At 68.8% G+C, this 57051-nt stretch carries 50 protein-coding genes, 1 tRNA gene and 7 pseudogenes (1 of these 58 only partly in view); 34 read left to right on the top strand and 24 right to left on the bottom strand.

Annotation, left to right across the window (positions count from 1 at the left end; translation table 11 throughout):
- From x551_RS01165 to x551_RS01050, 24 genes and pseudogenes are all read left to right on the top strand, one after another.
- Positions 1-19, top strand: the 3' end of a protein-coding gene (locus x551_RS01165; RefSeq protein WP_197028751.1) for a hypothetical protein. It extends 947 nt beyond the left edge of the window; 19 of the gene's 966 nt are visible here — the last part of the coding sequence; the start codon falls outside the window, past its left edge; it ends in the stop codon at positions 17-19.
- Positions 12-355, top strand: a pseudogene (locus x551_RS01160) (hydrogenase maturation nickel metallochaperone HypA). The gene x551_RS01165 and the pseudogene x551_RS01160 overlap by 8 nt, the downstream one beginning before the upstream one ends.
- 15 nt (positions 356-370) lie before the next feature.
- Positions 371-1408 (top strand): hydrogenase nickel incorporation protein HypB, encoded by a 1038-nt coding sequence (hypB, locus tag x551_RS01155; protein WP_036230915.1) that lies wholly within the window; start codon positions 371-373, stop codon positions 1406-1408.
- 11 nt (positions 1409-1419) lie between these two features.
- Positions 1420-2577, top strand: a complete 1158-nt coding sequence (locus x551_RS01150) for a hypothetical protein (RefSeq protein WP_036230950.1) — start codon at positions 1420-1422, stop codon at positions 2575-2577.
- The gene (locus x551_RS01145; RefSeq protein WP_036230917.1) at positions 2568-2813 is read left to right on the top strand and encodes a HypC/HybG/HupF family hydrogenase formation chaperone; all 246 of its coding nucleotides are present in this window, start codon (positions 2568-2570) and stop codon (positions 2811-2813) included. Before x551_RS01150 ends, x551_RS01145 begins: the two co-directional genes overlap by 10 nt.
- Positions 2810-3951, top strand: a pseudogene (gene hypD, locus x551_RS01140) (hydrogenase formation protein HypD). The gene x551_RS01145 and the pseudogene hypD overlap by 4 nt, the downstream one beginning before the upstream one ends.
- Entirely contained in the window at positions 3948-5003 is a 1056-nt protein-coding gene (gene hypE, locus x551_RS01135) for a hydrogenase expression/formation protein HypE (RefSeq protein WP_011830394.1), read from the top strand. The pseudogene hypD and the gene hypE overlap by 4 nt, the downstream one beginning before the upstream one ends.
- A 282-nt stretch (positions 5004-5285) precedes the next feature.
- Positions 5286-5555 carry a hypothetical protein gene (locus tag x551_RS01130; RefSeq protein WP_051511770.1) on the top strand — a complete coding sequence of 90 codons (270 nt, stop codon included), beginning with the start codon at positions 5286-5288 and terminating at the stop codon, positions 5553-5555.
- 22 nt (positions 5556-5577) lie between these two features.
- Complete coding sequence (locus x551_RS01125; protein ID WP_036230921.1) at positions 5578-7353, top strand: enoyl-CoA hydratase-related protein; 1776 nt, start codon at positions 5578-5580, stop codon at positions 7351-7353.
- Positions 7350-8798, top strand: a complete 1449-nt coding sequence (locus tag x551_RS01120) for a sigma-54 dependent transcriptional regulator (protein ID WP_011830391.1) — start codon at positions 7350-7352, stop codon at positions 8796-8798. Before x551_RS01125 ends, x551_RS01120 begins: the two co-directional genes overlap by 4 nt.
- Positions 8795-9814: a HupU protein gene (locus x551_RS01115; protein ID WP_036230924.1), complete on the top strand. Its 1020-nt coding sequence runs from the start codon at positions 8795-8797 to the stop codon at positions 9812-9814. Before x551_RS01120 ends, x551_RS01115 begins: the two co-directional genes overlap by 4 nt.
- Positions 9811-11267: pseudogene (locus x551_RS01110) on the top strand (nickel-dependent hydrogenase large subunit). The gene x551_RS01115 and the pseudogene x551_RS01110 overlap by 4 nt, the downstream one beginning before the upstream one ends.
- Positions 11268-11302: 35 nt before the next feature.
- Positions 11303-11800 carry a nickel-responsive transcriptional regulator NikR gene (nikR, locus tag x551_RS01105; protein ID WP_231497564.1) on the top strand — a complete coding sequence of 166 codons (498 nt, stop codon included), beginning with the start codon at positions 11303-11305 and terminating at the stop codon, positions 11798-11800.
- 271 nt (positions 11801-12071) lie between these two features.
- Positions 12072-14150, top strand: coding sequence for a TonB-dependent receptor (locus x551_RS01100; protein ID WP_036230927.1), 2079 nt, complete (start codon positions 12072-12074; stop codon positions 14148-14150).
- 12 nt (positions 14151-14162) lie between these two features.
- Positions 14163-14879 carry a DUF4198 domain-containing protein gene (locus x551_RS01095; protein ID WP_036230931.1) on the top strand — a complete coding sequence of 239 codons (717 nt, stop codon included), beginning with the start codon at positions 14163-14165 and terminating at the stop codon, positions 14877-14879.
- Positions 14880-14968: 89 nt separating this feature from the next.
- The gene (locus x551_RS01090) at positions 14969-15397 is read left to right on the top strand and encodes a hypothetical protein (protein ID WP_051511768.1); all 429 of its coding nucleotides are present in this window, start codon (positions 14969-14971) and stop codon (positions 15395-15397) included.
- Positions 15384-16061 (top strand): energy-coupling factor ABC transporter permease, encoded by a 678-nt coding sequence (locus tag x551_RS01085; RefSeq protein ID WP_036230937.1) that lies wholly within the window; start codon positions 15384-15386, stop codon positions 16059-16061. The genes x551_RS01090 and x551_RS01085 overlap by 14 nt, the downstream gene beginning before the upstream one ends.
- On the top strand, positions 16058-16672 hold the full coding sequence (locus x551_RS01080) for a hypothetical protein (protein ID WP_036230951.1): 615 nt from the start codon (positions 16058-16060) through the stop codon (positions 16670-16672). Before x551_RS01085 ends, x551_RS01080 begins: the two co-directional genes overlap by 4 nt.
- Positions 16665-17450 (top strand): ABC transporter ATP-binding protein, encoded by a 786-nt coding sequence (locus x551_RS01075; RefSeq protein WP_036247314.1) that lies wholly within the window; start codon positions 16665-16667, stop codon positions 17448-17450. Before x551_RS01080 ends, x551_RS01075 begins: the two co-directional genes overlap by 8 nt.
- Positions 17451-17753: 303 nt before the next feature.
- Positions 17754-19922 carry a TonB-dependent receptor gene (locus x551_RS01070; protein ID WP_036230503.1) on the top strand — a complete coding sequence of 723 codons (2169 nt, stop codon included), beginning with the start codon at positions 17754-17756 and terminating at the stop codon, positions 19920-19922.
- A gap of 190 nt (positions 19923-20112) precedes the next feature.
- Entirely contained in the window at positions 20113-21387 is a 1275-nt protein-coding gene (locus x551_RS01065; protein ID WP_231497553.1) for an ATP-binding protein, read from the top strand.
- Between the two features lie 73 nt (positions 21388-21460).
- Positions 21461-22311, top strand: a pseudogene (gene asd / locus x551_RS01060) (archaetidylserine decarboxylase).
- Between the two features lie 87 nt (positions 22312-22398).
- Positions 22399-23394 (top strand): hypothetical protein, encoded by a 996-nt coding sequence (locus x551_RS01055; RefSeq protein ID WP_152543355.1) that lies wholly within the window; start codon positions 22399-22401, stop codon positions 23392-23394.
- A gap of 46 nt (positions 23395-23440) precedes the next feature.
- Positions 23441-23905, top strand: a complete 465-nt coding sequence (locus x551_RS01050; protein ID WP_231497552.1) for a CreA family protein — start codon at positions 23441-23443, stop codon at positions 23903-23905.
- Positions 23906-23951: 46 nt separating this feature from the next.
- Here x551_RS01050 and fba read toward each other — a convergent pair whose 3' ends face one another.
- The 12 genes and pseudogenes from fba to x551_RS00990 all read right to left on the bottom strand — a co-directional run bounded on the left by fba (position 23952) and on the right by x551_RS00990 (position 36502).
- Positions 23952-24989 carry a class II fructose-bisphosphate aldolase gene (gene fba / locus x551_RS01045; RefSeq protein ID WP_036230500.1) on the bottom strand — a complete coding sequence of 346 codons (1038 nt, stop codon included), beginning with the start codon at positions 24987-24989 and terminating at the stop codon, positions 23952-23954.
- A gap of 54 nt (positions 24990-25043) precedes the next feature.
- Positions 25044-26225: a phosphoglycerate kinase gene (locus x551_RS01040; RefSeq protein WP_036230497.1), complete on the bottom strand. Its 1182-nt coding sequence runs from the start codon at positions 26223-26225 to the stop codon at positions 25044-25046.
- 20 nt (positions 26226-26245) lie between these two features.
- Positions 26246-27265 carry a type I glyceraldehyde-3-phosphate dehydrogenase gene (gene gap / locus x551_RS01035; RefSeq protein WP_036230494.1) on the bottom strand — a complete coding sequence of 340 codons (1020 nt, stop codon included), beginning with the start codon at positions 27263-27265 and terminating at the stop codon, positions 26246-26248.
- Positions 27266-27316: 51 nt separating this feature from the next.
- The gene (gene tkt / locus x551_RS01030; protein ID WP_011830373.1) at positions 27317-29395 is read right to left on the bottom strand and encodes a transketolase; all 2079 of its coding nucleotides are present in this window, start codon (positions 29393-29395) and stop codon (positions 27317-27319) included.
- Positions 29396-29465: 70 nt separating this feature from the next.
- Positions 29466-30344 carry a phosphoribulokinase gene (locus tag x551_RS01025; RefSeq protein ID WP_011830372.1) on the bottom strand — a complete coding sequence of 293 codons (879 nt, stop codon included), beginning with the start codon at positions 30342-30344 and terminating at the stop codon, positions 29466-29468.
- A gap of 45 nt (positions 30345-30389) precedes the next feature.
- On the bottom strand, positions 30390-31463 hold the full coding sequence (locus tag x551_RS01020; RefSeq protein ID WP_011830371.1) for a class 1 fructose-bisphosphatase: 1074 nt from the start codon (positions 31461-31463) through the stop codon (positions 30390-30392).
- A gap of 25 nt (positions 31464-31488) precedes the next feature.
- Positions 31489-32163 (bottom strand): HAD-IA family hydrolase, encoded by a 675-nt coding sequence (locus tag x551_RS01015; RefSeq protein WP_036230520.1) that lies wholly within the window; start codon positions 32161-32163, stop codon positions 31489-31491.
- A pseudogene (gene rpe, locus x551_RS01010) lies at positions 32163-32866 on the bottom strand (ribulose-phosphate 3-epimerase). Before rpe ends, x551_RS01015 begins: the two are co-directional and overlap by 1 nt.
- Positions 32866-33669 (bottom strand): HAD-IA family hydrolase, encoded by an 804-nt coding sequence (locus x551_RS01005; protein ID WP_011830368.1) that lies wholly within the window; start codon positions 33667-33669, stop codon positions 32866-32868. Before x551_RS01005 ends, rpe begins: the two are co-directional and overlap by 1 nt.
- A 1-nt stretch (position 33670) precedes the next feature.
- A complete protein-coding gene (gene cbbX, locus x551_RS01000) occupies positions 33671-34567 on the bottom strand; it encodes a CbbX protein (protein WP_011830367.1) in 897 nt (298 codons plus the stop codon).
- A gap of 26 nt (positions 34568-34593) precedes the next feature.
- Positions 34594-35013, bottom strand: coding sequence for a ribulose bisphosphate carboxylase small subunit (locus x551_RS00995; RefSeq protein WP_011830366.1), 420 nt, complete (start codon positions 35011-35013; stop codon positions 34594-34596).
- 32 nt (positions 35014-35045) lie between these two features.
- Positions 35046-36502 (bottom strand): annotated as a pseudogene (locus x551_RS00990) (form I ribulose bisphosphate carboxylase large subunit).
- A gap of 173 nt (positions 36503-36675) precedes the next feature.
- Between x551_RS00990 and x551_RS00985 the strand changes: the two are divergent.
- The 8 genes from x551_RS00985 to x551_RS23930 all read left to right on the top strand — a co-directional run bounded on the left by x551_RS00985 (position 36676) and on the right by x551_RS23930 (position 42086).
- Positions 36676-37665: a LysR family transcriptional regulator gene (locus tag x551_RS00985; RefSeq protein ID WP_011830364.1), complete on the top strand. Its 990-nt coding sequence runs from the start codon at positions 36676-36678 to the stop codon at positions 37663-37665.
- Positions 37666-37825: 160 nt separating this feature from the next.
- Positions 37826-39436 (top strand): methyl-accepting chemotaxis protein, encoded by a 1611-nt coding sequence (locus x551_RS00980; protein WP_036230487.1) that lies wholly within the window; start codon positions 37826-37828, stop codon positions 39434-39436.
- A gap of 59 nt (positions 39437-39495) precedes the next feature.
- Positions 39496-40263 carry a geranylgeranyl reductase family protein gene (locus x551_RS00975; RefSeq protein ID WP_253950264.1) on the top strand — a complete coding sequence of 256 codons (768 nt, stop codon included), beginning with the start codon at positions 39496-39498 and terminating at the stop codon, positions 40261-40263.
- A complete protein-coding gene (locus x551_RS26715) occupies positions 40260-40487 on the top strand; it encodes a hypothetical protein (RefSeq protein ID WP_051511765.1) in 228 nt (75 codons plus the stop codon). The genes x551_RS00975 and x551_RS26715 overlap by 4 nt, the downstream gene beginning before the upstream one ends.
- Entirely contained in the window at positions 40484-40975 is a 492-nt protein-coding gene (locus x551_RS00970) for a TspO/MBR family protein (RefSeq protein WP_036230484.1), read from the top strand. Before x551_RS26715 ends, x551_RS00970 begins: the two co-directional genes overlap by 4 nt.
- Positions 40968-41249: a hypothetical protein gene (locus x551_RS00965; protein WP_231497547.1), complete on the top strand. Its 282-nt coding sequence runs from the start codon at positions 40968-40970 to the stop codon at positions 41247-41249. Before x551_RS00970 ends, x551_RS00965 begins: the two co-directional genes overlap by 8 nt.
- 199 nt (positions 41250-41448) lie before the next feature.
- Positions 41449-41796, top strand: a complete 348-nt coding sequence (locus x551_RS24895) for a hypothetical protein (protein ID WP_161727926.1) — start codon at positions 41449-41451, stop codon at positions 41794-41796.
- Positions 41781-42086, top strand: coding sequence for a GNAT family N-acetyltransferase (locus x551_RS23930; protein ID WP_216701290.1), 306 nt, complete (start codon positions 41781-41783; stop codon positions 42084-42086). The genes x551_RS24895 and x551_RS23930 overlap by 16 nt, the downstream gene beginning before the upstream one ends.
- Here x551_RS23930 and x551_RS00955 read toward each other — a convergent pair.
- The 6 genes and pseudogenes from x551_RS00955 to x551_RS00925 form a co-directional block, all read right to left on the bottom strand.
- Positions 42075-42150 (bottom strand) — tRNA-Thr (locus x551_RS00955). The two genes, x551_RS23930 and x551_RS00955, sit on opposite strands and share 12 nt — an antisense overlap.
- 71 nt (positions 42151-42221) lie before the next feature.
- Positions 42222-43484: a 6-phosphofructokinase gene (locus x551_RS00950; RefSeq protein WP_036230479.1), complete on the bottom strand. Its 1263-nt coding sequence runs from the start codon at positions 43482-43484 to the stop codon at positions 42222-42224.
- A gap of 40 nt (positions 43485-43524) precedes the next feature.
- A pseudogene (locus x551_RS00945) lies at positions 43525-44534 on the bottom strand (class 1 fructose-bisphosphatase).
- A gap of 48 nt (positions 44535-44582) precedes the next feature.
- On the bottom strand, positions 44583-47279 hold the full coding sequence (gene pepN, locus x551_RS00940; protein ID WP_036230476.1) for an aminopeptidase N: 2697 nt from the start codon (positions 47277-47279) through the stop codon (positions 44583-44585).
- Between the two features lie 47 nt (positions 47280-47326).
- Positions 47327-48431 (bottom strand): peptide chain release factor 2 gene (prfB, locus tag x551_RS24890; RefSeq protein WP_129448243.1). Its coding sequence is split into 2 segments (ribosomal slippage): positions 47327-48349 and positions 48351-48431, totalling 1104 coding nucleotides; the frame shifts between segments, so codons are not numbered across the junction.
- Between the two features lie 316 nt (positions 48432-48747).
- Positions 48748-49686 carry an alpha/beta hydrolase gene (locus x551_RS00925; RefSeq protein ID WP_036230473.1) on the bottom strand — a complete coding sequence of 313 codons (939 nt, stop codon included), beginning with the start codon at positions 49684-49686 and terminating at the stop codon, positions 48748-48750.
- A 98-nt stretch (positions 49687-49784) separates the two neighbouring features.
- Between x551_RS00925 and x551_RS00920 the strand changes: the two genes are divergently transcribed.
- On the top strand, positions 49785-50594 hold the full coding sequence (locus x551_RS00920) for a glycosyltransferase family 2 protein (protein WP_036230470.1): 810 nt from the start codon (positions 49785-49787) through the stop codon (positions 50592-50594).
- A gap of 193 nt (positions 50595-50787) precedes the next feature.
- On the top strand, positions 50788-51516 hold the full coding sequence (locus x551_RS00915; protein WP_036247312.1) for a DUF6492 family protein: 729 nt from the start codon (positions 50788-50790) through the stop codon (positions 51514-51516).
- On the opposite strand, the gene x551_RS23135 is transcribed toward x551_RS00915, so the two are convergent.
- The 6 genes from x551_RS23135 to x551_RS00885 form a co-directional block, all read right to left on the bottom strand.
- Entirely contained in the window at positions 51513-52502 is a 990-nt protein-coding gene (locus x551_RS23135) for a glycosyltransferase family 2 protein (RefSeq protein ID WP_051495582.1), read from the bottom strand. The genes x551_RS00915 and x551_RS23135 overlap by 4 nt on opposite strands.
- Positions 52503-52513: 11 nt before the next feature.
- Complete coding sequence (locus x551_RS25695; protein ID WP_051495581.1) at positions 52514-53170, bottom strand: glycosyltransferase; 657 nt, start codon at positions 53168-53170, stop codon at positions 52514-52516.
- A gap of 602 nt (positions 53171-53772) precedes the next feature.
- The gene (locus x551_RS00900; protein WP_036230464.1) at positions 53773-54420 is read right to left on the bottom strand and encodes an acetyltransferase; all 648 of its coding nucleotides are present in this window, start codon (positions 54418-54420) and stop codon (positions 53773-53775) included.
- Positions 54417-55523 (bottom strand): DegT/DnrJ/EryC1/StrS aminotransferase family protein, encoded by a 1107-nt coding sequence (locus tag x551_RS00895; RefSeq protein WP_036230462.1) that lies wholly within the window; start codon positions 55521-55523, stop codon positions 54417-54419. The genes x551_RS00900 and x551_RS00895 overlap by 4 nt, the downstream gene beginning before the upstream one ends.
- A 52-nt stretch (positions 55524-55575) precedes the next feature.
- Positions 55576-56673, bottom strand: coding sequence for a glycosyltransferase (locus tag x551_RS00890; protein WP_036230461.1), 1098 nt, complete (start codon positions 56671-56673; stop codon positions 55576-55578).
- A partial coding sequence (locus x551_RS00885; RefSeq protein WP_036247307.1) for a glycosyltransferase family 9 protein occupies positions 56670-57051 on the bottom strand: 382 nt, incomplete at its 5' end. The genes x551_RS00885 and x551_RS00890, both read right to left, overlap by 4 nt.

Below are 57051 nucleotides of genomic sequence, written 5' to 3'. Positions count from 1 at the left end.
GGAGGCCGCCCATGCATGAAGCCAGTCTGGCCGGCGGCATCCTGAAGCTCGTCGAAGACGCCGCGCAGCGCGAGGCTTTCGCCGCGTAACGGTGTTGCGCATGGAAGCCGGGCGTCTGGCCGGCGTGGAAGTGCGCGCGTTGCAGTTTGCGCTGGAGTCGCTCGCCCCGGGAACCTGCCTCCAGGACACGCGGTTCGAGATCGAGGAGCCGATCGGCCAGGCCTGGTGCCTCCACTGCAGCCAGACGGTCGAGATCGCCCAGCGCGGCGATGCCTGTCCGGTGTGCGGCGGCTACCAGGTGCAGCCCACCGGAGGCACCGAACTGCGGGTGCTCGACATGCTGGTCGACGATTAGACAGAAGGAGCGAGTATGTGTGTCGTTTGTGGTTGTGCCGGGTCCGAGGATCCGAAAGCGGCGAAGCCTGTCGACGAGGCCGTGGTGGCGCAGGCGCAGGATCGTGACGCTGCGCCGAGCCTCTCGGGGACGCACGTTCACGTGGATCCTCGCCACGGCGACCTGCATTACGGTGCCGGCGCCGCACGCGTCTCGGTGCCCGGCATGAGCCAGGCGCGCGCGATCAAGCTCGAGACCGACATCCTCGGCGAGAACAACCGCATCGCGCGGCGCAATCGCCAGCACTTCGAGGCACATGGCGTGACGGCACTGAATCTGGTGTCCAGTCCCGGCTCCGGCAAGACCACTCTGCTGTGCGCCACCATCCAGGCGTTGCGCCGACGCCATCCCGGGCTGTCGGTGTCGGTCATCGAGGGCGACCAGCAGACCAGCTTCGACGCCGAGCGCATCCGTGCGACTGGTGCGCCGGCCATCCAGGTCAACACCGGCAAGGGCTGCCACCTCGATGCGCCGATGGTGGCGGATGCCTTCTCCCGGTTGCACACGCACGACCATCACGCAGACCACCACCACGCGCATCATCACGACGCGCACAGACTGCTGTTCATCGAGAACGTCGGCAACCTCGTCTGCCCCGCGGTGTGGGATCTGGGCGAGGCCGCCAAGGTGGCCATCCTCTCGGTGACCGAAGGCGAGGACAAGCCACTCAAGTACCCTGACATGTTCGCCGCCGCCTCGTTGATGGTGCTGAACAAGATCGACCTGCTGCCGCACTTGCACTTCGACGTCCAGCGCTGCATCCAGGCGGCCCGGCGCGTCAACCCGGCGATCGAGGTGATCCAGCTCTCGGCGACCAGCGGAGCCGGCATGGACGACTGGCTGCACTGGCTGGAGCATGCGATGTCGCCGGTCGACGCTCACCACCATCACCATCATGAGCCGGCGTCCCCGGCTCGCTCCGAAGGTCCGGATACCGAAGCTGCGCTGCGTCGGCGCGTGGCCGAGCTCGAAGCCGCGCTCGCTGCCGCTGCAGGGGCGGCAACGTCAGATTGAACGGCTGCATCGTGCCAAACGACCTGCCCACCGTACTGGCCGCTGGCGCCTGGCTGAAGAATGCCGCGTGCCTGCTCGAGGGCGGCGTGCCGGTCTGGTCGGCGTTGCACGGTGACCTGGGTGAACCGGGTGCCTGCTGCGCGCTCGATGCCTCAATGCAGTCGCTGCTGCGCCGACCCGGCCGGCCGGTGGCTGCGATCGCGCACGACCTGCACCCCGATTTCTACAGCACCCGCCTGGCGGTGTCTCTGGCCGCGGAGCTGGGGGTTCCCGCGATCGGCGTCCAGCACCACCACGCCCACATCGCGGCGGTGATGGCCGAGCATGGCGTCGATGAGGCGGTCGTCGGCCTGGCGCTGGACGGCGTCGGCCTGGGCACCGACGGCACCGCCTGGGGTGGTGAACTGCTGTGGGTCGACACCGCCGAATGGCAGCGCCTCGGCGGCCTCTGGCCGCTGGCACTGCCCGGAGGCGATGTGGCGGCACGCGAGCCCTGGCGGATGGCTGCGTCGGCGCTCCACGCGCTGGGCCGTGGGGGCGAGATCGGTGAGCGCTTCGTTGGCGCCGTGGGTGCGAGTGCCGCGTGCCTCGTGCAGCAGTTGCTCGTCGCCAGCTTCAACTGCCCTCCCACCAGCAGCGCCGGGCGCTGGTTCGACGCGGCCGCCGCTGCGCTGGGGCTGAGCGTTCGCCAGGCGCACGAGGCCGAGGCCGCGATCGCGCTGGAGCAACAGGCACGCGCGTGGATCGCGGCGAACGGCCGGCCGACGCGGACGGACATCGTCGATGCGAGCCGGGTCGATCGCCTCGACCTGCGCCCCTTGCTGGCGCGATTGCTCGATCACGGCGATGCTGCTGGCGGGGTGCCCGCCGAGGCCGCCTGGTTCCATGTGGCGCTGGCCGAGGCATTGGCCGGCTGGGCTGGTGCAGCAGCCCGCGAGCGCGGTGCGCGCACCGTGTGCCTCGGCGGCGGTTGCTTCTGCAATATGGTGCTCACCGAGCATGTCACCGCCGGCCTGCAGCGGCAGGGGCTGAAGGTGCTGAGGCCGCAGGCCCACACCTGCGGCGATGCGGCGCTGGCGCTCGGGCAGGCCTGGGTGGCCGCTCACCTGCTGCATGCCGGCGGCCGGCCCCTTTCCATCGAAGTCAACGAGAGCCTCTCATGTGCCTAGCCATCCCCGCCAAGCTGATCGAACTCAAGCCCGCCGACCAGGCCGTGGTCGACCTCGGCGGCATTCGCAAGGAGATCTCCGTGGCCCTGCTGCCCGGCGTGGCCGTCGGTGACTACGTGATCGTGCACGTCGGACATGCCATCGGGCAGATCGATCCGGCCGAAGCCGAGCGCACGCTCGCGATGTTCGGTGAAGTCGCCCGTTTGCCGGCCGCCTCGGGAGCGGCGCTGTCATGAAGTACATCGACGAGTTTCGCGACGGCGGCGTCGCCCAGAAGATCGCCGAGCGGCTGCGCCAGGAGGTTCGTCCGAACCGCAGCTACAGCTTCATGGAGTTCTGCGGCGGCCACACCCACGCCATCTCGCGTTATGGCGTCAGCGAGCTGCTGCCGGCCAATGTGCGCATGGTGCACGGTCCAGGCTGCCCGGTCTGCGTGCTGCCGATCGGCCGCATCGACCTGGCGATCAAGCTCGCACTCGAGCGTGGAGCCATCGTCTGTACCTACGGCGACACCATGCGCGTGCCGGCGTCCGACGGCCTGTCGCTGGTTCGTGCCAAGCGCGCGGTGGCGACATCCGCATGGTGTACTCGGCGGCCGATGCGCTCCAGATCGCGCGCCAGAACCCGCAGCGCGAGGTGGTGTTCTTCGCGATCGGCTTCGAGACGACCACGCCGCCCACGGCCCTGGCGATCCGCGACGCCCACAAGGAGGGGCTGGCGAATTTCAGCGTTCTGTGCTGCCATGTGCTCACGCCGTCGGCGATCACGCACATCCTCGAGTCGCCCGAAGTACGGCAGTTCGGCACGGTGCCGATCGATGGCTTCGTGGGGCCGGCGCACGTCAGCATCGTGATCGGTTCCGGACCCTACGAGCACTTCGCCCAGGAGTACCGCAAGCCGGTGGTCATCGCCGGCTTCGAGCCGCTCGACGTGATGCAGGCGGTGCTGATGCTCGTGCGTCAGGTGAACGAAGGGCGCGCCGAGGTCGAGAACGAGTTCACCCGTGCGGTCAACCGCGACGGCAATCTCAATGCGCAGGCGCTGGTGTCCGACATCTTCGAGCTGCGGCCGAGTTTCGAGTGGCGTGGCCTCGGTGAAGTGCCGTACAGCGCGCTCAAGATCCGCCCCGGCTTCGCCGCCTTCGATGCCGAGCGGCGCTTCCAGCTCGGCTACCAGCCGGTGGCCGACAACAAGGCCTGCGAATGCGGCGCCATCCTGCGCGGTGTGAAGAAGCCGACCGACTGCAAGATCTTCGGCACGGTGTGCACGCCGGAGAATCCGGTGGGGTCCTGCATGGTGTCCAGCGAGGGCGCCTGCGCGGCGCACTACTCCTACGGGCGGTTCAAGGACATCGCGATCGTGGCGGCAGCATGAGCATTGTCAAGAAGGACTACATCCGGCCGCTCGACATCAAGAACGGCCGCATCGACATGGGGCATGGCGCCGGCGGGCGCGCGGCGATGCAGCTGATCGAGGAGCTCTTCCTCGCGGCCTTCGACAACGACTACCTGCGCCAGGGCGACGATGGCGCGGCGTTTGCCATCCCGCAAGGCGAGCGCATGGTGATGGCGGTGGACGGCCACGTGGTGTCGCCGCTGTTCTTCCCTGGCGGCGACGTGGGCTGCCTCAGCGTACACGGCACGATCAACGACGTGGCGATGTCCGGCGCACGGCCGCTCTATCTGGCCGCCAGCTTCATCCTCGAAGAGGGCTTCCCGCTCGCCGATCTCAAGCGCATCGTCGAGTCGATGGCCGCTGCGGCGCGCGAGGCCGGCGTGCCGGTGATCACCGGCGACACCAAGGTCGTGGAGCAAGGCAAGGGCGATGGCGTCTTCATCAGCACCACCGGCGTCGGCGTGGTGCCAGTCGGTGTCGACGTCTCCGGCAGGAACGCGCGTCCCGGCGACGTGCTGCTGCTGTCCGGCACGATCGGCGAGCACGGCGTCGCGGTGCTGTCGCAGCGCGAGTCGCTCGAGTTCGAGACCACGATCCGCTCCGACACGGCGGCGCTGCACACCCTGGTGGCCGCGATGCTGCAGGCTGCGCCGGGGGGCGTGCGGGTGCTGCGCGACCCCACGCGCGGCGGCCTGGCCACGACGCTCAACGAGATCGCGCGCCAGTCCGGTGTCGGCATGCTGCTGCAGGAGGACGCGATCCCGGTGCTGCCGCAGGTCGATGCGGCCTGCGAACTGCTGGGCCTGGACCCGCTGTACATCGCCAACGAAGGCAAGCTGGTGGCCGCTTGCGCGCCCGAGGCAGTCGAGGCGGTGCTGGCGGCGATGCGCGCTCATCCTCTGGGCGCGCAGGCCGCGCGCATCGGTAGCGTCGTCGAAGACCCCCACCGCTTCGTGCAGATGGACACCCGCTTCGGCGGGCGCCGCGTCGTCGACTGGTTGAGCGGAGAGCAGTTGCCGCGCATTTGCTGACACCTCCGCATAGAGAGGCTGCGATGGACGATCCCGGGGACCGCGTGTACCGCAAGACCGATCGGGGCATGGGAGAAGTGAGGTTGCGGTCGGGGGGCTGTCGGCGCGATCGCGCACGGCGCTGATCCTCGTCAACGGGGTCGATTCGCTCGCCGCCCTGCGTGCCAAGATCGGCCCCGATGCCGACGCGCTCGTCGAAGCGCTCGCGGCCGAGGGCCATGTGGAGCCGGCTGCGCCGCCGGTGCGGCGGGTCGCCGGCAGCCTGGCGCGCAGCCCCTGCCGGTGGACATCGCGGTGGAATCCGTCGCACCACGCGAGGCCGAAACGTCTGCCGCCGAGGTGCGGGAGCGCCTCGCACCGCTGCGCCGCGAGGCGCTGGCCCGGCTCGCGCCGCACTACGGCCCTGACGCCGTGGTCGTGGCCGGCCCGCTGTTGGGGGCCGCCACCCTCGAGGACTATTGCAAGGCGCTGGAGGCGCTGGAATCCAAGGTGTCCGTCAACCTCGGGCGCAAGCAGGCCATCAAGCTGCTGGCGGGGCTGAAGCCCGTCTGATCCCGACCCTCGACGAGCCACCATGCGCATCCTGCTGCTCTGCCACAGCTTCAACAGCCTCACCCAGCGCCTTTTCGTCGAACTCGGCGCCCGGGGGCACAGCGTGTCGGTGGAACTCGACGTGGCCGACAGCGTCACCGAAGAGGCGGTGGCGCTGTTCGGGCCCGACCTGGTAATCGCACCTTTTCTGAAGCGGCGCATCCCGGCATCGGTGTGGCACCGGGTGGTCTGCCTGGTGGTGCACCCCGGTCCGCCCGGTGACCGCGGGCCCTCGGCGCTCGACTGGGCCGTGCTCGAGTCCCGTCCTCGCTGGGGCGTGACGGTGCTTCAGGCCAACGACGAATTCGACGCCGGTCCCGTGTGGGCGCACGCCGAGTTCCCGATGCGCGACGCTGCCAAGGGCAGCCTCTACCGCGGCGAGGTGGCCGATGCCGCCGTCGCGGCGTCCTTGAAGGCGGTCGAACGCTTCGCCGCGCAGGGCGGGGCGGGCGCGCTCGATGGCAGCACCCGAGCCGACATCGAGGGGACCGCCGGCTGGCGCCCGGCGCTGCCGCAGTCGGCTCGCCGCATCGACTGGGACCACGACGACACGGCACACATCCTGGCCCGGCTGCGCAGTGCCGACGGCCAGCCGGGCGTGCGCGACCGGCTGTTCGACGTGGAATGCCATCTCTACGATGGCCACCCGGTCAGCGCCGCGACACTGGCCCGCGCGCCCGCGGGTGCGCCGGGCACCGTGGTGGCGCATCGCGACGGGACCTTGCTGCGCCGCACCGTCGATGGCGGTGTGTGGATCGGTCAGGTGCGCAGTCCGCAGGCCTGCGGCGACGGGCCATCGTTCAAACTGCCGGCAGCCCTCGCGTTCGCATCCCACGCGGCCGGCCTGCCGCAGCTCGATGCGCCGCTGGAGCGCGATGCCGATGAATGGGGTGAACTGCGCTACCGCGAACTCGGCCCGCGCGGCGCACGCGTGGGGTGCCTGTCGTTCGACTTCTACAACGGCGCGATGTCGACCGATCAGTGCCGTCGACTGCGGGCGGCGCTGCAGGAAGTTCGGCGGCGCGAAACGCAGGTGCTGCTGCTGCTCGGCGGGTCCGACTTCTTCAGCAATGGCATCCACCTGAACTGCATCGAGGCGGCCGCCCACCGGGCCGGCGACAGCGCGGCCGACGAATCCTGGCGCAACATCGAAGCGATGGACGACGTGGCACTGGAGCTGATCACGCTCACCGACCGGCTCACCGTGGCCGCTCTGCGCGGCAACGCCGGAGCCGGCGGTGCCTTCCTGGCGCTGGCGGCCGACGAGGTGTGGGCGCACCGGGGTGTCGTGCTGAATCCGCACTACAAGAACATGGGCAACCTCTACGGGTCCGAGTACTGGACCTACCTGCTGCCGCGGCGGCTGGGAGCGGCCGGCGCCGCGGCGCTGATGCAGCAGCGCTTGCCGGTCTCGGCGGCCGCGGCGCAGCGCTCGGGCCTGATCGATCGATGCTTCGACACCGGGGTGCGCGGCTTCGAAATCGAGGCAACTACCCATGCGCTGGCACTGGCGTCGGCCCACAATCTGGCCGAGCGCGTCGCTCTCAAGCGGCAGGTGCGCGACGCGGACGAGGCCCGGCGGCCCCTGGCCGCCTACAGAGAACAAGAGCTGTCCCGGATGCACCGCAATTTCTACGGCTTCGACCCGAGCTACCACGTCGCTCGCTATCACTTCGTGCACAAGCTGCCCCATGCCTGGACACCCCGGCATCTCGCGGTCCATCGCGAGGCCGCTGCCGGCAGCACGGAGCGCGCATGAGCGAGGTCGCCAGCCTGCCGACCGTCCTGGTGGTGGACGACGAAGTGCGTTCCCAGGACGCGATGCGGCGCACGCTCGACGAGGACTTCACGGTCCTCACCGCGAGCCATGCGGATGACGCCCGCAAGCAACTCGAGCGTTATGAGGTCAGCGTGATCCTGTGCGATCAGCGCATGCCGGGACTCACCGGCGTCGAGTTCCTGAAGGAAGTGCGCGAGCGCTGGCCCGACACGGTGCGCATCGTGATCTCCGGCTACACCGATTCCGAGGACATCATCGCCGGCATCAACGACGCCGGCATCTACCAGTACATCCTCAAGCCCTGGGTGCCGGACCACCTGCTCGACACGGTGCGCACCGCGGCGGAAGCCCGTGTGCTGCAGCGCGAGATGCACCGCCTCGACCTCGAGCTGCGTACCAGCACACCGGTGCTGCGCCAGCGTACCGCGCACAAGCTGGAGAAGGCGCGCAACACCTTCGACTTCGACCGCATCGAGCGCGCCGCAGGCAGCCCGCTCGATGGTGTGTGCGAGATGGCCGCGCGCGTGGCGCGCTATGACCTCAGCGTGCTGGTGCTCGGCGAATCCGGCACCGGCAAGGAGTTGCTTGCGCGCGCCATCCACTACGCCAGCCCGCGTGCCAGCGGCGCCTTCGTCGTCGAGAACTGCGCGGCCATTCCCGACACCCTGCTGGAGTCGGAGCTGTTCGGCCACAAGCGCGGCTCCTTCACCGGTGCGCACGAGGACCATCCGGGGCTGTTCCAGCGCGCCAATGGCGGGACGGTGTTTCTCGACGAGATCGGCGAGACCTCGCCGGCCTTCCAGGTGCGCCTGCTGCGCGTGCTGCAGGAGGGCGAGGTGCGGCCGGTCGGCGGCGTGCGCACCGTGCCGGTCAACGTGCGGGTGGTCGCGGCCACGCACCGCGACCTGGAGCAGCGCGTCCGCGAGGGCCTGTTCCGCGAAGACCTGTACTACCGCATCGCCGGCATCTCGCTGACGGTGCCACCGCTGCGCGAGCGCGGCGGCGACATCGAGCCGATCGCGCGCCGCCTGGTGCGCGAGGTGAGCGCCGAACTGGGGCGGCCCGGCGCCGAGCTCAGCGACGAGGCGATGGCCTGCCTGATGGGCTACCCCTGGCCCGGCAACATCCGCGAGCTGCGCAACGAGATCGCCCGCGCGGTGGCGCTGAGCGCCACCGAATGCATCGAGGCGCAGGCCTTCTCGCTGCGCGTGCTGCATGGGCAGGCCGGCCTGTCCGCCACCGCGCAGGCCACGCCGCTGCCGCGCAGCGGCACGCTGGGCGAGCGGCTCGATGCCATCGAGGCGATGATCCTGCGCGAGACGCTGCTGCGCCACCGCTGGAACAAGACTCGCGCGGCCAAGGAACTGGGCCTGTCGCGCGTCGGGCTGCGTGGCAAGATGCTGAGATTCGGGCTGGAAGGATGAGCATGGGCGCTGCGGCGGGATTCAACGTGCTGTGGCTGCAGTCGGGGGGATGTGGTGGCTGCAGCATGTCGCTGCTGTGCGCCGACACGACCGACTTCCACGGCCAGTTGCGCGACGCCGGCATCGACCTGCTGTGGCACCCCTCGCTCTCGATCGAGAGCGGGCACGAGCTGAGCACCATGCTCGACCGCATCGCCGATGGCCGCCTGCGGCTCGACGCCCTGTGCATCGAAGGCTCCCTGCTGCGCGGCCCGCATGGCAGCGGTCGCTTCCACGTGCTGGCCGGCACCGGCATCCCGATGATCCACTGGGTCTCGCGGTTGGCGGCCAGGGCCCGGCACGTGGTGGCGGTCGGCAGCTGCGCGGCCTGGGGCGGCGTGACCGCCGGTGGCGACAACCCCACCGATGCCTGCGGCCTGCAGTTCGAGGACGACCGTCGCGGTGGCCTGCTCGGTACCGACTTCCGTTCTGAGAGTGGCCTGCCGGTGATCAACATCGCTGGCTGTCCCACGCATCCGAGCTGGGTGATCGACACGCTGATGGCGCTGGCCGCTGAGAGCTTCACGGCCGGCGACCTCGACCAGCTGGGCCGTCCGCGCTTCTATGCCGATCAGCTGGTGCACCACGGCTGCACCCGCAACGAATACTACGAATTCAAGGCCAGCGCCGAGAAGCCGTCGGACCTGGGTTGCATGATGGAGCACATGGGCTGCAAGGGCACACAGGTGCATGCGGACTGCAACACGCGGCTGTGGAACGGCGAGGGCTCGTGCACCCGGGGCGGCTACGCCTGCGTCGCCTGCACCGAGCCGGGCTTCCAGGAACCGGGCCACCCCTTCCACCAGACACCCAAGCTGGCCGGCATCCCGATCGGCCTGCCGACCGACATGCCCAAGGCCTGGTTCGTCGCGCTTGCGTCGCTGTCGAAGTCGGCGACGCCCAGGCGCGTGAAGCTCAATGCCGTGGCCGATCACCTGGTGGTCACGCCGGCGGTGCGCAAGACGCGCCTGAAATGACCCGCCTGCTCGTCGGCCCGTTCAACCGCGTCGAAGGCGATCTCGAAGTCACGCTCGACATCGCCGACGGCCGGGTGACGTCGGCGCGCGTCAACGCGCCGATGTACCGCGGCTTCGAGCAGATCCTGCGCGGCAAGAACCCGCACGATGCACTGGTCTACGTGCCGCGCATCTGCGGCATCTGCTCGGTCTCGCAGTCGGTGGCGTCGGCGCGCGCCCTGGCCGACCTGGGCGGCCTGGAGATGCCGCCCAACGGCCAGCACGCCACCAATGTGATCCTCGCCACCGAGAACCTGGCCGATCACCTGACGCACTTCTACCTCTTCTTCATGCCGGACTTCACTCGTCCGGTCTATGCGTCGCGAGCCTGGCATGCCGAAGCCGAACGCCGCTTCGCCCCGCAGACCGGCGAACAGACGCGCGCGGCCATCGCGGCGCGCCAGCGCTGGTTCACGCTGCTCGGCACCCTGGCCGGCAAGTGGCCTCACACGCAGAGCATCGAGCCGGGCGGCTCCACGCGGCCGATCGAGGCAGCCGAGCGTGTGCGCCTGCTGTCGCGCGTGCGCGAGTTCCGGGCCTTCCTCGAGCGCCAGCTGTTCGCCGCACCGCTGGAGCAGGTGAGCTCGATCGCCAGCGAAGCCGAGCTGTGGGCCTGGCATGCGCAGGACCCGTGGCGCGGCGACTTCCGGTTGTTCCTGAGCATGGTCAAGGACGCTGCCTTGGAGCGTCTCGGCCCTGGCCCCGGGCGCTACCTCAGCTACGGCGCTACCCGCAGCCGGACGGCGGCTTCGAGCTCGGCGGCGGCGTGTGGCATGCGCAGCGCGCGGTGCTGTCGCGTCTCGACGAGGCGGCGATACGAGAGGACGCGACGCATGCCTGGCTGGCCGACAGCGCCGCCCCGCGCCATCCGCTCGACGGCCTGACGCTGCCCGACGCCGACAAGCCCGACGCCTACACGTGGAACAAGGCGCCACGGCTCGCCGGCGAGGTGGTCGAGACCGGTGCCATCGCCCGCCAGCTGGCATCGGCGCAGCCGCTGGTGCGCGACGCGGTGGCGCGCCACGGCGGCACCGTCTACACCCGCGTGCTGGCGCGCCTGATCGAACTGGCGCGCGTGGTGCCGATGATGGAGCGCTGGTTGCAGCAGTTGCAGAGCGGCGAGTCCTACTGCGTGCCGAGCCCGCATTTCACCGAGGGCGTCGGCGTGGGCCTGAGCGAGGCCGCGCGTGGCAGCCTGGGCCACTGGATCGTCGCCAGCCGCGGCCAGATCGCCAACTACCAGATCGTCGCGCCCACCACCTGGAACTTCTCGCCGCGAGACGCCGCCGGCACGCCCGGCGCGCTGGAGCAGGCGCTCGAGGGCGCGCCGGTGCAAGAGGGCGAACTGACGCCGGTGGCGGTGCAGCACATCGTGCGCTCGTTCGATCCGTGCATGGTGTGCACGGTGCATTGACCGATTCTCCTCTCCACCTTCACCGACCGGCTCGCATGGAACGCTTCACCATCTCCCTCGACGACAAGCTCGCGCACGAATTCGACCACTGGATCGCCGACCGCGGCTATGCCAACCGTTCGGAGGCGGTGCGCGACCTGCTGCGTGCGGAGATGGAGCGCACGCGACAGAACAAGGACGAGTCGGTGCACTGCGTGGCCTGCCTGTCGTACATCTTCAACCACCACCAGCGCGAACTCACCGAGCGCATCACCGAGCTGCAGCACGATCACCACGATCTTGCGGTGTCGACGATGCACGCGCACCTCGATCACGACCATTGCCTCGAGACCGTGATCCTCCGCGGCCCGACGCTGGCGGTGAGGCGCTTCGCCGACGCGGTGTGCGCCGAGCGCGGCGTGCACCACGCAAGCTCAACCTCATCAGCGTGGAACTGCACCACAGCCACAAGCACGGACGCGGCGCGCACCACGCGGCGCACGTGCATCCGAAGCCGGCATCCTGAGCCGCGGCGTCTGCCCCGACCCACCTAGGCCCTGCACCGCAGGGCCTTTTTTCTTGGGGCGCGACGGGTGGGTTGCGTCCGTGGGCGTGTCTGCCACCGAGACCACAGCGCTCACTGAGCGTTTCGACGTCTCTGCTGGAAGCGCGGTGATCGGGGGTTTGCTCGTGGTTCGACGTCCTTCACCGGGCGTCGGATGCCATCCGGGATGGGTGGCACGGAAGTTGTATGAACTTAATAAAAATCATCATACTCATGGGTGCGCCGGTTGCCCATGAGTCGTTCTGCAACGAGGAGACCCAGTGCACCACGCTTTCGATCGGCGCCTTTCGCCGAGCACCCTGTTGTTGACCGCGCTGGCGGTGGGCCCTGTCCTGGCGCAGCAGAACCCCGACGAACCTGCCGCTGCGGAACTGGCCGCTGTTCGTATCGTCGGCTCGGCCGAGAAAACCAAGGGCAGCGTCACGCTCGACGCGCGGGGGCTGCCCGCTGCGGTGACGGTCATCGGGCGCGAAGACATCGCACGGACGAACGTCGGCCGCGACTACACCGATCTGCTGCGCCGCGTGCCGGGCGTCAACGCCTACAGTTTCGGCCAGGGCGACATCGGCAGCCCGATCAAGATGCGGGGCTTTACCGGCACCGGCGCACACGGCGGCGACGTGGCCATCTACGTGGACGGCGTGCCGCAGAACTTCCCGTCCGCCAACCAGGGCGGGCCCGGGATGAGCGATCTGTCGTGGCTCACGCCCGACATGATCGAGCGCATCGAGGTCATCAAGGGGCCGTTCTCTGCGCTGTACGGCGACCAGAACCGCGCCGGGGCGATCAACATCGTCACGCGCGACCGGGGCGAATCGAGTCTCGGGCTGAGTGCCGGCAGCTACGGCAGCGGCCGCGGCACGGCGGTGTTCTCCGGCGAACATGGCGCGGTCCGATCCTTCGTAGTCGCCGATCTCTACCGCACCGACGGCTATCGCGACAACTCGGGGGTGGCGCGCGGCAACCTGTTCGCCAAGGCTTCGCTCGACACCGGCGATGCCCTGTGGGCGCTTCGCGGCAGCTACTACAAGTCCGACTGGGACGCACCCGGCTACCTCAGCTTTGCGTCGCTGGTGAACGGCGCGGTCGGGCCGCGCGACCGTGATCCGACCGCGCCGCCACTGTTCGGCGATGCCGAACGCTATGGCCTTGTGCTGACCCGCTGTCCGGCGCGTGGCGAGGAGGGCTGGCATGCCTCGGTCTTTGCCGAGCACTACGAGAAGCGACGCGCCAATCCGGCAGGAGGCAATCCGAACGGCTACAACGTGCAGAACGACGATCGCGCCGTCTACGGTGGCCGGGCGCAGTACCACCTCGGGGTCGGCGCAAAGGCAGCGGTCACGGCCGGCGCCGAGCTCCGCGCAGACCGCGGGACCGGCATCAACCAGCGCTGGGACACGCCGGCGGGGCCGGGCGCGAACGTCAACAACCACTGGGATCTGGATCTGTTGACGTACGGCCTGTTCGCCCAGGGGCAATGGCAGGTTCTGGAATCGTTCAAGCTGGTCGGCGGCGTGCGGCGCGACGCCTTCGATTACCGGATCGACAACCTGAAGCAGCCTGCTGCCTCGGTGGACTACGACGCGTCGGTGACCACGCCGCGCGCGGGGTTCGTCTGGTCGCCGCTCAAGGCGCTGGACATCTACGCCAATGTGGGCGAGGGCTTTCGCTCGCCGGCGGAACGGGAGCTGTCGCCGCCCGGGCCGTTGGGGCCGCTGGGTGCGCCCGGAGGTGCCTCGTTCCCGGACCTGAAGCCCCCGAAGGTGAAGGCTCGCGACGTCGGCTTCAACGCCCGACTCGGAACGCGGTGGACGCTGTCGGCTGCGGCCTACCACACGGTGAACAAGAGCGAGATCCGCGAAACCACGCCCGGAAGCGGTGTCTACGCTGGCATCGGCGACACCACGCGCAACGGCTGGGAGGCCGATGTTCGCTTCGATGCCACCGACGCGTTGAGCCTCTATGCGAGCTACGGGAACGTCAAGGGGCGCATCAACACGCCCGTCAATGCCGGGCAGGACCTGATTTCCGGCCTGCCTGAACACACCTACCGGCTCGGCGGCGAGTACACGGCAGCGCTGGCCGCGGGCCTGCTGCGTACGAATGCCGATGTCTTCCAACTCTCCGGTGCGCCTTACTACGTCGGCGCGAGCCCGGTACCGCTGTTCAGCCGCATCTACACGCGCTACGACCTGCGTGTCTCGCTCGAACGGAACCGCGTGCGATACGCGGTGTACGGTGTCTTCCAACCCCACGCGTTCGCCAGCGAGCAGGCCGGCACCAGCGTCGATCCCCGCCCCCGCGCCGATGTCGGCGTGGCCTTGACCTACACCTTCTGACCAGGAGATCCCATGATCGCTCGACACCCTTCTCTGCAGGTCCTCCTCGCTGCCGCCTTGGCGGGCACGGCACTGTCCGCTCGATCGCACGATGCCTGGATCGCCGCCAAAGGCGAGGCCTACGCCGTGCTCTACGGCCACGGCGAGCAGGTCGAGGCCTATGCCCCCGCGAAGGTGAAGTCGCTGTCGGCGCTCGATGCCAAGGGAGCCGCCATCGCCGTGAAGCGCCAGGACGGCAGCGATGCGGTGCGTGCGACGCTGTCGCAGGCACCCTCGCTGATGACGCTTCACTTCGACAATGGCTACTGGAGCAAGACCGCAGGCGCGGATGCGACGTCCAAGAACCTGCCGAAGAACGAGGTGCCCGGTGCGGTCAGCGCGGTGCACTCGGTGAAATACGGCAAGACCGTGTTTGCCTGGAGTGCGGCCGTGACCAAGCCGCAAGGCCAGCGGCTCGAACTGGTGCCGCTGAGCGCCGCCGCACCCGCCGCCGGCAAGTCGCTGCCGGTGCAGGTGCTGTGGGATGGCAAGCCGCTGGCCGGTGCGAAGCTCGTGCGTGCCAAGTACAGCAAGGAGGCCCCCATCGAGGCCGACGCCGAAGGCAAGGCGCAGGTACCGGTGGTCGCCGGCGAGCAGACCCTGTCGGTCAACCGCAAGCAGGACCTCGCGAACGATCCGCGGGCCGACAGCGAGTCGATCTCGGCCAACCTCGTCTTCACGGTGCATTGATCGATCGGAGGGATACGGAAGATGAGTCTCGTCGCACGCCGCAGCGCGCGGTCTTCGGTCGCCTGCCTGTTACCCTGGGTCCTGACCGGATGATCGGCTCCGTATCGGCCCATGAAGTGCATGAGGAGGTGTCGCGGGCGCAGGCCACGGTGGTCCGCCTGACCTATGCCGACGGTGAGCCGTTCTCTTTCGAACGCTACGAACTGTTCGCCGACGGCAGCACCCAGCCCACGCTGTCCGGCAGCACCGACGGGCAGGGGCGCGCGGTCTTCCTGCCCGATCAGGTGAAACGCTGGCGCGTCCGCGCCTTCTCCGCCGATGGGCACGGGGTGGACGTGAACTTCGAGACGTCCGGCGAGGCCGCGATCTCCGTCCCGGGTCCGGCGACCGACCGCACCTCGCGCGTGCTGCTCGGTGTGCTGGTGATCCTGGCGCTGTTCTGCGCGCTGCAGCTCTTCGTCCGCGGGCGCAGGCCGCGCGGTGCGGTCGCACGAGACGGGTCCGATGCACATCCCTGACGGCTTCCTCTCGCCGCAGACCTTTCTGCCGGCCTACGCGGTGGCGGGCGTTGCCTGGCTGTGGGCGGCGCGCAGCCTGCGCCGGCAACTGGACGACCAGACCGTGCCCAAGCTCGCGGCGCTGACGGCCCTGGCCTACGGTCTCGGGCTGATCATGCTGCCGATCCCGGGGGGCACGTCGGGGCATCTGCTGGGCGTGGCGATGCTGGCGCTGCTGTTCGGTGTCCGTCTCGCCTTCCTGTCCTACAGCCTGGTGCTGCTGCTGCAGTCGCTGCTGTTCGGTGCCGGAGGCGTCACCGCCCTGCCGATCAATGCCTTGGCCATGGGGCTGGCGGGCGCCGCGATGGCCGTGCTGGTGTTTCGCGCGCTGCGGCGGCTCGGCGAGCCACTCGCCGTGGTGGCTGCTGCGTGGTGTTCCGTGATGCTCTCTGGCCTGATCGTCGGTCTGGTGCTCGGTCTGCAGCCGCTGATCGCTCAACGCCCCGACGGGACGCCGCTCTTCTTCCCGTTCGGCTTCGCCGTCGTGCTGCCGGCGGTGCTGGTGCCGCATGCGCTGATCGGCGTGGGAGAGGCGGCCCTGACGTTGCTGGTCTGGCGTTTCGCCCGCGGCCGCGGCTGGGTCGCGGCGGAAGGGCAGGCCGAACCTTCGGTGCGATGCGCATGAACCCGTCCTGCTGTCCGGCCCCGGCCGACGGCTTGCCGGCCACGACCCCGAGGGCCGCGCGTCACGCGCAGTGGTGGCTGGCCGGCTACGCCACTGCCGTGGTGGCGGTGAGTTTCGTGCACGATCCTCGGGTGCTGGCCGGCCTGCTGGGCCTCGCGTTGGCCGCCAGCGGGTCCACACGCTGGCGCCTGCTTCGGCGTGCCCTGCTGGCGGTGCTGGCCTTCAACCTGTCCGTGAGCCTGGGGTATCTGGGGGTCTCGCTGTGGCAGGGCGCGTTCCGGCCGGCCTACCTCGTGCTGGTCAATCTGCGCGTGCTGCTGCTCGTGTTCCTGGGTTTCTGGTTCGTGTCGCGGGTCAATGTGCTGCAGGCCCTGTCGTTCTCGCCGACCTTGAGTTTCGTGGCCATGCTCGCTGTCGGGCAGGTCACGGTGTTCCTGCGCGTTCTGCGCGACTTCCGGCTGGCCTTCGTGAGCCGCAACCCGGGCCGCCCGCGTTGGAGCGATCGCGCTCGCAACGCCTCGGCCCAGGCCACGCACCTGCTGGACAAGTCGGTGGCCAGCGCTGCGGAGGCTTCCCTGGCCATGCGATCGAGAGGATGCTTCGATGATTGAGCTGCAGGGCGTGAGTTTCGGCTGGCCCGACAGGCCCCCGGCTTTCAGCGGCCTCACGCTGCGCATCGAGGCCGGCGAGAAGGTAGTGCTGCTCGGTCCCAACGGCAGCGGGAAGTCCACGCTGCTCAAGCTGCTCAACGGCCTGATCGACCCGACCGCAGGGCGCAGCTTCCACGACGGGGAGGAGGTCACCGTGCAGCGCCTGCGCGACCGCGATCGGGCCCGGCGCTTTCGCCGCGAGTGCGTGCTGCTGTTCCAGCACCCGGAGGCGATGCTGTTCAACGCGACTGTGCGCGACGAGATTGCCTACGGCCCGCGCCAGCTCGGTCTGGCCGATGTGGATGCGCGCGTCGCTCGCTGGGCCCGCGAACTGCGGCTCGAGGCCTTGCTCGACGCGCCGCCTTTCCATCTTTCGGGCGGTGAGAAGCAGAAGGTCGCGTTGGCCGCGGTGCTGGCGCTCGACCCCAAGGTCCTGCTGCTCGACGAGCCGTCGGCCAACCTCGATCCCCGCACGGCCGGCTGGCTGGCGGATTACCTGCTCGACACCCGGGCGACCGTCATCGTCAGCACGCACAACCTGTCAATGGCTTCGGAGTTCGGGGAGCGCTGTCTCGTCCTCGAGCCCGGGGGGAGCTTGCGCTACGACGGCCCCATCGAGCGGGCGCTCGCCGACGTGGAACTGCTGGAGGCCGCGCAGTTGGCGCATCGCCATCGTCACCGCCATGGCGCTGGCGAGCATGTTCACATGCACCTGCACGCCTGGGAAACGCCAGGCTGAGAACAGGCCGGCAACCGATCAGCAGGAGAGTGTGCCAACTGGAAAGCGCGGCTTCCGGGCAATGTCCATGCAAGTCAGCTCGTGCGGCGAATGATGCATCCGATATCGGCGCTTGTCCGTACGTGGCAGGGAGCGTCCGAAGCGCTGCATCGGCACAAGTTGTTCAGCTGCTTGTTGCGGGCTGGTACGAATAATGTATGAGCACTAGAAAATTTATCTTACACAGATCGTTCGGGAGGGCTTGAACCAGTCTCGCGTCGTGGCGCGTGGGCTCGCCGACACGATCAGGAAGGAGACAAAGCCATGCACGAAAGCAAGCCCAACCGGGAGGCTCGCAGCGGGGACTTCGCCGCGGTGTCCTCCCATCGGCAATGGCCGTTCAACCTGGCGCTGCAGGCGATCTCGCTGGTGGCGCTGAGCAACAGCGCCGTGGCACAGACACCAGCGCCGGAGGTGCCGATCACTCAGCTCGAGCCGATCGTCGTGCAGGGCAACTACAACAACTCGATCGGCAGTTCGGACGCCGCAAGCCAGGGCACCGTCACGGCCAAGCTGATCGAGAACCGCCCGACGCTGCGGCCGGCCGAGGTGCTGGAGTTCGTGCCGGGCGTCATCGTGTCGCAGCACAGCGGGGACGGCAAGGCCAACCAGTACTACCTGCGGGGCTTCAACCTCGACCACGGCACCGACTTCGCGACCTTCGTCGACGCAATGCCGGTCAACATGCCCACGCACGCCCATGGTCACGGCTACAGCGATCTCAACTGGCTGATCCCGGAGCTGGTCGATCGCATCAACTACCGCAAGGGGCCCTATTACGCGGAGGAGGGCGACTTCGCCTCGGCCGGCGCCGCGCACATCCGCCTGGTCGACACGCTGCCCAAGGGCATCGGCTCGATCACCTTCGGCGAGAACGGCTACCGCAGGGGCCTGCTGGCGAACTCCGGTGCTGTGGGCGATGGGCAGTTGCTCTATGCGCTGGAGGCCGGGCACAACGACGGGCCCTGGGACAACCCCGAAAATTTCCGCCGCCTGAACGGTGTGTTGCGCTACAGCTTCGGCGACGCCCAGACGCGGTCCGTGATCACCGCGATGGGCTATTCGGCCCAGTGGAGTTCCACCGACCAGATTCCAAAGCGTGCCGTCGACCAGGGCCTGATCGGGCGCTTCGGCGCGTTCGATCCCACCGATGGCGGCGAGACCTCGCGCTACAGCCTCTCGTACGACCTGACGCAGAAGCTCGACGACGGCAGCTTCAAGTTCAGCGCCTATGCCGTCCAGTCGCGCTTGAACCTCTTCTCCAACTTCACCTTCTTCCTCGAGAACCCGGTGGACCTCGACCCGACCGTGGCGAACGGTGACCAGTTCGAGCAGGCGGAACGCCGCAAGGTGGTCGGCCTGAACACCAGCCGGAGCTGGAACATGAGCTTCGAGGGCCGCGAGGTGATCAACACCCTCGGGGCACAGGTCCGGCACGACCGGCTCGATCCCGTGGGCCTGTACGGCAACGTGGCGCGGCAGCGCGTCAGTACCACCCAGGAGTCACGCGTTCGCGAGACCAGCGTCGGGGTCTACGGCGAGAACGCCACGCAATGGCTGCCGTGGTTGCGCAGCGTGGCGGGCTTGCGGTTCGATCGGTTCGCGTTCGACGTGGACAGCTCGATTCCCCAGAACAGCGGCAAGAAGAACGACAGCATCGCGTCGCCCAAGCTGTCGCTGATCTTCGGCCCGTGGAGCAAGACCGAGTACTTCGCGAACTACGGCTACGGCTATCACAGCAACGACGCACGCGGTGCGACCGCCAAGGTCGCGGCCAAGGATCCGACCGTGGCAGTCCAGGCGGTCGACCCGCTGGTTCGCTCCAAGGGCGGGGAACTCGGCCTTCGCACCGAACTCGTGCCGGGTCTGCAGAGTTCTCTGGCGCTCTGGCACCTGAAGCTGGACTCCGAACTGCTGTTCGTCGGTGATGCCGGCGAGACCGAACCCAACCGGGCCAGCAAGCGCTACGGCATCGAATGGAACAACCATTACGTGGTCCGACCCTGGCTGCTGTTCGATCTGGATCTCGCGGCCTCGCGGGCGCGCTTCAGCGAGGACGATCCCGATCCGACGGTCGGCAACCACATCCCGGGTGCGGTGAACCGGGTCGCTTCGCTGGGCGTGACCGTGACCGACCTGGGGCCTTGGTTCGGGCAGTTTCAGTTGCGCTATTTCGGGCCCCGACCGTTGATCGAGGACAACAGCGTGCGATCGAGTGCCACGACCCTGGCCTACCTGCGTGTCGGCTACAAGGTCAGCACGGACGTGAAGCTCGCGCTGGATGTCTTCAATCTGTTCGACCGCAAGGCCAGCGACATCGACTACTACTACCCGTCCCGCCTGCAGGGGGAACCGGCCGGCGGCGTGGACGACATCCATTTCCACCCCGTCGAACCGCGGAGTCTGCGCCTGACGCTGACGGCCAACTTCTGACCCATCGGCCAGCGGTGCGGACATGGGGAGCGTCGCTGGGCATGCATCGTGCTCAAATGGATATTCATTCGCTCGCGCCCCTGTCTCGATGGCCCGCTCCCTGCCTCCCCGTCCCTCGCTGAGTGCCCCGCCGGCAGCCACCGACGCGGGGCAACCCGGCCAGATCGAGGGCGTCGACGAATCGACCTGGATGGACGTCATCCAGAAGATGGACGAGGTGTATTCACAGCTGGTGCTCGACGAGATCGAGCTCGAGCAGAAGAACACCGAGCTCGAGCAATCCCAGCAGTTCATCTTCAGCGTGTTGTCCGCCATGTCGGATGTGCTGCTGGTGTGCGACGAACACGGCGTGATCGAAGAGACCAATGCCGCCCTGCGCGAGCTGGTCGGTCGCAGCGATGCCACGCTGCGCGGCATGCTGTTCCACGACCTGCTGGCCGACGAGGCCAGCGGCGAAAGCGTGCGCCAGGTGCTGGCCAACGCGACGCCGTCGCGGCAAGGCGAGGCCGTCGAATTGAACCTGCTCGATGCGCAGGGGCAGAGCGTGCCGGTCGACGCCAACTGCACGCCGCGCATCGCGCCGAACGGCCGGCGCGTCGGTACGGTGTTCGTCGGCCGCCCTACGGCCGAGATCAAGCGGGCCTTCCACGAGCTGCGCACCGCGCACGAGGCGCTCAAGCGCGCGCAGCAGCAGCTGCTCCACTCCGAGAAGATGGCCTCGCTGGGCCGGCTGGTGGCCGGCGTGGCGCACGAGCTGAACAACCCGATCAGCTTCGTGCTCGGCAACGTCCATGCGCTCAGCCGCTACAGCGACCGGCTGCGAACCTACCTGGAGGCCGTGCATGCGGACGAGCCGCCGGCCCGGCTCGCCGAGATGCGCAGCAAGCTGCGCATCGAGCACCTGCTGAATGACCTGCCGTCGCTGATCGAGGGCACGCTCGAGGGCGCGCAACGCACCGCCGACATCGTCAACGGTCTGAAGCGCTTCTCGGCGATGGACCCGGAGGCGCGTGTGCCGGTGCTGCTGAACGACGTGATCGAACGGGCGATCCATTGGGTCAGCAAGGGCACCGCGCCCAGCTTCGAAATGAAATGGACGCCGGGCCCTCCCTGCACGGTGACCGGCAGTGCGGGCCAGCTGCAGCAGGTGCTGATGAACCTGCTGCAGAACGCCTGCGACGCCGCGGCCAGCCGTGCTGGCGAGAGCCCGGTGCTGTGGATCGATACCGAGCAGGACGGCTCGCGGGTCCGCCTGCGCCTGCGCGACAACGGACCCGGCATCCCGTCCGAGCACCTGACGCGCATCTTCGACCCCTTCTTCACCACCAAGCCGGTGGGCAAGGGCACGGGCCTGGGTCTGTCGATCAGCTACGGCATCGTCGAGCAGCACGGTGGCACGCTGAGTGCGCGCAACCACCCGGACGGGGGCGCCGAGTTCACGCTGGAGCTTCCGCTGACGGAATGACCGAGCCGATCGTGCCGCGGACGCGGCTCGGCGCTCGCTACACTGCTGCGCCTCCGCTCCGTGTCCTTGCCTCGTGTCCGAACGACTTCCCGTGCTGCTGCAGTACCTGGTGCCCCAGCGGGCGCTGACGGTGTTTGCCGGCTTCGTGGCCTCGGGGCGCTGGGGCGGCATCACGACCGCCATCATCCGTCGCTTCGTCCGCAAGTACCGGGTCGACATGAGCGAGGCGGCCGAGCCCGACATCGCCCGCTACACCCGCTTCAACGACTTCTTCACCCGGGCGCTGCGCCCGGCGCCCGCCCGCTGGCGTCGGCCGAACTGGTGTGTCCGGTCGACGGCGCGATCAGCCAGTTCGGCGCGATCGAGCGCGACCAGATCTTCCAGGCCAAGGGGCACCACTATTCGACCCGCGCGCTGGTCGGTGGCGACGCGGAGCTGGCGGCGCGCTTCCAGGACGGGCAGTTCGCCACGCTCTACCTCAGTCCGCGTGACTACCACCGCATCCACATGCCCTGCGACGGCCGGCTGCTGCGCATGATCCACGTGCCGGGGGACCTGTTTTCGGTCAACCCGGTCACCGCGCGCGGTGTCCCGGGGCTGTTCGCGCGCAACGAGCGGGTGGTCTGCGAGTTCGACGGACCGCTGGGGCCCTTCGTGCTGGTGCTCGTGGGGGCGACCATCGTCGGCAGCATGGCCACGGTCTGGCACGGCCAGGTGAATCCCCCGCGCAGCGGCCGGCTGCGCGAGTGGCGCTATGCCGACCGCGAACTGCGGCTGCGGCAGGGTGAGGAGATGGGGCGGTTCCTGCTGGGGTCGACCGTCGTGGCACTGTTTCCGCAGGGTTCGGTCCGCTTCGATCCGGGCTGGGAGCCCGGACGGGCAGTGCGCCTGGGCGAGGCGATGGCGTTCGCTCCGCTTCTGTAGGGGAATGAGGTTCGACTGATGTACGAGTGATCGGCACGGTTACATTTGCGGGTGGACGCTGAGCGTGACACACCGGAGATTCCCCGATTGAACTCGCTGACCTCTTACCCGGAGCCTTCCGAGCCCAGTGCGGCAGCCGGCGACGACCTAGTGTCCCCTTCGCAGGCAGCCCTGCCGTCCGACCTGACAGCGATCCACCACCAGTTGCTCACGCTGTTGCGGGCGCCTGGCCAGGAAGGGGCGTGGGTCTCGCTGATCGATGGGGTCGGCCGGCGCATCCGGGCACTGGTCGAGCGCGACGCCGACATGGCGCTCTACCTGCAGGTGCAGAGCGCGCAGCGGGTGCAGGATCACTACAGCAGCCAGCACGCGCTGTTCTGCGCGGTGGTGGTCGACCTGTGCCTCCACCATCTGAACGTCGGGGATGCCGAGCGCCAATCCGCCGCGCTCGCGACGCTGACAATGAACCTCAGCATGATGGAGCTGCAGAACGAGCTGATCCATCGCGAGCGCACTCCGACGCTGGACCAGCGGCGCGTCATCGACGGTCATGCGCAGGCCGGTGCCCAGTTGCTGCGGCAGGTCGGTGTGCAGGATCCGGTCTGGCTCGAGATCGTCGAACTGCACCACACCGATCCGCCGCCGGAGACCGGCTTCGCGGCGCTCAGCCCGACCCAGCGCCTGGCCAGCGTGGTGCGTCGCGTCGATGTCTTCACCGCCAAGATGAGTTCGCGCCGATTCCGGGCCGGGATGCCGGCCACCCTGGCGGCGCGTGCGGCCTGCCTGGGGCCGGACGGGCGGCCCGATGTGGTGGGTTCGGCCGTCATCAAGTCGCTCGGCATGTACCCGCCCGGCAGCTACGTCAAGCTGGCCAGCGGTGAGGTGGCCGTCGTCACGCGGCGCGGCGTCAAGGCGAACGAGCCGGTCGTGGCCAGTCTCGTCGGCCGGGATGGTCGGCCGCTGGCCGCGGCCACACCGCGTGACACGGCCGATCGCAGCCATGCCGTGGCAGGTATCGTGCGGCCGGCCGAAGTCCGCGGACCGGTGCCGCCGGTGCGCGTGGGCGTGTCCGACCGCCTGTGAAACCAGGGCGGCCGCTGTGCGCCGTCAGGAGAGAGCGATGAGAACGATGACCTTCCTGCTGCTGGCCGCGGGGCTCGGTGTGACGGCGAGCGCGAGCTCGCAGCAGGTCGGCGAGGTCGATACCGTGTTCAAGCTGATCGGGCCGGACCACAAGATCGTGGTCGATGCCTACGACGACCCCAAGGTCGCTGGCGTGACCTGCTACGTCTCGCGCGCCAAGACCGGCGGCATCAAGGGAGCCGTCGGCTTGGCCGAGGACAAGGCGGAGGCCTCGATCGCCTGCCGGCAGACCGGCGCCATCAGCTTCCTGAAGCCCCTGCCGGAGCAGGAAGAGATGTTCAGCGAACGCCAGTCGCTGGTGTTCAAGCGCCTGCACGTGGTACGCATGGTCGATCGGGCGCGCAACACCCTGGTCTACCTGACCTATTCCGATCGGGTGATCGAGGGTTCGCCGCAGAACAGCGTCACCGCCGTGCCGATCGACCGGGCGCTGACCATCCCGATCAAATGAAAACGGGGTGCCCAGGGCACCCCGTGACGGCGTGAGCCGATTCAGCTCAGGCGTAGCGTTTCGCGCCGGCTTCCAGCGACACCGGCTTGATCTTCGAGGCCATGCCGGCGCAGCCGAAGGCTTGGAAGCGGTCGACGCACACGTCGCGCGCCGCGGCGGTGGCGTCCTTCAGGAACTTGCGTGGATCGAACTCGCTGCGGTCCTTGCCCATCGCGCGGCGCATCGCACCGGTCATCGCCAGCCGGATGTCGGTGTCGATGTTGACCTTGCGCACACCGAAGCGGATGCCTTCCTGGATCTCCTCGACCGGCACGCCGTAGGTCTCCTTGATGTCGCCGCCGTGCTCGCGGATGATCGCCAGCCATTCCTGCGGCACCGACGACGAGCCGTGCATCACCAGGTGCGTGTTCGGGATGCGCGCGTGGATCGCCTTGATGCGGTCGATCGCGAGGATGTCGCCGGTCGGCTTGCGGCTGAACTTGTAGGCGCCATGGCTGGTGCCGATGGCGATGGCCAGCGCATCGACACCCGTCTTGGCCACGAAGTCGGCCGCCTGCTCCGGGTCGGTCAACATTTGCTCGTGGGTCAGCACGCCTTCAGCGCCGACCCCGTCCTCTTCGCCGGCCATGCCGGACTCGAGTGAACCCAGGCAGCCGAGTTCGCCCTCCACCGACACGCCGATCGCATGCGCCATGTCGACCACGCGGCGCGTCACGTCGATGTTGTACTCGTAGCTGGCCGGCGTCTTGGCATCTTCGAGCAGCGAGCCGTCCATCATCACGCTGGTGAATCCGGAGCGGATCGACTGGATGCATACAGCCGGGCTGGCGCCATGGTCCTGGTGCATCACGATCGGGATGTCGGGGTACATCTCGGCGGCGGCCTCGACCATCTTGCGCAGGAAGGGCTCGCCGGCGTACTTGCGTGCGCCGGCAGAGGCCTGCAGGATCACCGGGCTGTCGGTCTTCTGGGCAGCCTGCATGATGGCCTGGATCTGCTCCAGGTTGTTCACGTTGAAGGCGGGTACGCCATAACCGTGCTCGGCGGCGTGGTCGAGCAGCTGTCTCAGGGAAATCATGGCCATGGGTCGGCTCCGGTTGCGGGGTTCGTCAGGATCGGGAAGGGGCGGGACGGGGCCTCAGGCGGCGCGGTCCTGGAGCGCCTTCACAGCGGGCAGCGTTCTGCCCTCGAGGAACTCGAGGAAGGCACCGCCGGCGGTGGAGACATAGTCGATGTCCTTGGCCACGTCGAAGCGGTTGATCGCGGCGACGGTGTCGCCGCCACCGGCGATCGAGAAGGCCTGCGATGCGGCGATGGCGGTGGCCAGCGTGCGGGTGCCGTAGGAGAACTGCTCGATCTCGAACACGCCCAGCGGGCCGTTCCACACGATGGTCTTGCAGGGCGCCAGTCGCTCGACGAGGGCCTGCATCGACCGAGGACCGAAGTCGAGGATCAGGTCGTCGGGCCCGACCTCGCTCAGCGCCTTGATCGCCGGGATGGCGTGCTCGGAGAACTCGGTGGCGGTCACCACGTCGATCGGCATGAAGAGCTCGGCGCCGCGCGCTGCGAGCGTCGAGGCCACCTGCGCGGCCGTCTCGACCATGTCCGGCTCGCACAGCGACTTGCCCACCTTCTGCCCGGCGGCCAGCAGGAAGGTGTTGGCCATGCCGCCACCGACCACCAGCAACTCGACCTGGTCGGCCAGCGACTTCAGCACCGACAGCTTGGTCGACACTTTCGAACCGCCGACGATGGCCGCCAGAGGCCGGGCCGGCCGAGCCAGTGCGCGTCCGAGCGCGTTCAGCTCCGACGCCATCAGCGGGCCGGCGCAGGCCACCGGGGCAACGCGCGCCAGGGCTTCCGTCGTGGCCTCGGCGCGGTGGGCGGTGCCGAAGGCGTCGTTCACATAGACATCGCACAGTTCGGCCATGCGCAGCGCCAGCTCGCGCGAGTTGGCCTTTTCGCCCACATTGGCGCGGCAGTTCTCCAGCATCACGGCCTGCCCGGGGGTGACGTCGAAAGGCCGTGCGAGCCAGTCGCCGATCAGCGGCACCTCGCGGTCGAGCAGTTCACCGACACGGCGCGCTACCGGTGCGAGCGAGTCGGCCGGCGTCAGTGCGCCCTCGCCGGGTCGACCGAGGTGCGAGGCGAGCATGACGCGCGCCCCCTGGGTCAGCGCGTGGCGGATGCCGGGGATGCTGGCGCGGATGCGGGTGTCGTCGGTGATGCGACCGGCGGCATCGAGCGGCACGTTGAAGTCGCAGCGGATGAACACCCGCTGGCCGCGCAGGTTGATCTGGTCCAGGGTCATGAAGGCCATGTCGCGCTCCGCGTTCGCCTTCAGGCCCGGGCCATCGCCAGGGCGGTGTCGAGCATGCGGTTGCTGAAGCCCCACTCGTTGTCGTACCAGGCGCAGACCTTCACGAGCCGGCCCGAGACCTTGGTGCAGCTCGCGTCGAACACGCTGGAGCGCGCGTCGTGATTGAAGTCCATCGACACCAGCGGCTCGTCGGTGTAGCCCAGCACGCCGGCCAGCGGGCCCGTGGCCGCGGCCGTCTTCATCAGCGCGTTGACCTCGTCGACGCTGGTATCGCGTTGGGCAGTGAACACCAGATCGACCAGCGAGACGTTGATGGTCGGCACGCGCACCGCGAAGCCGTCGAGTCGGCCAGCCAGTTCGGGCAGCACCAGGCCCACCGCTGCGGCGGCGCCGGTCTTGGTGGGGATCATCGACTGCGTGGCGCTGCGCGCGCGGCGCAGGTCCTCGTGGTACACGTCGGTCAGCACCTGGTCGTTGGTGTAGCTGTGCACCGTGGTCATCAGGCCGTTGGCGATGCCGATGCCGTCGTTGAGCACCTTGGCCACCGGTGCCAAGCAGTTGGTGGTACAGGAGGCGTTCGACACCACGGTGTGCCCGGCCCGCAGCACGCCGTGGTTGACGCCGTAGACGACGGTCGCATCCACGTCGGCGCCGCCGGGCGCGCTGATCAGCACCTTCCTCGCCCCGGCGGCCAGGTGAGCCCCGGCCTTGGCCTTGCTGGTGAAGAGCCCTGTGCACTCCATGACGATGTCGATGCCGTGCTGCTTCCAGGGCAGTTCGGCGGGGCTGCGGATCGAGCTGACGTGGATGCGATGCCCATCCACCACCAGGTCCGATCCCTCGTGGCTGACCGGCAGGCCGAAGCGACCGTGCACGGTGTCGAAGCGGGTCAGGTGGGCGTTGGTCTGGGCATTGCCCAGATCGTTGATCGCGACGATCTCGATGTCGCGTGCCGCGCCGGTGCGCTTGGATTCGAACAGCGCGCGGAGAACGTTCCGGCCGATGCGGCCATAGCCGTTGATGGCGATGCGTGTGGTCAAGGCAGCCTCTTCGTGAAATGGGAGTGAAGGGGAGAGGGGGGCGGGAACGGCTCAGTTGGACGACAGCACGGCGTTCAGTTCGGTGCCGAACTCGCTGTCGGCCGCGATGGCGCCTTGCGGACGGACCAGCTGTCGCGCGCGCTCGGCGGCGGCCTCGGCCGTGAGTCCGAACAACTTGAACAATTGCGCGGCCGGCGCCGATTCGCCGAAGCGGTCGAGACCGATCACGTCGCCACGCTCGCCCACGTACTTCCACCACAGACCGGTGCTGCCAGCCTCGATCGCCAGACGCGGCAGGTGACGCGGGATCACCGCGCTGCGGTAGGCGGCGTCCTGGCGATCGAAGGCGTCGAGGCAGGGCACCGACACGACGCGCGCGGGGATGCCGTCAGCCGCCAGCAGCGCGGCGGCCTGCAGTGCGATGCCGATCTCCGAGCCGCTCGCCAGCAGCGCGACGCGCTCGCCCTCGGGGCGTCGCAGCACGTAGGCACCGCGCGCGATGTTCTCGATGCGTTCGCGCCCGTCACCGCCGTGTGGCAGGGCCTGGCGCGACAGCAGCAGGCAGCTGGGGCCGTCATCGCGCCGCAGCGACTGGCGCCACGCGACGGCCGTCTCGGTCGCGTCGGCCGGGCGCCAGACGTCGACGTTGGGGATCAGCCGCAGGCTCGACGCATGCTCGATCGGCTGATGGGTCGGGCCGTCTTCGCCGAGACCGATGGAGTCGTGCGTGAAGACGTAGACGACCGGCAGGTGCATCAGCGCCGACATGCGGATGGCATTGCGCGCATAGTCGGCAAAGGTCAGGAACGTACCGCCGAAGGGCCGGTATCCGCCGTGCAGCGCCACGCCGTTCATGATGGCGGCCATGCCGAACTCGCGCACGCCGTAGTGCACGTGGTTGCCGGTGCCGCGCCCCTTGAGCGGACGGTGGCCCTTCCAGTCCGTGAGGTTGGAGCCGGTCAGGTCGGCCGAGCCGCCCAGCAGCTCGGGCATGGCTGGTCCCACCTCCTGCAGCACGTCTTGCGAGGCCTTGCGGGTGGCCACGGCGGCATGCCGGGCCTCTGCGCCCTCGATCGCCGACGCCAGTGCAGCCTCGGTCCTGTGGTCGAGTGCGGGCGTCGCGGACAGCCTGCGCAGCAGTTCCGCGGCCAGTTCGGGATAGGCCTTCGCATAGGCGCCGAATCGGTCGTTCCAGTCGCGCCGCCGGCGAGCGCCGGGCTCCAGCGCCGACCAGGCCTGCTCGATCGCTTCGGGGATATCGAACGGCGCCGCCGTCCAGCCCAGTGCCTGGCGCGTCAGCGCGATCTCGGCCTCGCCCAGCGCCTCGCCGTGAGCCTTGGCGGTGCCGGCGCGATTCGGCGAACCCTGGCCGATGCGCGTCTTGCAGCACACCAGCACGGGCTTGTCGGAGGCCTGGGCCTGCGCGATGGCACGGTCGAGCGCCGCGAAGTCGTGTCCGTCGACATCCCGCAGCACCGTCCAGCCGTAGGCCTCGAAGCGGCCCGGCGTGTCATCGGAGAACCAGCCCTTCACGTCGCCGTCGATCGAGATGCCGTTGTCGTCGTAGAAGGCGATCAGCTTGTTCAGCTGCCAGGTGCCGGCCAGCGAACAGGCCTCGTGGCTGATGCCTTCCATCAGGCAGCCGTCGCCGAGGAAGACGTAGGTGCGGTGATCGATCACTGCATGGCCCGGGCGGTTGAACTCGTCGGCCAGCAGCTTCTCGGCCAGTGCCATGCCGACGGCATTGCTGATCCCCTGGCCCAACGGGCCGGTGGTGGTTTCGACACCGGGCGTGACGTCGATCTCGGGGTGGCCCGGCGTGCGCGAGTGCAGCTGGCGGAAGCGCTTGAGCTCGTCGATCGGCAGGTCGTAGCCACTCAGGTGCAGCAGCGCGTACAGCAGCATCGACCCGTGGCCGTTCGAAACGACGAAGCGGTCGCGGTCGATCCACTTCGGATCGGCCGGGTCGTGCTTCAGGTGGTGACGCCAGAGCGCCTCGGCGATATCGGCCATGCCCATCGGCATGCCGGGATGGCCGGAATTGGCTGCCTGCACGGCGTCCATCGCGAGGGCGCGGATGGCATTGGCGCATTGGCTGCGCAGGGCCAGGGTGTCGGGTGTAGCGTTCATGGGGGAGCCCGGGGATGAGGTTCTTGGGGGTCGCGCCGATGGCGGGGCGGCACGATGCGCCGCGCTGCGATCAGGCCGCGAGCCGCTTCTTGCGCCGCTCGATCAGGCGCATCACCATCGGCGTGAAGATCAGCTGCATCGCCAGCTCCATCTTCCCGCCCGGTACAACGAGCGTGTTGGCGCGCGACATGAAGGAGTCGTGCAGCATGCTCAGCAGGTAGGGGAAGTCGAATCCGCGCGGGTCGGCGAAGCGGATCACGACCAGGCTTTCGTCCGCCGTCGGGATGGTGCGGGCGATGAACGGGTCGGAGGTGTCGACCACCGGCACGCGCTGGAAGTTGATGTGGGTGCGCGTGAACTGCGGACAGATGTAGTGCACGTACTCGTGCATGCGGCGCAGGATCACGTCGGTGACGGCCTCGGTCGAGTAGCCGCGCGCGTTCCGGTCGCGGTGCAGCTTCTGGATCCATTCGAGGTTGATGACCGGCACCACGCCGATCAGCAGGTCGGCATGCCGAGCGATGTCGACCTTGTCGGTCTTCACCCCGCCATGCAGCCCCTCGTAGAACAGCAGTTCGCTGTCCGGCAGCGTCTCCCAGGGGGTGAAGGTGCCGGGCTCCTGCTTGTAGGGGGCTGCCTCCTCGGCGTTGTGCAGGTACTTGCGCGCCTGGCCCGTGCCGGATTCGCCGTAGCCGCGGAACAGTTGCTCGAGTTCGGCGAACAGGTTGGCATCTTCGCCGAAGTGGCTGAAGTGCGGGTTGCCGGCGGTCTCGTGTTCCGCCATCGCCGCCTTCATCGCCTTGCGGTCATAGCGGTGGAAGCTGTCGCCCTCGATGATGACGGAGCGGATGCTTTCGCGGCGGAAGATGTTCTCGAAGGTGCGGGTCACCGACGTGGTGCCTGCACCCGACGAGCCGGTGATGGCGATGATGGGATGCGATGCGGACATGGCTGCGCCTATGAAGAAGGAGAAGAACGGGCGGCGGTTGCCGTGTCAGCCGGCTTCCGCGAACAGGCCGCGCTTGCCGAACAGCGGCGAGTTGTAGGGGGTCGGAGGTTCGTCGCGGTGGTAGGCCTCGATGCGGGCCACCTCCTCGGTCGAGCCGAACACGAAGCCGATGCGCTGATGGATGTCTTCCGGCTGCACCTCCAGCAGGCGCTTGCGGCCTGTGCTCGCCATGCCGCCGGCCTGCTCGATCAGGAAGGAGATCGGGTTGGCCTCGTAAAGCAGGCGCAGTCGGCCGGCCTTGTTCGGATCCTTGCTGTCACGCGGGTAGAGGAAGACACCGCCGCGCATCAGGATGCGGTGGGTCTCGGCGACCAGCGATGCGATCCAGCGCATGTTGAAGTCGGTGCCGCGCGGGCCGGTGCTGCCGGCCAGGCACTCGTCGACGTAGCGCTTGACGGCCGGCTCCCAGAAGCGGCTGTTCGACGCGTTGATCGCGAACTCGCGGGTCTTCTCGGGGATGCGAAGGTTCGGATGGCTCAGCACCCACTCGCCGAGCTGCGGGTCGAGCGTGAAGGCGTGCGTGCCGTCGCCCAGCGTCAGCACCAGCATCGTCGACGGCCCGTAGATCGCGTAGCCACCGCAGACCATCGTCGTGCCCGGCTGCAGGTAGTCCTGCGGTTGCGGGTCCTGGCGTGGCTGCGGCGCACGATGGATCGCGAAGATGCTGCCGACGGTGACATTGACGTCGATGTTCGACGAGCCGTCCAGGGGGTCGAACATCAGCAGGTACTTGCCCCGGGCGTACTGCGGCGGCAGCGTGTACGGCGCCTCCAGCTCCTCGGACACCATGCCGGCCACGTGCCCGCCCCATTCGGTGGCGCGCAGGAACATCGTGTTGCTCAGCACATCGAGCGTCTTCTGCTCCTCGCCCTGCACGTTGCCGGAGCCGGCGCTGCCCAGCACGCCGGCCAGCCCGCCGAACGCCACCTTGCGCGAGATCGCCTTGCAGGCGAGCGACACGTCGGTGATCAGTGCATTGAGCTCGCCGGTCGCGGCGGGGTGCTTGCGCCGTTCCTCGATGAGGAACTGCGTGAGGGTCGACTTTCCTCCAGTGGGCATGACGGTCTCCTTAGGTGTTCTGGGCTCAGGGGGCGGACTGCAGGTGCAGTCGGGCCGCCAGCTGCGCCGGCGTCGCCACGCGCCAGGCGTCGAGGGTCTCGGGCACGGTCAGGTGACCGTAGCCCCACTGCACCAGCGCGGCCTGCGCGCCCGCCGCGTGGGCCGCTCGCAGATCGAGGATGCTGTCGCCCACCATCAGCAGGCGACCCGTCGAGACGCCGAGCTGGTCTGCCGCGTTTTCCAGCAGCAGTGGCGAAGGCTTGCGTTGCGCCTTCGTGTCGGCGCCGTGCACGGTGGCGAAGCAGTCCAGCAGCCCGGCAGCCTCCAGCACGGCACGGGCGAGCCGGGTCGGCTTGTTGGTCACGACGGCGAGTGGTCGGTGCGGCTTCAGCTGCGCCAGCAGCTCGGCGATGCCGTCGTAGACCTGGCCATGCTGCAGCGGCGCCGCGAGCGTGGCGCGATCGAATGCGGCGCGCACGCGCGGCGTCAGCAGCGCGGTGCTGACCGCGTCGAGGTCCTGCGCATTCATCGCTCGCGCGATGAGCGCGTCCGGGCCGTCGCCGATCCAGCCGCGCACGCGGGCGAGATCGAAGCGCTGCAGGCGCACCTCGTCCAGGCCGGCATTCAGCGCGTGCGCAATGTCGGGTGCGCTGTCGACCAGCGTGCCGTCGAGGTCGAAGGCGATGGCGTCGAAGTTCATCATGTCGCCCCGTCGCCCGCCATGCGGTTCGATGCGCGTTGCCCCAGGCGGGCGTTGTCGCGGATGCCGGCGATCGCCTGGGCGTAGCTGGCGCTGTTGAACACCGCCGAGCCGGCGACCAGCGTGTCGGCCCCGGCGGCGCCGACACGCTGGGCGTTGTCGACCTTCACGCCGCCGTCGACCTCGAGCCACACATCGCGGCCGCTGCGATCGATCAGCCGGCGCACCGCTTCGATCTTCGGCAGCGTGCCCTCGATGAAGCTCTGGCCGCCGAAGCCGGGGTTGACCGACATCAGCAGCACCAGATCGAGCTGATCCAGGACGTGATCCAGCACGTTCAAGGGCGTGGCCGGGTTCAGCACCAGGCCTGCCTTGATGCCGTGCGAGCGGATCAGCTGGATCGTCCGGTCGACATGCTCGCTCGCCTCGGGATGGAAGGAGATGATGTCGGCGCCGGCCTGCGCGAACATCGGGATCAGCGCGTCGACGGGCTTCACCATCAGGTGCACGTCGATCGGCACCGTGGCGTGCGGCTTGATGGCCTGGCATACCAGCGGCCGATGGTCAGGTTCGGCACGTAGTGGTTGTCCATCACGTCGAAATGAATCAGGTCGGCACCGGCCTCGATGACGGATCGGACCTCGTCACCGAGACGGGCGAAGTCGGCCGACAGCAGGCTGGGCGCGATGCGGATGGCGCTCATCAGGCGATTCCCCGGTAAAGGGCCTGGACGCTGTCCAGCGGTGCAGCGGGGCGGGCCAGTGCGCACAGTTCGTCGAAACTCAGCCAGGCGGATCTCTGCAGCTGACGGCCGGGCTCGTCGCTCAGGGGCTTCTCGGGGTCGCCGAGGCGCGGCAACACCAGGCCGGCGCTGGTGAAATCGCTGCCCTCGGTCCAGAAGGTCGGTGTGATCACGGTCCACAGGCCGGCCGCGACGGCGGAGCGCAGGCCGTTGGACGAATCCTCGAACGCCACGGCGCGGTCGGCCGTGAGACCGAGCGTTCGCAGCGCGAGCTGGTAGATATCGGGGGCGGGCTTCTTCTGCTTCACCTGGTCGCCACAGGCGATCACACTGAACATCTCCAGTCCGCGAGCGCCGAGGGTCGACTGCAGCAGGGCGTCGACATTGACCGCACTGGTGGTGCTGGCGATCGCGAGACGTCGACCGGCATGCAGGGATTCTTCGAGCAGTCGCGCCACGCCGTCGCGCAGCACGATGCCGCCGTCGTTCACCATCGAGCTGTAGAAGCGCGTCTTCTCGCGGTGGAGGTGCGGCACCAGCTCCAGCAGGCGGCGCCGGTCGGTCGGTGCGATCGGCAGCGACTGGATGTAGCTGGTGATGCGCTCCTTGCCGCCGGTGACGTCGAGCAGGCCGCGGTACTCGGTGCGGCTCCAGCTCCAGCCCAGACCGTAGCGATCGAATGCCAGGTTGAAGGCCACGCGGTGGGCTTCCTCGGTGTCGGCGAGGGTGCCGTCCACGTCGAAGATGAGCGCGTCGATGCCCATGTCAGTCTCCTTCGAGGCTGGCCGTCTCGAACACGCGGCTGGCCAGGATGTCTTGCGCCTGCAGCGTGCAGAGCTGATCGCGCGTCAGCGCGCTGTCATCGTCGAACAGGCGGGTGGCATGGCGCAGCCGGATGCGGTCGAGTGCGTTGCGCACCGAGCGGGCGTTGGCGAAGTGCGGCTGCTGGCGCCGCAGGCCGACATAGCGTGCGAAGGCCGGCTCGGCCTCGTCGTCGAAGCGGTAGTTCAGGCCCTGCAGCATCAGGGTTGCGATCTGCATGAGCTCCGACTCGCTGTAGTCGGGGAAGTCGATGTGGTGCGCGATGCGAGAGGCCATCCCCGGATTGCTGCCGAAGAAGGTGTCCATCCGGTCCTTGTAGCCAGCGAGGATCACCACCAGGTCGTCGCGGTGGTTCTCCATCGTCTGCAGCAGGATCTCGATCGCTTCCTGCCCGTAGTCGCGTTCGTTCTCGGGGCGGTACAGGTAGTAGGCCTCGTCGATGAACAGCACACCGCCCATCGCCTTCTTCAGCACCTCCTTGGTCTTGGGCGCGGTGTGGCCGATGAACTGGCCCACCAGGTCGTCGCGCGTGACCGCGACGAGGTGGCCCTTGCGCACATAACCCAGTTGCTTCAGCACCGCAGCCATGCGCATCGCCACCGTCGTCTTGCCGGTGCCGGGGTTGCCGGTGAAGCACATGTGCAGCGAAGGGGGCTGCGACTGCAGCCCCTGTTGCTGCCGCAGCTTGTCGATCACCAGCAGCGCGGCGATGTCGCGGATGCGCCCCTTGACCGGCGCCAGACCGACCAACTCGGCATCGAGCTGCTCGAGCAGCGTGCGCACGCCCGAGGCTTCGAACAGCGCACGCGGGGAGGGGGCGGAAGAGGAGGTCTCGTCCATGGCAGCGATCTCGGTGCGCGGCGCGATCAGTAGCGTGCGCCTTCCGCGGCGGCCTGGACCGCGTAGCTCTCGATGCTGTAGCGCAAGGTGCGGCCCGGCTCCTCGGTACGGATCAGGCGGAAACCGGGCTCCTCGCTGGGGCGGTTGATGATGAAAGACAGCACCACCGACTCGGTGCCGTGCGACGAGTCGAACGCGGTCAGGCGGATGTAGTGGTTCGGGAAGGTCTTGCGGCAGCTCTTGACCTCGAGCATGACGCCGGCGGCGTCCTGCACGTCGAACATCGGGTTGCCGAACATCTCCCAGTAGGTGTTGCGGGGATGGGGGTCGTCGGTGTATTCGAGGCCGATGGCCCAGCCCTTGTCGAGGCAGTAGCTGACCTGACGGCTGATCTGCTCGTCGCTCAGGTCGGGCAGGAAGGAGAAGGTGCCTTGTGTGATGCGCATGGGGTACTCCAGGAGGTGCGGGGAGGTCGTGCTCAGGCGACCGACGGCGTGGGCACGTAGTCCGACGTGTCGGTGGACGTGTAGTTGAAGGTGATGTCGCCCCAGGTATCGAGTGCGGCGGCCAGCGGCGTGCAGCTCTTGGCGGCATCGCGCAGGATCTGCGGACCTTCGTTCTTGATGTCGCGGCCTTCGTTGCGCGCCAGCACCATGGCTTCGAGCGCGACGCGGTTGGCGGTGGCACCGGCCTGGATGCCTGCGGGTGGCCGATCGTGCCGCCGCCGAACTGCAGCACCACGTCGTCGCCGAACAGGTCGATCAGCTGGTGCATCTGGCCGGCGTGGATGCCGCCCGAGGCCACTGGCATCACCTTCTTCAGTGCGCCCCAGTCCTGGTCGAAGAAGATGCCGCGCGGCAGGTCGACCTTGGTGTGCGTGTCGCGGCAGACGTTGTAATAGCCCTGCACGGTGAGCGGGTCGCCCTCGAGCTTGCCGACCGCGGTGCCGGTGTGCAGGTGGTCGACGCCAGCCATGCGCAGCCACTTGGCGATCACGCGGAAGCTCACGCCGTGGTTCTTCTGGCGCGTGTAGGTGCCGTGGCCGGCGCGGTGCATGTGCAGCACCATGTCGTTCTGGCGCGCCCAGTTGCTCATGCTCTGGATCGCCGTGTAGCCGACCACCAGGTCGATCATGATGATGACGGAGCCGAGCTCCTTGGCGAACTCGGCGCGGCGGTACATCTCCTCCATCGTGCCGGCGGTGACGTTCAGGTAGCTGCCCTTGACCTCGCCGGTCGCGGCGCTGGCCTTGTTGACCGCATCCATCACGAACAGGAATCGGTCGCGCCAGTGCATGAAGGGCTGCGAGTTGATGTTCTCGTCATCCTTCATGAAATCGAGGCCGCCCTTCAGGCCCTCGTAGACCACGCGGCCGTAGTTGCGGCCCGACAGGCCCAGCTTGGGCTTGGTGGTGGCGCCCAGCAGCGGGCGGCCGAACTTGTCGAGCCGCTCGCGCTCGACGACGATGCCGGTCGGCGGGCCGGCGAAGGTCTTCACGTAGGAGACCGGGAACTTCATGTCCTCCAGGCGTGCGGCCTTCAGCGGCTTGAAGCTGAAGACGTTGCCGATGATCGATGCGGTGACGTTGGCGATCGAGCCTTCCTCGAACAGGCTCAGGTCGTAGGCGACGTAGCAGAAGTACTGTCCCGGGTTGTTGGGCACCGGCTCGACCTTGTAGGCCTTGGCGCGGTACATGTCGCAGGCGGTGAGGCGGTCGGTCCACACCACGGTCCAGGTCGCGGTGCTGGACTCGCCGGCCACCGCGGCGGCGGCCTCGATCGGATCGACGCCGTCCTGCGGCGTGATGCGGAACAGCGCCAGGATGTCGGTGTCCTTCGGCACGTAGTCGCCGTTCCAGTAGCCCATCTGGGCGTACTTCAGGACACCGGCGGCATAGCGCTTCTTGGTGTCGGTGATCTGCGTTGGTTCGTTCATCTTGCCCACGGCACTCTCCTTGCTCGACGGCGGTTTGGTTGGCGGTTCTGCATGCAAGGGCTTGGCGGTACAGGCCTTGCAATGACCTGCCAAACCGTTGATGGACATGAATATACGAACCTGTCTTCACATATAAAAATTAATTATGTTCAGCAAAACATTGGTGTTTGCAAATGCTTAAGAACGCGACGCTGCGCCAGCTTTCGGCATTCCATGCCGTCGCTCGGCTGGGCAGCGTGTCGCGTGCCGCGAGCGAGCTCTACCTGACCCAGCCCGCGGTCTCGATCCAGCTCAAGCTGCTGGAGGAATCGGCCGGGACGCCGCTGCTGCAGCGCGAGGGCCGCGGTGTGCGACTCACGCCGGCGGGCGACCTGATGGCGTCCTATGCGGGCCGCATCCTCGACCTGTGGCGCGACGTCGGCGACGAGATGGCCACGCTGCGAGGCGTGTTCTCGGGCACGCTGCGCGTCGGTGCCGTGACGACCGCTGAATACCTGCTGCCGCCGTTGCTGGTGAGCTTCGCGAACGAGCATCCCAACGTGAAGGTCAAGCTGCGCGTCGGGAACCGCGACGAGATCGTGCGGATGCTCGCGGCCCAGGAGGTCGACCTGGTGATCATGGGCCGCCCGCCCGGAGAGCTGAAGACCGTGGCGACAGCCTTTGCCAAGCACCCGATGGCCTTCATCGCGTCGCCGCGCCACCCGTTGATGGCGCAGCGCAGGCTGACGCTGGCCGATCTGGAGGGTGCCAGCCTGCTGGCACGTGAGCGCGGCTCTGGCACCCGCACGACGCTGGAGCGCCTGTTCAAGGACGAGGCCATCACCTTGCGCATCGGCTCCGAGCTGTCGAGCAACGAGGCCATCAAGCAGATGTGCGTGGCGGGCTTCGGCGTGGCCTTCCTGTCCTTGCACACCTGCCGGCTCGAGCTCGACGCCGATCTGCTGCAACTGCTGCCGCTGGACAGCAACCCTGTCGAGCGTGAGTGGTTCGTGTTGCACCTGGCGTCGCGACAGCTGCCGCAGGTGGCGGTGGCATTCGAGCAGTTCCTGACCGCGCAGGGGCAGCGTCTCATCCATGCCCAGTTGCAGACTTCGGTTGAGCCCAAGCCTCGGGTGGTGGGTCGGCGACCACGCCCGGACCGAGCGGCGCTGGTAACGGACTGATCACTCTGTGTGCCGTGCCGAAAGTCGGCCGGCCGTTCGTCGCGTTCGCTGACCGTGACGCCGACGGGTTCGAAGCTTGCGTGAGGGGCTGCCGCGACCCGACCCCGTCTGTCGGCGGGAGGTGTACCCCACAACAGCGCAAGGCGCGGACGGAGACAGCGTGAATCACAGACCCATCCAGCAGGGCGGCGCCGCCGGCATCGTCTCGGCAGTGCAGCAGGCGCCGCTGATCACCACCACCGACCTGCAGGGCGCGATCAGCTTCGCGAACAAGGCCTTCCTGCAGACCTGCGGCTACGCGATGGAACAGGTGCTCGGTGCACCGCACAGCATCGTGCGGCATCCCGACATGCCACCGAAGGTGTTCGCGGACATGTGGGCGGTTCTCCATGCCGGAAGGCCCTGGACGGGGCTCGTCAAGAACCGCAGCAGCTCCGGCGACGCCTTCTGGGTCAAGGCCAACATCATCCCGATGTTCAAGGACCGGCAGACCGTCGGCTTTACGTCGGTGCAGTGCCCACCCGCGGATGCCGAGGTCCGCGAGGCGGAGCAGGTCTACGGCCTCTGGCGGGCCGGCGCCGGCGCGCACTACGTGCTGCGTGCCGGGCGCATCGTCGAGACCGGATGGCGCGCGCTCGTCAGGGCCGTGAGAAACCCGCTGGACCTGCCGGTGCAGTGGCGGATGCAGGGTACCGCCGCGATCCTCGCATTGCTGTTCACTCTGCTGCTTGTCGGTGCGCTATGGCCCGATGCGCTGGCCGTGCCGATGGCGATGAGCGGGGGCTGGCGCGTCTGGGCCCTGGTCGGTGGATCGATCGGGCTGATGGCATCGATCGCGGTGGCGGTGTATTTCCTGCAGCGCGTGGTCGCGCCGCTGCGCCAATCGCTCGATGCCGCGATGGCCATCGCCGGCGGCGACATCACGCGGCAGTTCGACGACACGCGAACGGCCGGCGAACTGCTCGAGCTGAATCTCGCACTCGGGCAGATGGTGGCCAAGATGACCGCTGTGCTCGGTGACGCTCGGCTCCACGCCGCCGAGGTCGCTTCGGTGGTCGACGAACTGGCCGACGGCGCGAGCCGCCTCGCCGAGCGCTCGGCGAGCCAGGCCGACGACGTGCAGGCCGTGACGCGCAGCACCGCCGACATCGATGCGCTGAGTCAGCGCAACACCGATGCGGCCACCCAGGCCAGCCGGTCGGCGCACCAGGCCTCCGACGAAGCCGACCAGACCTGCGCCGCTGCCGCCGCCATGCACACCGCCATGCACGACATCACCGCGTGCAGCCGGCGCATCGGCGAGATCAGCCACGTCATCGACGAGATCGCGCTGCAGACCGGCATCCTGGCGCTCAACGCCGCCGCCGCCGCCAGCCGTGCCGGCGAACAGGGCCGCACCTTCAACATCATCGCCGGCGAGGTGCGCACGCTGGCTCAGCGCAGCGGCGCCGCGGCAAGGGAGATCAAGCACCTGGTCGACGAATCCCAGCAGCAGACCGGCGTCGGCGAGAAGCTGGCGGCCCAGGTCGGCACACGCATCAATGGCGTGGCTCAGCAAGTGAAGGAGGTCAGCGCGATGATCTCGCAGATCAGCCTCGCGGCGCAGGAGCAATGCGCCGGCGTCGAGCACATCAACACGCGGCTGCAGACGTTGGACGCGACCACGCACCAGAACGCCGAGCTCGCGCGCGCCAGCGCCATGTCGAGCGCCGACGCAATCCGCGAAGCGCAGCGGTTGCAGGCTGCGCTGGGCGTGTGGAGCCCCGATTGAGACCGGTGTAGCGCCAGCGCATGGCGCGCCGGCTGCGCGCTTTCAGCAGGTTGACACGCATGGTGTCACCGACCGACAAGCGGGTCGACATCCCGATCGAGAACGGCTTCGTCGGCATGGTCGACCGCGATGCCTTCGACGAGTGGCTGCGCGCGCGTGCCGCCGGTAGCGGTGCACAACGGCAGATCGGCAGCTTCGAGCGGCTCACGCGCGACGACGACGGTGTGAGCGTCGTGCACTACCAGGCCCGAGAGCGGCCCGGCGACGCCGCCAGCGTGCCGCGCAGCGTGCGTGCGCGCTGCGTCATCGGTGCCGACGGCGCGCGCTCGGCGGTGGCCCGCCAGGCCATCGCGGGCGCCGAGCGCAACCCCTGCGTGTTCGCGTACCACGAGATCGTCCGCGCACCGCCCGCCAAGCCGGTCGGCTACGACGGGTCGCGCTGCGACGTCTACTACCGCGGCAGCCTGTCGCCCGACTTCTACGGCTGGGTCTTTCCTCATGGCGACACGCTGAGCATCGGCACCGGCAGCGCCGACAAGGGCTTCTCACTGCGCGCCGCCGTCGGCCGCCTGCGCTCCGATTCGGGCCTGCAGGACGCACAGACGCTGCGCCGCGAGGGGGCACCGATCCCGATGAAGCCGCTGCGGCGCTGGGACAACGGCCGCGACGTGCTGCTGGCCGGCGACGCCGCGGGCGTGGTCGCGCCGGCCTCGGGCGAGGGCATCTACTACGCGATGGCCTCCGGGCGCCTCGCGGCCGAGGCGGTCGAGTCGGCGCTGCAGACCGGCGACGGCCGCTGCTGCGGCAGGCGCGGCGCCGCTTCATGAAGGCCCACGGCACGGTGTTTCGCGTGCTCGGCGTGATGCAGTGGTTCTGGTACTCCAGCGACCGCCGCCGCGAGCGCTTCGTCACGATCTGCGAGGACCGCGACGTGCAGCAGCTCACCTTCGAGTCGTACATGAACAAGGAACTGGTGCGCAAGAAGCCGATGGCCCACGTACGCATCTTCTTCAAGGACATGGGGCACCTGCTGGGGCTGGTGCGCGCATGACCTCACGCGGTGGTCTCCTCAAGCCTGTCCTGATCGCGGCGGCCGCCGCGCTCGCGGTGGCCGGCCTCGGTGGCTTGATGACCGATCTGGGCCCCTGGTATCAGCGGCTCGTGCAGCCGCCCTGGAAGCCCCCTGACTGGCTGTTCGGCCCGGCGTGGACGGCGATCTTCGCGCTGGCGGCCATGGCCGGCGTGATCGCGTGGCGCCGCGCGCCGCGGCGGGTCGACCGGGAGTGGATGCTGGCGCTGTTCGCGCTCAATGGTTTCCTGAACGTGCTGTGGAGTCTGCTGTTCTTCCGCCTGCACCGGCCCGACTGGGCGCTGTTCGAGGTGTTGCTGCTTTGGCTGTCGATCCTGCTGCTGATTGGGGTGCTGGCCCGTTATGCGCGTATCGCGAGCCTGCTGCTGCTGCCCTACCTCGCGTGGGTGGCGTTCGCCGGCTTCCTGAACCTCGCGACCGTCCGGCTCAACGGCCCGTTCGGTGCCTGAGGTCGCCGTGCTCGAAGGCCTATCGAGCGCCACAGTCATCGATCTGGTGATCGGCCTGACGCTGTTCGAAGGCCTCGCGCTGGCGCTGTACCACCGTCGCACCGGCAAGGGCGTGCCGGTCGGCGACTTTGCCGTCAACCTCGTGTCGGGGCTGTGCCTGATGCTGGGCTTGCGAGAGGCCCTGACTGGCGCCTCCCCGCTCTGGATCGTGATGTATTTGGCGGCGTCAGGTCTCGCGCATGCGGTCGATGTACTGCTCAGGTGGCAACGGTGAGCATCAAGTCCATTTGAACGCGCTGCGGTTGGCGGCAATATGGCCGTATTGTCGGTTTGTTGCTTTCTGCTCTGCGCCGATCGGGTCGTCGAAAAGGAACAATCGCGACGAAATGGACTCCACCACGGCGAGAACAACTTTCCGACCGACAGACCGTCCGCGAGAGGGTCGTCGTCATGACGAAGCAATGCGGCGCTGGGTGAAGCAGGTCAAGGGGCTGGTCGAACGGGTATGGCAGCGCTGGGTCCCGCGGCGCGCGATCCACGACATCGCCATCCGCAGACTGAGTGCTGCCGAGGTCGATGCCGTGCAGCGAGCGATTCCGGCCCCGCTGGTGTCGCCGTACTCGTCGAGCTTGCAGGAGCAGGCTGGCGGTGATCTCGACATCCTGGTGGCGTGGTATCGCGGCGTTCCGATCGGCATCGGCTTCGTCGGATGGCGTCGCCAGCATGCGCCGCAGATCACGCAGCGCTGGCGCGATATCCCCGAGATCTATCGCCTGTTCGTCCCGTTGCGCTACCGGTCCCTGGGGTGGGCTCGCGGCTGATGGACGAGATGGAGTCGCTGGCGGCCGCCCGTGGCTGCGAGGCCATCGGCCTGGGCGTCAGTCACGGCAACCCCCGTGCGCGTGCGCTGTATGAGCGCCGAGGCTACGATGCCGATGCGGTGGAGTTCCTGAACGAATACGCCGTGGTCGATCGCCAGGGCCGCTCACAGACGATCAGCGATCGCTCGGTCTATTTGGTCAAGCGAGTCCATGGCAAGTCGGCTGCAGGCTGCACGGCGTCCAGGAACGAGGACAGTCCGCGCCGAGCTCTCGAAACTTGGTGCCGGTGAAGAGAGTCGAACTCCCGACCTTCGCATTACGAATGCGCTGCTCTACCAACTGAGCTACACCGGCAAGGTCTTTTCAGACCCTCGGAGCGTTGATGCCGCTCCGGGAAAACGCAGATTCTAGCCGATGGCGTGGCACTACTTCAGGTCGAAGACAGCCAGCCTTTTCGGCACCGCCACGTTCTTCAGGCTCACGTAGCGCGGCAGGCCGTTGGTGAAACGCGGATAGTCCTCGCCCTGGATCAGTGGTCGCAGGTAGCGGCGGCACTTCTCGGTGATGCCGAAGCCGTCCTTGGTGATGAAGTCGCGCGGCATGAACTTCTCGACGTTGGCCACCTTCGCCAGCGGCGCCATGCCGATGCGGTACTTGTACGGCGCATCGGCCAGGCGCTCGATCGTCGGCATCACCGCGTTGTGGCCCTGCAGCGCGAGCTCGACCGCCTTTCGCCCCAGCGCGTAGGCCTGGGTCACGTCGGTCTTCGACGCGATGTGGCGCGCCGAGCGCTGCAGGTAGTCGGCCACGGCCCAGTGGAACTTGTGGCCGAGTGCCTGCTTGATGAGGTTGGCCACCACCGGCGCTGCGCCGCCGAGCTGCGCGTGGCCGAAGGCGTCGCGCGCGCCCTGCTCGGCGAGGAAGCTGCCGTCCGCGTGGTGGCACCCTTCGGACACCACCACGGTGCAGTAGCCGTGCTGCCGGACGAGCTGGTCGACGCGGGCAAGGAATTTCGGCTCGTCGAACACGATCTCGGGAAACAGGATCACCACCGGGATGCCCTGCTCCTCGACCAGGCCGGCGGCCGCGGCGATCCAGCCTGCATGGCGGCCCATGACCTCGACGACGAACACCTTGGTCGAGGTCTTGGCCATCGAGCGCACGTCGAACGAGGCCTCGAGCGTCGACACCGCGACGTACTTGGCCACCGAGCCGAAGCCGGGGCAGCAGTCGGTGAAGGCGAGGTCGTTGTCGATGGTCTTGGGCACGTGGATCGCCTGCAGCGGGTAGCCCATGGCCTCCGACAGCTGGCTGACCTTGAAGCAGGTGTCGGCCGAGTCGCCGCCACCGTTGTAGAAGAAGTAGCCGATGTCGTGCGCGCGGAACACCTCGATCAGGCGTTCGTACTCGCGCCGGTTCGCCTCGAGCGACTTGAGCTTGTAGCGGCAGGAGCCGAACGCGCCCGACGGCGTGGAGCGCAGCGCGGCGATCGCCGTGGCCGACTCTTTGCCGGTGTCGATCAGGTCCTCGGTCAGCGCACCGATGATGCCGTCGCGGCCGGCATAGACCTTGCCAATGCGGTCCTTGTGGCGGCGCGCCGTCTCGATCACGCCGCAGGCCGAGGCATTGATGACCGCCGTCACGCCGCCCGACTGGGCATAGAACGCGTTTCTCTTCTGCTTTGCCATCGACTCGTCCTCCGCGGTGGTGACGTCGCGGCCGCCGCTGTCAGCCCGCTTCGCGATGGTAGGCGCTCGCGCGCTCGACCTCGTTCTTCGAGCCCAGGATCACGCTGACGCGCTCGTGCAGCTGGCTCGGCTGCAGGTCGAGCACGCGCTGCTTGCCGTTGGTGGCCGCGCCGCCGGCCTGCTCGACGATGAAGCCCATCGGGTTGGCCTCGTACATCAGCCGCAGTTTGCCGGCCTTGGCCGGCTCGCGCTTGTCCCAGGGGTACATGAAGACGCCGCCGCGGCACAGGATGCGGTGCACGTCGGCCACCATGCTGGCGACCCAGCGCATGTTGAAGTCCTTGCCGCGCGGGCCGTCCTTGCCCTGCAGGCATTCGTCGATGTAGCGTTGCATCGGCGGCGCCCAATGCCGCTGGTTGCTCATGTTGACCGCGAACTCCCTGGTGTCCTCGGGGATGCGCACCTCGTCGGTGGTCAGCACCCACGAGCCTGCTCGCGGTCGAGCGTGAACATCGCGACGCCGTCGCCGACGGTCAGTACCAGCGTGGTCTGCGGGCCGTAGACGCAGTAGCCGGCGGCCACTTGGGCGCTGCCGGGCTGCAGGAAATCCTGGGTGCTGACGCCCGGGGTATCGCTCTGCTTCTTCAGTACCGAGAAGATGGTGCCGATGCTGACGTTGACGTCGATGTTGCTCGAGCCGTCGAGCGGGTCGAACAGCAGCAGGTATTCGCCCTGGGGGTAGCGGTTGGGCACGACGTAGATGCTGTCCATCTCCTCGCTGGCCATGGCCGCGAGCGCGCCGCCCCATTCGTTGGCCTCGATCAGCACCTCGTTGGCGATGATGTCGAGCTTCTTCTGCACTTCGCCCTGCACGTTCTCGCTGCCGGCGCTGCCGAGCACGCCCCCCAGCGCGCCCTTGTTGACGCTGATCGCGATGCTCTTGCAGGCGCGCGCCACCACTTCCAGCAGCAGGCGCAACTGCGCCGGAATGCGGCCGCGCTCGCGCTGCTCCTCCACCAGGTATTGCGTGAGGCTGATGCGTCGGGTCATCTCGGGGTTCCTTCGGACGTGAGAGAGGAGGGGGAGGAGCAGGGGAGGTCAGTCCTGCAGCGCGCGCGTGACGATCTCGCGCGTGTCCTCGGACAGCTCCGGCTTGGCCGCCACGCGGGCGATCGCCTCGCGCGCGGCGCTGCGGTAAGGCTCGGCCAGCGCACGCCAGCGGTCAAGTGCGCGCGCCAGCCGCGAGGCGAGCTGCGGGTTGATGGCGTCGACCTCGCACACGCGCTCGGCCCAGAACACGTAGCCGGCGGCGTCGCGGCGGTGGAAGGCGGCCGGGTTGTTGAGGAACAGCGCCGCCAGCACGCTGCGCGCCCGGTTCGGGTTGCGCAGCGAGAAGTCGGCATGCTGCAGCAGGGCCTTGGCCCGCGTGAACACGCGGCCGGCGTGCTCGCCGACCGGCTCGCTCGCGCCGGCCTGCAGCGCGAACCACTTGTCGATCACCAGCGCCTCGCCCTTGAACAGCGCGTGAAAGCGCTCCAACGCCGGCACCGCCAGCTCGGCGTGCGCGTTCACCAGAGCCGACAGCGCGCCGAAGCGGTCGGTCATGTTGCCGGCGTCCTTGAAGCGCTGGTAGGCCCGGCCGGGCCAGACGGTGTCGCCGCTGGTGGTGGCGTCGAGCACCAGCATCGCCAGCGCCAGGTTAGCCAGCGCGCGCTGGCCGGCGCTGTGTGCGTCGGGCGAGTAGCCGCCCGCGGGCTGGTGGTGCTCGTAGGCCCAGGCCCAGTCGTCGCGCAGCGCCTGCGCGAGCTGCAGGCGTGCGGCCTCGCGCACCGCATGCACACGCTGCGGGTCGATCTCCGCGCCCAGCCGCTCGCCCACATAGGTTTCGGTCGGCAGCGTGAGCGCGAGCTCCTTGAAGGCGGCATCGAGCGAGGGGTCGCGCAGCAGGCTGCGCATTGCCGCCACGAAGGGTTCGTCGAGCACCGGCGTGCCGTCGTCCGGCCGCTGGGCCGCCGCGAGCAGGCGGCGCAACGCGATTTGCTGGCCGGCCTCCCAGCGGTTGAAGGCGTCGCCGTCGTGGGCCAGCAGCACCAGCAGTTGGGCGTCCGTCAGCGCGGCATCCAGGACCACGGGCGACGAGAAGCCGCGCAGCAGCGAGGGCACGGGTTCGGACTCGACGCCGACGAAGGTGAAGGCGGCGCTCGGCTGGTCGAGCACCAGCACGCGGTCGGTGCCGCCCGCGGCCGGTTCGGACTCGAGCTGCAGCGGCAGCGCCCGGCCGTCGTCGGCGGCCACCAGGCCGATCGCGACCGGAATCACCCACGGCTGCTTGTCGGGCTGGCCCGGCGTGGGCAGGCCGCGCTGCGTGAGTTCGAGCGTGTAGCGGCGGGTTTCGGCGTCGTAGCGGCCGCGCGCGGCGAGCTGCGGCGTACCGGCCTGCGCGTACCAGCGCTTGAAGGCGTCCAGCCGCCCTGCCAGCGCGCTGCCGGGGTTGGCGTCGGCGATCGCCTGCGCGAAATCGTCGCAGGTCACGGCCTGGCCGTCGTGGCGCTCGAAGTAGCGCTTCATGCCGGCGGCGAAACCGTCGCGACCAACCAGCGTGTGCATCATCCGCACCACCTCGGCGCCCTTTTCATAGACGGTAGCGGTGTAGAAGTTGTCGATCGCCTGGTACTGGTCGGGCCGCACCGGGTGCGCCATCGGGCCGGCATCCTCGGAGAACTGCACCTGGCGCAGCAGGCGCACGTCCTGGATGCGCTGCACGGCGCGGGCGCTGGCGGCGCCCGCCATGTCCATGCTGAACTCCTGGTCGCGGAAGACCGTGAGCCCTTCCTTCAGCGACAGCTGGAACCAGTCGCGGCAGGTCACGCGGTTGCCGGTCCAGTTATGGAAGTACTCGTGGCCGACCACGCTCTCGACGTGCGCGAAATCGAAGTCGGTCGCTGTGGCGGCACTGGCCAGCACGAACTTCGTGTTGAAGATGTTCAGGCCCTTGTTCTCCATCGCGCCCATGTTGAAGTCGCTGACCGCGACGATCATGAAGCGCTCCAGGTCGAGCGACAGGCCGAAGCGCGCCTCGTCCCAGGCCACCGAGGCGATCAGCGAGTTCATCGCGTGCTCGGTCTTGTCGAGGTCGCCGGCGCGCACATAGACCTGTAGCAGGTGGTCCTTGCCGGAACGGCTGCGGATCTTCTGCTCGCGCATCACCAGATCGGCCGCGACCAGCGCGAACAGGTAGCTCGGCTTCGGGAAGGGGTCGTGCCACTTCGCGCAGTGCTTGCCGCCGTCGAGTTCGGCCTGCTCCACGAGGTTGCCGTTCGACAGCAGCACCGGGTAGGCCTTGGCATCGGCCTTCAGCGTGACGGTGTAGACCGCCATCACGTCGGGCCGGTCGAGGAAGTAGGTGATGCGGCGGAAGCCCTGCGCCTCGCACTGCGTGAAGAAACCGCCGCCGGAGGTGTACAGGCCCGACAGCTGGGTGTTCTTTGCCGGTGCGCAGGTGTTGCGCAGCTCGAGCGTGAAGCGGCCGTCCGGCAGGCCGTCGAGCACCAGTTGCGCGCCTTCGACGCGGAAGGAGATGCTCTCGCCGTTGACCAGCACCCGCGTGAGGTTGATGTCCTCGCCGTCCAGGCGCAGCGGCTGCGTCGGCAGGTCGGGGTTGCGCTCGACCTCCATGCGGTTGATGACCAGCGTCTTCTGCGGGTCCAGGTCGAACGTGAGGTCGACGCTGCGGATCCAGTAGGCCGGGGCGCTGTAGTCCTCGCGGCGGACGAGGGGAGCGGTGCCTTCGCGCATGTGCGGTGTCTCCAGGGGAACTTCGTGGGGTCGAGCGGGGTGGGGCCTCAGACGCCCTGCTTCAGGCTGGCCTCGATGAAGGCGTCCAGGTCGCCATCAAGCACCTTCTGCGTGTTGGAGATCTCGACGTTGGTGCGCAGGTCCTTGATGCGGCTGTTGTCCAGCACGTAGGAACGGATCTGGTGGCCCCAGCCGACGTCGGTCTTGGTGTCTTCCAGCTTCTGCTGCTCTTCCTGGCGCTTGCGCATCTCGTGGTCGTAGAGGCGCGAGCGCAGCCGCTTCCAGGCCACGTCGCGGTTGCTGTGCTGGCTGCGGCCGTCCTGGCACTGCACGACGATGCCGGTCGGGATGTGCGTCAACCGCACCGCCGAGTCGGTCTTGTTGATGTGCTGACCGCCCGCACCGCTGGCGCGGAAGGTGTCGGTCCGGACGTCGGCCGGGTTGATCTCGATCTCGATCGAGTCGTCGACCTCCGGGTAGACGAACAGGGACGCGAAGCTGGTGTGGCGCCCGCCCGAGGAATCGAACGGGCTCTTGCGCACCAGGCGGTGCACGCCGGTCTCGGTGCGCAGGTGGCCGAAGGCGTAGTCGCCCTCGACCTTGATCGTCGCGCTCTTGATGCCGGCGGTGTCGCCCTCGGTCTCGTCCTCGATGGTGGCCTTGAAGCCCTTGCGTTCGCAGTACTTGAGGTACTGGCGCAGCAGCATGCTGGCCCAGTCGCAGGCCTCGGTGCCGCCGGCGCCGGCCTGGATGTCGATGAAGCAGTTGCTCGGGTCGGCGGGGTTGCTGAACATGCGGCGGAACTCGAGCTGCTCCACCTGCGCGGCCAGCCCCAGCGTCTCGGCCTCGATGGCGCGCAGGCCGTCCTCGTCGCCTTCTTCCTTGCTCATCTCGTAGAGCTCGGCGTTGTCGGCGAGGTTGCGCTCCAGCGATGCGATGGTGTCGACCACCGTCTCGAGCGACTTCTTCTCCCGGCCCAGGGCCTGGGCGTTCTTCGGGTCGTTCCAGACCGTCGGATCCTCGAGCGCGGCGTTGACCTCGCTCAGGCGGCGTGACTTTTCATCGTAGTCAAAGATACCCCCGGAGCTGGGCCGTGCGTTCGCGCAGGTCAGCCAGTTGGTTGCCGAGGGCGTTGATGTGTTCGATGTCCATGGGGTTTCCTTCGTGTTCGGGACGCGGCGGTTGCGGGCCGCTGATCGATGGATTTTCTCATGCTGCCTCTTGAGCTCGGAGCGGGCGAGGATGAGGGCGGGCCCGGCTGCGCTTAGCGGGGGTACCCGATGCGCTTCGCCGGGCCCGCCCTCATCCTCGCGGGCACCATCGCGGTATGCGCTGTGGAGAAGCACGGGCGGTGCCTGCATGGCGGGGTGCGGGCGGGCGCCATCGCTTAGCGGGGTACCCGATGCGCGCTGTCGCCCACCCGCACCCCGCCATGCGCGCTCCACCGCCCCACCGCCCCGCATGCAGCTCACGGAGCCGAAAGGAAACGCTCGATGTGCGCCGACAACCGCTCCGGCTGATCGTGATGCAGCATGTGCCCGGCGTCCTCCAGCATCACCCGCTCGATCGACACCGTGGAGGCGATCGAGGCCAGGCGCTCCTCGAAATCGCTGCGCGGGTAGCTGGTGCCCCACCACTTGGCGACGTCGGTCTGCCGCCCCTCCACCCACAGCAGCGGCGCCGTGATGCGGGCCCAGCAGGCCAGCACCTCGTCGACGCGGTAGAGCAGCGGGTTGCTGCGCTTGTGCGCCGGGTCGCCCTGGATCTCCCAGCGTCCTGCCGTCGTCTGGCGCGCCCAGTGCGGCGCCAGCCAGGAGGCGCGTTCCGCGGTGAGCCGTGGGTTGTTCTGGCGCAGTCGGCGTGCGACCTCGTCGAGGCTGGCGTAATCGCGCAGGCGCTGCGGCGCCTTCAGTTCGTCGAGCCATCTCGCGTAGCGACCGGGCGCCTGGGCCGGCACGCTGCGCGGCATGCCGAAGCCCTCGAGATTGATCAGTCGGCGGATGCGCGCGGGCCGCACGCCGGCGTAGAGCATCACGATGTTGCCGCCCATGCTGTGGCCCAGCAGGTCGACCGGCTGGTCGGGGGCGAAGTGATCGAGCAGCGCGTCCAGGTCGGCCAGGTAGTCGGCGAACCAGTAGCTGTCGGTGCCCGTCGGCGCCAGGCTGCCGCCGAAGCCGCGCCAGTCGGGCGCGAGCACGAGGCGCGGCGTGGCGAGCGCATCGACCAGGAACTGGAACGACGCTCCGACGTCCATCCAGCCGTGCAGCAGCACCAGCGGCGGGCGCTCGGGGGCGACGAGCGAGGCATCGCCCCAGGCATGCACCTGGTAATGCAGGCTGCGAACCGGCACGCGCAGGACGCGGGACTCGCGCAGGCCGGGAGCGGTGGACGAGGAGGACGAGGTCATGCGCGGAGGGTAGCGCGTGTCGCGCGCGGGCGCTGCCTACGGCCGGCCGCGGCGGCACGAGCGCCTATCATCCGGGCCGACGCGACTCCGCCCCCGCCATGCTGCCCCGTTCCAGCCGCCGCACGACCCTCTCGGTCATGATGATCGTCCGCGACGAGGCCGACCGGATCGAGGCCTGCCTGCAGTCGGTGGCCGGCTGGGCGAGCGAGATCGTCGTTCTCGACAGCGGCAGCACCGACGGCACGACCGACATCGTGCGCCGCTACACGGACAAGCTCTGGGTCACCGACTGGCCGGGCTACGGCCCGCAGCGCAACCGCGCGCTCGACCACTGCAGCGGCGAGTGGGTGCTGTCGATCGATGCCGACGAAGTGGTGACGCCCGAACTGCGCGACGAGATCGACCGCGTGCTCGACGAGCCGGGGCGCGATTTCACCGTGCTCAAGATGCCGTGGAAGACCTACTTCTTCGGCCGCCCGCTGAAGCACGGCCGCTACACCTCGCCGCAGGCCAAGCTCTTCCTGCGCGAGGGTGTGCGCTACCGCGACCACCAGGTGCACGAGTCGCTGCTGATGCCGCGCCGCAAGGACCGTGTGCTGAAGGCGCCGCTGGAGCATTACTCGTGGCGCAGCTACCAGCACGTGCAGGAGAAGCACCTGAAGTACGGCTGCCTGCTCGCCGGGCAGAAGTTCGCCAAGGGCCAGCGCGGCAACCTGGCTTATGCGGCGCTGCGCTTCGGGACCGACTTCCTACAGCAGTACCTGCTGCGTGGCGGCTTCCTCGACGGCAGCCGGGGCTTCCTGATGGCCGTGATCCTCGGGCAGTACGCATTCCACAAGTACGCGGCGCTGTGGGCGCTGGAGGCGGATGCGGCAACGCCACCGAGCAGGCCGCCGCCGGCGCCATGACGGAGGCCCCGCCGCGCGTCGCGCTGCTGACGCCGACCTACCGCGCCGACCTGCAGCGCTTCGGCCTGCTGCGCGAGGCGCTCGAGGCCCTCGGCTGCGACTGGCCGCACCTCGCGGTGGTGCAGACCGAGGACCTGCCGCTGTTCCGCAATGCGCTGGGCGCCACCCGGTCGAGTGGATCGCCTCGGCCGAGGTGCTGCCCGCCGAGGTCGAGGCCACGCGACGGCGCCTGTCGGGCTGGCCCGACAGCTACCGCAAGCTGCGTCGCAGCCTGGCCAAGCGCTTCGGCTGGTTTCCGGACGCGGCGAGCGATGGATGGCACGTGCAGCAGATCGTCAAGCTCGCCGTGCCGGCGATCGGGCCGCATACGGCCTATGTCGCGCTCGACTCCGACGTGCTGCCCACCGTGCCGCTGCGCGCCGAGCACTATCTGCACGACGACCGGGCGGCGTTGATGATCGAGTACCAGCCCACCTTCGCGCACTGGGCCGATGCCGCGGCGCGCATGTTGGCGCTGCCGGCCGAGACGGTGCGCCCGGTGAACTTCGTGGCCTGGCCGTTCGTGTTCCACCGCGACACCGCGCGCGGCCTGCACGCCTACCTGGCCCAGGTGCATGGCGGGCGCCCGTGGTGGCGCAGCCTGCTGGGCCAGCGGCCCGGCGAGCTGTCGGAGTTCACGCTCTACGGTGCGTATGCGCAGTTCATCGAGCGGGGCCGCCGCCACTTCGAGAGTGCGGCGAACACCGCCACCCGCTTCGTGATCACGCAGCAGCAGCGCGACCAGGCGGCCGCGCTGGTCGAGGCGGCGTTCGACGATCCGGCGGCGCGCTTCGTGCTGCTGCAGGCCAGCCGTCGCTGGCCCGTCGAGCCGCTGGTGCCGCTGGTCCGGCAACGGCTGCAGCAGGCCGCGGCCCGGCCCTAGCCGCGGAGTGGCCGCAGCAGGCGGCCCAGCGTGTCATAGGTCGCGTTGATGCGCCAGGCCCCAGGCACCTGCCGCGCTGCACGCCACAGCGCCAGCAGGCGGGTCGTCCGGGGGCGCGAGTGGTCGTCCTGCAGCGCACGTAGCGTCTTGCGCCACTGCAGCGCCGCGAGGGCGTCGCGGGTGTCCGCGTGCAGGGCCTGCAGGGCCGGGTCGTCGAGCAGGCGCGACAGCAGCGCCTGGTGCTCGTCACTGAAGCGCTCGGCGTCGGCGAGCGACTTGGAGGCGCCGTGCAGCCGGAACCACGCCAGCGTGCGATCGCTGTATTGCACGCGAGGAAAGCGCTGCGTGTAGCGGATCAGCAGATCGAGGTCGAAGCGGTAGTGCAGCGTGGCATCGATGCCGGTCTCGCGCAGCGCCGCGGTGCGGTACCAGATGCCCGGCTGGTGCCAGCGCGTGCGCGACTCGATCGGCAGGCGCACCAGGTCGCGTGCCGTCAGTGCGCGGCTGGTGCGCAGGCGGTCGAGCCGGTGCTCGCTGAAGTTCTGCGTGCAGCCGCCGAACAGGTCGGCGTCGCGCACGCGGGCCACCTCCCACAGCGCGCCGGGGGCCAGCAGGTCGTCCGAGTTGATCCAGTTGAACCACTCGCCATCGGCGCGCGCCAGGCCCTTGAGGAGGGCATCGACCTGGCCACGGTCGCGCTCCGACACCCAGCTGGTCAGCCACGGCGCGTAGTGCCGCAGGATGTCGACCGAGCCGTCGGTGCTGCCGCCGTCGATCACGTGGTAGTCGAGCGCCGGATAGCCCTGCTCCAGCACCGAGCGGATGGTGGATTCGAGGAAGGCGGCCTGGTTGTAGGAGGGTGTGACGACGGTGATGCGCGGCGGGTCCGCGGGGCGAGCGGCGGCCGATGGGACCGCGGCGCCGGGCCAGTGGGGCGGCAGCCGGGCAGGGGTCAGCCGCGCGGGCAGTTCGGGAGGGGTGTTCATGGTCTCGCAGCCTAGGCTCGCAGGCGCTGCTGGCGCCGCGCGAATTCGATGGATTCGAGCAGGGTCGACCCGCACAGGCTCCGGCGCTTCTGTCCGCTCTCGACGAGACGTTGCGCCGACGGGCGGACATACGGCGTCGCGAGGGCGGCGCGCATCCGATCGGCCAGCGACGCCGCGTCGCCTGTTGGAAAGTAGCTGACCCCTTCCTCGGCAATCTCGAGGTTGACCGGGATGTCGGAGAGGATCGAACGCACGCCGAGCGCCACGGCGTCGTACACCGCACCGCCGCCGGGCCCGCCTTCGAAGCGCGTCGGCTGGATCACCGCGACCGCGTCCTTGAGCAGCGAGATCTGGTCGTCCTTGGGGATCAGCCCGAGTATCCGGACCCGCTCGCTGATGCCCAGTGATGCGAGCGACTGCAGCAGGCCCGGGAAGTACGCCGGATCGCGGTGATCCTCCGTCGATCCGGTGCAGACGAGCGTCAGTCCAGGGTGGTCCTTCGCCATCTCGGCGTAGGCACGGAATGCGGTCAGGTGGTCCTTGTGCTGCCAGAACTGGCTGCTGATGATGAAGTAGGCGCCGGCGATGCCATAGCGGGATCGCGTCGCGCTCGAATCGAGCGCGAACCAGTGGGCGGCCGGCGCCGCCCCGAACGGCAGGGGGAACACCCGCGCGGCATGTCCGGGGCAGTAGCGCTCGATGTCCGCGGCGACGTCCCGCGCGTTGACGATGACGCTCGGCGCACGGGACAGCGTGGACCTGAACCGTCGGTCGCGCGAGGCCGACTCGTCCGCCGTGAAGTACTGCGGAAGATGGCGGTGCTGGAAGTCGTAGATGTAGCCGACCCAGGCACCCGCACCACCGGCTTGAGCGCCGAGTCGGCCGGCAGCAGGGCCTGCAGGCCGAGCCGTTGCGAGGCCCGCGCGATGGCGGCATGTCCGGCCTCGATGCGGTGCACCTGCACGTCCACGCCATGGCCGGAGAAAAGCCGCTCCAAGGGCTCGCCGGCGGCGAGGGCGGCGCGGGCAGCGGGTGGCCCAGCCATTGGCGGCCGCTTCGCCACAGGGCGCCGGCCCAGCCGCGCTCGTGGAAGCGGCGCCGGGGCTCGGGCAGCAGCGCATGCAACTCCAGCGGTACACCGGTGGCCGCCAGGCTGGCCGTGACCAGCCTGAGAAAGTCCTGGCCGCCCGTCCACCGGACGAAGCCATGGCCGAGCAGACCCAGCTTCAGCATGGGTCACGCAGCCGTCGTGCGGCGACCGCGGCCGGCCTCATCGGCGCCGCCGGGCGGGAACGCCGACATAGACGCCGTCCTCCGCGTCGACCGACCGGACCAGGACCGAGCCGGCGCCCAGCGTGGTCCTGGACGCCACGCTCAGTTTCTCGAGCACCTGGCAACCTGTGCCGGCCAGGCAGCCGTCGCCCACCCTGACGTTGCCAGACACATTGCATCCGGGGTTGAACACGTTGCAGGAACCGATCACCGAGTCGTGGCCGATCGTGGTGTTGAGGTTGAAGACATTGAAATCACCGAGAACGACATCGCACTCCACTGCACTGCCGGCATGGAACAGGTTGCCCACGCCGCACTTCAGGTACTCGGGGCTGACCGTCATGCGGGGGTGGAACAGGTTCGGGAAGCGAAGATGCGTCAGGCTCGACAGCCGCGTCGCCAGCGCCTGGCGGATCCGTGGCGAGCCGATGCCGATCACGACATCCAGGTCGTGCCGGGCATCGAGCAGGAGCTCGTCCGTCCCGACGACCTGGCCGAACGGCATGGCGGTTCTCGCATCGGCCTCGCCTTCGCCGAGGAAGGCGATCTCCTTCCAGGGACCCGTCGCCTGCATCACGGCGTGCGCGAGCTGGGCGACCTCCTTCGCGTAGCCGCCGGTTCCGAGGATGTACAGACGCGAATTCATGCCGACCTGGAACAGAAGCTCGCGATCGTGTGGGCGATGTGGTCGATCTGCTCGCAGCTCAGGCCGGGCCAGCTCGGCAGGTTGATGCCGCGCCACGCCAGGTCTTCCGCCACCGGGTGCTTGCGGTAGCTGCGGGCGTACATCGGCATCGTGTGCACCGGATAGAACAGCGGTCGGGTCTCGATGCCCGCCTCGGCGAGGGCGTTGCGCAGCGGCTCGCGCGCTTCGGCGCGGTCGGCCAGGATCGACACCATCCAGTAGCTGTGCCGCGTGTCGGGTGCCTCGGCGTGCAGTTCGATCGGCAGGCCGGCAAGACGACGCGCGTACTGCAGGGCCAGATCCCGCTTGCGCGCGATGATCTCGTCGGCCCGCTCCAGTTGCGCGAGGCCGATGGCTGCGGCGATGTTCGTCATGCGGTAGTTGTAGCCGACCACGTCGTGCCAGTACTCGCGGTGCGCGGCCAGGCCCTGGCCCTTGAAGTGGCGCGCGCGTTCGTTCAGGGTCTTGTCGTTCGTGACCACCATGCCGCCCTCGCCGGTCGTGATGGTCTTGTTGCCGAAGAAGCTGAACGTGGCGATGTCGCCGAAGGTCCCGGCGTGCCGGCCGGCGTACGTCGACCCGAAGGCCTCCGCGCAGTCCTCCACGAGGAACAGGCGGTGCTCGTGCGCGATCGCGGCCAGCGCGGCCATGTCGCAGGTCTGACCGTAGAGATGGACCGCGAGGATCGCGCGCGTGCGCGGCGTGATGTGGCGCTGCACATCCTCCGGGTCCATCTGCCAGCTGCTGCGCAGCGAATCCACGAAGACGGGCGTGGCGCCGGTGTACGCGATGGCGTTGACCGGCGCGATGTAGGTGAGCGTGGGGACGATGACCTCGTCGCCCGGCCCGATGCCCAGCGCCAGCAGCGCCAGGTGCAGGGCGACCGTGCCGTTGCAGACGGAGGCGGCGTGCTCGACCCCGATGTACGCCGCGAAGGCCGACTCGAACTCCCCGACGAAGCGGCCGCGCGAGGAGATCCACGACGAGTCGATGCACTCGTTGACATAGGCTTTGACGTTCCCGCCGAGGTCGGGGCGGTAGACGGGAATCCGGTGCTGGTTCATCGGGAAGCTCCGAGGGGCGGGTGGCGCCGAGTCTGGACGGCGGGATTGTCGATCACCCGGCCACCGCCCCGACGCAGGCGCGGTACACGGCCAGGTTGCCCTCCACCATCGCATCCACCGAAAATTCGTCCAGCACCAGCTGCCGTCCCGCCGCACCATAGCGAGCCCGCAGCGCGGGGTCGCCGAGCAGGTTCGTCAGGTGCTGCGCCAGCGCCGCGGCGTCCCCGGGTTCGATCAACTCGCCGTTCAGGCCCGGCCGCACGATCTCCGGGATGCCGCCAGCGCGTCCGGCCACGATCGGCAGGCCGCAGGCCGCTGCCTGCAGCAGCGCAACACCCAGACCCTCCATCTCGGCCGGATGCACCATCACGTCGATGCACGGCAGCACCCGCTCCAGATCCCGTCGGAAGCCGGGGAACAGCACGCGCTCGCCGAGGCCGGCCTCGCGCACCAGTTGCTGGATGGCCGGCAGTTCCGGACCCTGCCCGAACAGCAGTGTGCGGGTGCGCGGGTGCGCCGCCAGCACGGCCGGCAGCGCGGTCAGCAGCGTGCGGTGGCCCTTGCGCGGGATGAATTGCGCCGCCATCGCGAGCGTGCTCTCGTCGTCGGCCAGGCCGAATTCCGCGCGCAGCCAGGCGCGCTCGGCCGGTTCGGGGCGGTAGCGCCCGGTGTCGACCGCGCTGTGCACGCACACCACCTGGCCGGCCGACAGGCCTTCGCCCAGCAGCACCTGGCGGATGCCCTCGGAGATCGCGATCACGCGTGCGTAGAGGCGGTACTTGCGTTTCACCCACCAGCGCGGTTCGGGGTTGTCGACCCGGCGGCTCAGGACGGCCGGCACGCCTTCGCGGCGGGCCGCCAGGCCGCCCCACAGGTCGCTGCCGCGCCGGCTGTGCAGGTGCACGACGTCGGGGCGTTCCGCGCGGATCAGTGCCCGCAGGCGCCCGACCATGCCGAAGTCGGCGTCGCCCTTCATGGCGATCTCGTGCACCCGCAGCGCATGCGGGCGCGCCGCCTCGGCGATCGCACTGCCTTGCGGGCAGACCAGCACGGCCGGTTCGCCGCGGGCTTTCAGGCCTTGCAGCAGGAACACCACCTGCAACGCCCCGCCGTAGAGATGCCGGCCGGCCTCGACGTGCAGGCTCTTCATGCCACCGGCTCCAGCAGGCGCGAGGCTTCGGCGAACACGCGGTCGACCTCGAAGGCGCGCATGCAGTCGTAGCGGCCGTCGCAGGTCGGGTGGCGCTGGCAGGGCGAGCAATCGAGTTGCGCGTAGAGCACCACGCTGCGCGACGTCCTCGGGTCGCGGTAAGGGCAGGTCGATCCGAACAGCGCGACGGTCGGGACCTCGAGCGCGGTGCCCATGTGCGTGAGCCCGGTGTCGACACCGATCAGCAGCGTTGCGCCCTCGATCGCGGCCACCGTTTCGTCGAGTTTCAGGGCGCCGGCCAGATCGACCAGGCCGGGCACGCCGGACGCGATGCGGGCTGCGGCCGCACGGTCGGCGGGGCCGCCGAGGAGCACGGGC

The sequence above is a fragment of the Methylibium sp. T29 genome, assembly GCF_000576205.1.
GTDB lineage: Bacteria > Pseudomonadota > Gammaproteobacteria > Burkholderiales > Burkholderiaceae_C > Methylibium > Methylibium petroleiphilum.
This window is presented reverse-complemented; position numbering and strand designations above follow the sequence as displayed.

What these genes read in the sequence shown, in the direction of transcription:
- hypB (WP_036230915.1), top strand. Translation starts at nt 371, where the DNA reads ATGTGTGTCGTTTGTGGTTGTGCCGGGTCCGAGGATCCGAAAGCGGCG.
- x551_RS01145 (WP_036230917.1), top strand. Translation starts at nt 2,568, where the DNA reads ATGTGCCTAGCCATCCCCGCCAAGCTGATCGAACTCAAGCCCGCCGAC.
- hypE (WP_011830394.1), top strand. Translation starts at nt 3,948, where the DNA reads ATGAGCATTGTCAAGAAGGACTACATCCGGCCGCTCGACATCAAGAAC.
- x551_RS01125 (WP_036230921.1), top strand. Translation starts at nt 5,578, where the DNA reads ATGCGCATCCTGCTGCTCTGCCACAGCTTCAACAGCCTCACCCAGCGC.
- x551_RS01120 (WP_011830391.1), top strand. Translation starts at nt 7,350, where the DNA reads ATGAGCGAGGTCGCCAGCCTGCCGACCGTCCTGGTGGTGGACGACGAA.
- x551_RS01115 (WP_036230924.1), top strand. Translation starts at nt 8,795, where the DNA reads ATGAGCATGGGCGCTGCGGCGGGATTCAACGTGCTGTGGCTGCAGTCG.
- nikR (WP_231497564.1), top strand. Translation starts at nt 11,303, where the DNA reads ATGGAACGCTTCACCATCTCCCTCGACGACAAGCTCGCGCACGAATTC.
- x551_RS01095 (WP_036230931.1), top strand. Translation starts at nt 14,163, where the DNA reads ATGATCGCTCGACACCCTTCTCTGCAGGTCCTCCTCGCTGCCGCCTTG.
- x551_RS01090 (WP_051511768.1), top strand. Translation starts at nt 14,969, where the DNA reads ATGATCGGCTCCGTATCGGCCCATGAAGTGCATGAGGAGGTGTCGCGG.
- x551_RS01085 (WP_036230937.1), top strand. Translation starts at nt 15,384, where the DNA reads ATGCACATCCCTGACGGCTTCCTCTCGCCGCAGACCTTTCTGCCGGCC.
- x551_RS01080 (WP_036230951.1), top strand. Translation starts at nt 16,058, where the DNA reads ATGAACCCGTCCTGCTGTCCGGCCCCGGCCGACGGCTTGCCGGCCACG.
- x551_RS01075 (WP_036247314.1), top strand. Translation starts at nt 16,665, where the DNA reads ATGATTGAGCTGCAGGGCGTGAGTTTCGGCTGGCCCGACAGGCCCCCG.
- x551_RS01070 (WP_036230503.1), top strand. Translation starts at nt 17,754, where the DNA reads ATGCACGAAAGCAAGCCCAACCGGGAGGCTCGCAGCGGGGACTTCGCC.
- x551_RS01065 (WP_231497553.1), top strand. Translation starts at nt 20,113, where the DNA reads ATGGACGTCATCCAGAAGATGGACGAGGTGTATTCACAGCTGGTGCTC.
- x551_RS01050 (WP_231497552.1), top strand. Translation starts at nt 23,441, where the DNA reads ATGACCTTCCTGCTGCTGGCCGCGGGGCTCGGTGTGACGGCGAGCGCG.
- fba (WP_036230500.1), bottom strand. Translation starts at nt 24,989, where the DNA reads ATGGCCATGATTTCCCTGAGACAGCTGCTCGACCACGCCGCCGAGCAC.
- x551_RS01040 (WP_036230497.1), bottom strand. Translation starts at nt 26,225, where the DNA reads ATGGCCTTCATGACCCTGGACCAGATCAACCTGCGCGGCCAGCGGGTG.
- tkt (WP_011830373.1), bottom strand. Translation starts at nt 29,395, where the DNA reads ATGAACGCTACACCCGACACCCTGGCCCTGCGCAGCCAATGCGCCAAT.
- x551_RS01025 (WP_011830372.1), bottom strand. Translation starts at nt 30,344, where the DNA reads ATGTCCGCATCGCATCCCATCATCGCCATCACCGGCTCGTCGGGTGCA.
- x551_RS01020 (WP_011830371.1), bottom strand. Translation starts at nt 31,463, where the DNA reads ATGCCCACTGGAGGAAAGTCGACCCTCACGCAGTTCCTCATCGAGGAA.
- x551_RS01015 (WP_036230520.1), bottom strand. Translation starts at nt 32,163, where the DNA reads ATGAACTTCGACGCCATCGCCTTCGACCTCGACGGCACGCTGGTCGAC.
- x551_RS01005 (WP_011830368.1), bottom strand. Translation starts at nt 33,669, where the DNA reads ATGGGCATCGACGCGCTCATCTTCGACGTGGACGGCACCCTCGCCGAC.
- cbbX (WP_011830367.1), bottom strand. Translation starts at nt 34,567, where the DNA reads ATGGACGAGACCTCCTCTTCCGCCCCCTCCCCGCGTGCGCTGTTCGAA.
- x551_RS00995 (WP_011830366.1), bottom strand. Translation starts at nt 35,013, where the DNA reads ATGCGCATCACACAAGGCACCTTCTCCTTCCTGCCCGACCTGAGCGAC.
- x551_RS00985 (WP_011830364.1), top strand. Translation starts at nt 36,676, where the DNA reads ATGCTTAAGAACGCGACGCTGCGCCAGCTTTCGGCATTCCATGCCGTC.
- x551_RS00975 (WP_253950264.1), top strand. Translation starts at nt 39,496, where the DNA reads ATGGTGTCACCGACCGACAAGCGGGTCGACATCCCGATCGAGAACGGC.
- x551_RS26715 (WP_051511765.1), top strand. Translation starts at nt 40,260, where the DNA reads ATGAAGGCCCACGGCACGGTGTTTCGCGTGCTCGGCGTGATGCAGTGG.
- x551_RS00970 (WP_036230484.1), top strand. Translation starts at nt 40,484, where the DNA reads ATGACCTCACGCGGTGGTCTCCTCAAGCCTGTCCTGATCGCGGCGGCC.
- x551_RS00950 (WP_036230479.1), bottom strand. Translation starts at nt 43,484, where the DNA reads ATGGCAAAGCAGAAGAGAAACGCGTTCTATGCCCAGTCGGGCGGCGTG.
- pepN (WP_036230476.1), bottom strand. Translation starts at nt 47,279, where the DNA reads ATGCGCGAAGGCACCGCTCCCCTCGTCCGCCGCGAGGACTACAGCGCC.
- x551_RS00925 (WP_036230473.1), bottom strand. Translation starts at nt 49,686, where the DNA reads ATGACCTCGTCCTCCTCGTCCACCGCTCCCGGCCTGCGCGAGTCCCGC.
- x551_RS00920 (WP_036230470.1), top strand. Translation starts at nt 49,785, where the DNA reads ATGCTGCCCCGTTCCAGCCGCCGCACGACCCTCTCGGTCATGATGATC.
- x551_RS23135 (WP_051495582.1), bottom strand. Translation starts at nt 52,502, where the DNA reads ATGAACACCCCTCCCGAACTGCCCGCGCGGCTGACCCCTGCCCGGCTG.
- x551_RS00900 (WP_036230464.1), bottom strand. Translation starts at nt 54,420, where the DNA reads ATGAATTCGCGTCTGTACATCCTCGGAACCGGCGGCTACGCGAAGGAG.
- x551_RS00895 (WP_036230462.1), bottom strand. Translation starts at nt 55,523, where the DNA reads ATGAACCAGCACCGGATTCCCGTCTACCGCCCCGACCTCGGCGGGAAC.
- x551_RS00890 (WP_036230461.1), bottom strand. Translation starts at nt 56,673, where the DNA reads ATGAAGAGCCTGCACGTCGAGGCCGGCCGGCATCTCTACGGCGGGGCG.